Raw genomic sequence first — 53941 nt, forward strand, 5'->3', positions numbered from 1 at the left:
TCGTATAGACCGCTCTTGGAATTCGATTCATCCATGCCTCCGTTTCTCGATTTTACGAAACGTTGGCTTCCATTTTTTTCGCCCGGCCTCAGTCGATCCACATGTGCATTTCTGGGATGCCGATGCGTTGAGCTACGGCTGGCTCGACCGCGCGCAACCGGCGTTTTCCGGGCCGGTGGCGGCGCTGCCGCGCGCATACGGTCCGGCCGACCTGCGCGCGGACGCGGGCGGGATCGACATCCTGAAAGTCGTGCACGTCGAAGCGATCCATGACGCGTGGACCACGCCGAGCGAGGTCGAATGGCTGCAGGCGCTGGCCGACACGCCGGCGAGCGGCGGCATGCCCGAGGGCATTGTCGCGGGCGTCGACCTGTCGCGTGCCGACGCGCCTGCGAGGCTCGAGGCGGCCGCCGCCTGCGCGAACGTGCGCGGCATTCGCCAGGTACTGAACCGTCACGCGAACCCCTGGTACAACTACGTCGATCGCGACTATCTCGACGATCCGGGCTGGCGCGACCATTTCGGGTGGCTCGCACGGCTCGGGCTGTCGTTCGACCTGCAGCTCTATCCGTCCCAGGTCGGGGCCGCGCTGACGCTGATCGACGCGCATCCGGACACGGTCTTCATCGTCAATCACGCGGGCATGTTCGTCGACCGCGACAGCGTGCACGGCTACCGCGCGTGGCGCACCGGGCTGCACGGGCTCGCCCGGCGCGAGAACGTCATGCTCAAGCTGAGCGGGCTTGCGATGTTCGATCACAGGTGGACGACCGAGAGCTTCCGGCCATATGTGCTCGAGGGGATCGACGCATTCGGCGCCGCGCGATGCATGTTCGCGTCGAATTTTCCGATCGACCGGCTGCATGCCGGGTATCCGGCGCTCTGGCGAGCGTATTCGGAGATCATCGCAGGGGCGAGCGATGCGGAGAGGCACGCGTTGTGTGTCGGCAATGCAGAGCGGATTTATCGCATCTGATACTCCGGCACGCGGGCGGGCCCAACGTCGCCGCGTTTCCGCCCGCTAGCTGTTGCGCAGGAACACGACGTAGCCGCGGAACCACGGATTCGTCGCGAGGTACGGCGGCGCGTCCCACTCGCCGCCCTGGATCACGCCGATCCGGAACGGCAGTTGCAGCCGCGCGACGCGCGGCAGGTAGGCCGCATAGTCGGGGATCGTGCTGCGCCCCTGGTAGGTCTGCACGACCACCTCGTCGACGATGCCCCTGAGCTGGTTGACCTGGTCGGCATCGATGCGGCTGCTCCAGTCGAGCAGCCCCGTGATGCTCAACCGGCAATCGGCGGGCAAGGTCTCGCGCAACGTCCGCAGGAATTCGACGTAGTCCTGCAGATGGCGCGTACGCGCATCGAAGTCGATCTGGATGCCCGCGATCGTGCGGCCCGATGCGCGCCAGCGCGTGAGCTGCGCCAGCATGATCTGCGTGACGCGCGGCGTCCAGCGCAGCGTATGCGCGCGGTAGACGAGCCAGACGCGCGCGTTCGGCGCGGGCGGCAGTGCGACGCCCTGCGCGATGACGCGTACCTGCGACTCGTCCCGCGGCGATGCTTCGATCTGCCCTTGCAGCACGTAGACGGCGCGCGCGCCGCTTACGACCGCTTGCGGTTTCACGCCGGCCCACAGCCAGAACGCGTCGTACTGTGCGGGATCGACGGTGCCGGCCAGCACGATGCGTCCGGCCAGCAGCAGCGCGACGCACGCAATGCGCTTCACGCCGCGCTCACCAGTAGTAGCGGAGCTTCTGCGCCCACGGACTGCCCGGATAGGTGGCCTTCAGCGTATCGAACCAGCGCTTGCGCGTGTTCTTCGGCACGTCCTTGCCGCCGCAGTCGTTGCTGCCCGACGGCGCATAGCACTTGATCGCGCGGTAGAACGCGTAAGCGCGGTCGTTCGGGTTCGCCTGCGCGTCGGCCATCACCGTCGCGTAGCTCGACATCCGCTCGTACGGCTTGCCCGCGAACTGCGACGGCGATGCGCCGAGCGTCGGCGGTACGCGCGTGGAGGATGTCGACGACGCGTTGCGCATCCACAGCGGCACCGGATCGTTTTCGAGGCCGGCCGCGGGCGGATGACGGCGCACGAAATCGGCGAGGCAGTTCAGCCCTTTCGAATCGCCGGGGTTTTGCTGAAGCGTCGCGGCGATGTCGCGTGCGGACGGGCACGTGTAGCCGTCTTCGTTCCTGGTGCCGGGCGCGACGAACGGCTTCAACGGATCGGCGGGCGTGCCGGACACCAGCGCGGCGTCGGCGATGAAGTCGGCATAGTGCGAGCGCGTGAGCTCCTTGTACAGCAGCGTGTACAGCGCGGTGTCGCGCAGCGCGCCGCCGGTCGCCTGGTTCTGCGCCTGCGCGCGCAGCAGGTCGGCACCGGCCGTGCTCTGCAGCAGGATCGCCCGGAGCGCGGCGTTCTGCACGGGCGAATCGTCGGCGAACACGTCGTTGACGAGCCCGGCCTGCTCCAGGTTGATCGCGAGCGCGAGTTCCAGCGCCTCGCGCTGGAAGCGGAATTTGGCGAGCGGGATCAGGTCGCGCCACAGCTGGCGGGCCTTGTCGGTCTGGCCGCTGTCCTCCAGCGCGAACGCGCGCAGCGCCTGCTGGCTCAGACCGAAGTAGTCGAGCGGCACGGCGGGTGTCTGCGGCAGCAGTTCGAGGGCAGCATCCGGCTTGTGCCCGATCTGGACATACCAGGTCGCGAGCAGGTAGTCGTAGAGCGCGGGCGCGTTCGCGAAGCGCGGCTTCTGCGCCTGCAGGTCGTCCAGCGTCAGCGGCTTGCCGCGGCTCGAATCGCTGCTGTCCGACGTACGCATGCGCAGCAGATCGACGGTCGCGAGCACGGTCGGCGACTGGATCTGGGCCGCGTCGAGGTCCGACCCGAACAGCAGCTTGCTGTCGAGTTCGTTCGCCAGTTGCATCAGCGGCACGTTCGAGGTCGCGGGCGACCAGCGCGCGAGCGCATGGCCGTAGAGGTCGGCCTGCTGCGTGACGTTTCCGCCTAGCCACGCGACGCGCCGCAACAGCCCCGTCGCGGACACCGCATAGCGCCCCTGCGGATACACCTTCAGGTAGGTGCGAAACACCGTATTCGCGGCGTCGAGCGACACCTTCGTCACGCGAGCGCGCGACGGCGTGGGGCTGTCGTTGTCGAATACATTGGCCTGCGCGGCGTTCAACTGCGCGCGCCCGGCCATATAGAGGCCGGTTTCCTTCAGCCACGGGTTCGCGCTGTGCGATGCGTTCGCGAAGGCCTTGGTCGCGGCGAGGAAGTCGGCGCGGTAGAACGCGTTCGTGCCGTCGAGGTACGCGGCGAACTGCTGGCCAAGCGGCGATTTGACCGGCGGCTTCGTCCAGGTGGCGCTCGCGCCGCCCGCGGCACAGGTTTTCTGCGTGATGTCGGCGCGCGCCGCGCGCAGGCGCGCGGCTTCGTCGGCGGGGATGCCGCCGGCACCGCTCAGCGCGTCGTTGAACGCGTCGGCACCGGCATTCATGCTGCGGCAGATGCTGCCTTCGCCGTCGGCGTACCGGTTCGACGGCGCATCCGCATCCGACCCGCTGCCGGTCTTGTCGGGCTCCTTCTGGCCGATATAGATCCATCCGGAAAAGTCCATCGGGAACGGCACGATGATCTGGTTGATCCGGTCTTTCGCCGGGATCGTCTTCGGGTCCGGGAACACCTGTGCGACCTTGGCGCTGTCGACCATCATCAGCATCGCGTTGATGCGCGTGTCGTTGGCAGGGCTCAGCATCGGCACGTTGCTGCACGAGTACGTATTCTGCCGGAGCGTGGCCGGCGCGTAGCAAGTGTCGTCCGAGCTGGCATGAGCGCCGGGGATCCAGAGCAGGCTGGCCGCCAGCGCGGCGAACAGGTTTCGTTGCAGCAATGGGTTTCTTCGCATTTTTCTTGTGCTGGGGTGGGGCCGCGATGGCCGGGTCTCTCAGGGGGCGTCGTGCCCCGGCGCGTATCGTACCTCACGGGCGGGACGGATAGCGCCGGCGGGTAGTGCGGTCGCGGTGATCAGGCGACGGGCGCGAGTCTGTCGGCCGGTCGCGGCGATTGCCGGCCCGACGAAATGGAAGTCCACTCAGTGTAGACGTAACGCCACCTTGAATCCGGATCGCCTGAATTAAGATTCAGCCGGCAGTTGCGGACAGCCCGGCGATAGACGACGTGTCGTCATTGCTGTCCGGCCGGGGAGGTCCGCCGAAAGCGGCGTTCGCGTCGATCCGCGCGACGGAATCGATCATGACGGGGAGGCGAACAGATGCCGCTTTCCATGCCTGCTCAATAGTATTGCTTATCAAATAGCCCGATCGAAGCCGCGCGTCGTTTCGGCGAACGGCAGACGAGAGTACGCCGGCAAATGAAAACAAGAGGATTCCGATGAAACCCATTACATGGATGGTCATGGCAGCCGCTCTCGCGCTGAGCGCATGCGGCGGCGACGATGTCGCCCCGAACGGCGGCGCGTCATTGTCGACGCCGAACAATCCCGGTTCACCTTCCGGTCCGTCAGCGCCCGGCGGCGGTTCGAACGGCAGCCCGACGGGCGGCGGGACCGCGCAGCCGCAGGCCGGCTGGTCGCCGGCCGTTGCGCTGGACGGCAAGGGGCCGGAGGGCGAGCCCAGCGTGACGATCGACGCGAGCGGCAACGCGCTTGCCACCTGGATGACCAATGGCCCGGCCGGCGCGAACGGCAACGAGATGTGGGGCGCGCGCTATGTCCCGGGCTCGGGCTGGGCAAGTGCGACGCGGCTCGACACGGGCGACGGTTCGCATTCGATGAACGGGTTGAGCGGGGTTCAGCCGCAACTGGTCGGTAACGCGAGCGGGCAGGCGGTCGCGTTCTGGACCGAATGGATGCCGGGCCCCAACACGTACGCACTGTGGGCGCGCCCGTACAGCCCGAATACCGGATGGGGCGCGGCATTCGAACTGGCGCCGGATATGGCGGGTTCGTCCTATACGGCCGGGATCGACAGTCAGGGCAATGCGCTCGTCGCATGGACGCAGTCGATCAGCCTGCTGGATACACGCATTGCGTGGACGCGCTATACGCCGGCCGGCCAGTGGTCGCCGACGGCGCTGATCCAGATGCCGGTGCAGACCGGGCCGGGCGCCGTGACCGGCGATACCGACAACGTGCGGCCGATGATGTCGGTGCTGTCGTCCGGCCGGGCCGTGCTCGCGTGGCGGCAGACCAATCATACGCACTCGGCGCTTTGGACCGCTACGTACGACGCGACGAACGGCTGGACCAACGTCAATCAGGCCGTGTCGAACACGAGCCTGTTCACGACGATCATCTCGCCGGTGGCCGGCATGGACGTGAAGGGCAACATCACGCTGGTCTGGGGGCAACTCGACGTGACCGGCGGGAAGATCCTCACCACCACGATGTCGCAGCGCTACGTGTCCGGAACCGGGTGGCAGCCCGCGCAGTCAGTGGCGCCCGCGATCGCGGAGCCGACGGGCTTCATCGCGACGCCGATGCTGACCGTCAACGAAAACGGCGTGGCTGCCGTGATGTGGGCGGAAGGGGGCGCGGTCCTGCAGGCGAGCGTGTCCGATGCCAGCGGAAACTGGGGGCCGCTGCAGCGACTGACGGAACACCTGAACGGGGCGGCAGCCCAGTACCCGCCGCTGGTGATCGACGCGGCCGGCAACGTGACGGCCGCATGGCAGGACACGGGCATGCCGGGCGCGTCGGCAGTCATCGCGGCCAGCTACCGGAACGGTGCGTGGAGCGCGTCGACGCTGGCGGCACAGAGTGCGTCGTGGCCGGCGCTCGCCGTCAACGCGACGGGGGCGATGGCGCTTGTCTGGCAATCGTATGTCGCGAGTGTCGGCAGCCAGCTGCAGGCCAGCTTTTATACCCCGGGCTCGTAACCGTTTCGCGTCGGGAAATCGAAGGAGAAGTCATGAAGAAGACCTTGCATTGCACTGTACGGACCGCGCTGGGCATCGCGGTCGCCGGCCTCGTGTTGTCCGCGTGCGGCACGACGCAGATGAACATGGTCGACGTCCAGACGTCGACCGCGAAGACGCTCGGGCTGGCGTCGTCGGACGAGATCACGATCGCCAACGTGCAGTACGGGAAGAAGGACGGGCTGGGCGGCCAGAAGGTGAGTTACGACGCGACGACCGGCAAGGGGCGGCGTTTCGGCTGTACGGTGTTCATGATTCCGGGGCTCACGCCGATCGACCGGCCGACGTACAACAACTGGGAATGCCATCCGCAGCGCTGATGGCGCGATGACGACGACGCCCGCCGCAGGGCGTCGGTCGACCGCTTTCGTGGACGATATGCCGCGCCGGCCTTGCGCCGGCGCAATTTGGTCCGATAATCGACGAACCGATTCATCCTTTCCCGTCGGCTCGATAAAAAAACTGTCATGGATCAAGCGGCATTCGTCCCTGTTTTCAAGTTTCGCACGATCGACTACCCCGAGCCGGACCGGTTCCACGTCTGGGTCAAGGACATGCTATGCGACTACCGGCTCGATGACGACGGCGGCCACGGCGCGTTCGACGCGGAAGCGAGCGGCGCGGCGCTCGGCCCGTTGATCCTGTCGGGCCGGCACTGGCGGTCGCGCGCGCCGACCTATACGGTTCACCGGACCACGCGGCGGATCCGGCTCGACGGCCAGGATTCGATCCGGTTCACGCTGCTGCTCGGCGGACGACTCGCGAGCCGCATCGGCGGGCCGGAGCTGTTCAAGCGCGCCGGCGACCTGTTCGTCTATGACGTCGCACAGATCAACGATTGCAAGGTCGACGCCGGCGACGTGATCAGCCTGGTCGTGCCGAGATACCTGCTGCCGGGCCACGCGGCGCAGCTGCACGGCCAGACGCTGACGAGCGGCGTGGGCCGCCTGCTCGGCGACCAGATGCTGTCGCTGTTCCGGAACCTGCCGAGCCTGCGCATGCACGAGGTGCCGAGCATCGTGCAGTCGATGTTGCTGCTGCTGGCCGCGGCGGTGTCGCCGACCGCGCAGGCGCTGCACGACGCGCGCGGCCCGATCGACAACGCGCTGGTCGAGCGGGTCCGGCGCTACATCGACACGCATCTGCTGGAGCCCGACCTCACGCCCGACCGGATCTGCCGCGACATCGGCGTGTCGCGAGCGCGGCTCTATCAACTGTTCAAGGAAGAGGGCGGCGTGATGCGGCAGATCACGCGCAGGCGGCTGCGTCACGCGTACCACGTGCTGGGCGATCCGCAGCGCAGGCATCAGCGCATCGCGGAAATCGCGTGGGCGCACGGCTTTCCCGACGAGAAGTATTTCCACCGGTTGTTCAAGGCGGAGTTCGGCCATACGCCGAAGGAAACGCTCGAGTGTGCGACCGCGCCGGTTCTGCTGCCTTGCGGCACGGCTGACGATCGATGGGCCGACGGCGGCCGGCTGGCGGGGTGGACGCTGCCGTTCGGCGTGCTCACCAACTGAGCGGGCGGCGCGTTGTCGTTGCGCGACGGCCCGGCTCGTGCATCACGCGTACACGCTGCTCGCGACGCCGTCGTCGGCGACATCGTCGATCGCGGCCCGCAAGTCGTCGATCGCCACCATCAGTTCGCGGACCTGCCGCAGCGACGGGTATTGATGCAGCACGGCATGCCATTGCGGCAGCGTCAGCAGCGCGTGCCAGATGACGCCGAGGCCGCGCGGATCGGCGTCCGGCTGCCGTGCGAGCGCGCTCGCGTATTCGAGGCTCGCCTGCGCCGACAGCAACTGCATCCGGCTCGCGGCGCCCAGCAAGCGCGGCGCCGCGTCCGCGGACGCATCGCAGCAATAGAGCACTTCCCGTTGCAGCGCCGCGTCGTCGGTCGTCAACGCGCGCAGCGACGCGCCGTGCATGCGCACCGTGCCCTGGTGCGTCTCGAACGAATAGATCGTGTCGGGGTCGGCCTGCGCGAGCAGGTTCAGGCCGCGCAGCAGCCGCGGCAAATCGGTCGTCGCCGCATCCGCGGACGCCTTCGCTTCGACGAGGAAGCGGACGTTCCACACGGGCGCTGATTCGTCGCCGCGCGGGCGTTCGAGCAGGATCGCATCCCATTCGGTTTTGGCGCGGTCGTGCCGGCCCGGGATCGACGACGGCACGCGCATCGATGTGACCACACAGTAGGTGCGCCGTTCGTCCACGGCTTCGAGCCTGCCGGCCAACGCGTCGAGCGCCTGTGCGGCCAGCGCTTCGACGGCCGCGCCGCGCCGCTGCGACGCGGCGCCCTGCGCGACCGCGATCGTGCTGCCTTCGAGCGGACCCTGGCGTACCCACAGTGCGCGGTATCGCCGGACGTGCTCGTCCGACGCCAGCGCATCGAGACGCAGCAGGCGTTCGAGTGCCGCACCATCCTTCAGCTTGACGATGTCCTGCTCGAACGCGGCATCGGTCGCCATGTCGGGCAGCGCGAGCAGATGCTGCAGCGTGGCATGGAGATCGGCCCACGACGCGGACGTTGCGGCCGCATGCAGCCGCGCGAGCCCGTCGCGTTGCCACGCCTGGGCGCTGCGCTCGAGTTTGGCCGGGTGCGCGATCGCGTTGACGGCCGAATGCAGCGCGCGCCGATCCTGCTCGGCGTGCGCGTGCAACGACGCGTATTCGCGCACGCTCGGCGCGTCGTGCCGCAGCACCGCGGCCTGGAAGGCGGGATCGCCGGATTGCCTGTCCATCGCGTCGCGGATCATCCGTGCGAGCGCATCGATGAAGCGTTGCTGCAGTTCCGCGCCGGGAGCGTGTCCGTCGCTTCGGATCCGGCGCGCTTCCTCGATCACGAGTGCAAGGGTGGCGGCCGGGTTCGCGGCGTCGGTCGGCGACGACATGCTGTCGAGCGGCGGCAGCCGGTAACGGCGAGCGACGGTACGCAGGACTTCGTCGAGCAGGGCGGGAAGCGGTGTCAGCGACATGTCAGGTATCGGGGTGGACGCGGTTCGCGTGATCGGTGTTGAGGCCACGCGCGATGAGGCTGCCGTCACGCAAGGTCGGGCGGCAGCGCGCGTGACACATTACGCCGTCAACGTCACCGACAAACTGCCGAGCTCGCCGAAGCGGACCGTCAGCGCATCGCCGAGCGGCACATCGATCGCGCCCGCGTACGAACCGGTCGTCACGATCTGGCCGGCGCGCACCGCATCGCCGCGCGACGCGAGGAAATTGACGAGCCACACGAGCGGCTTCAGCGGATCGCCGTCGGGATGGCGGCCGTCGATCGTGCGGTTCAGCGCGCCTTCGAACGACAGCGCCAGCGTCGCGAGCGGCACGTTCAGCCCGTCGCGCACGACCGGGCCGACGCACAGCCCCTGGTTGAACTGCCCGTCGGCGAGCAGCTCGAACTTCGACGCGCGCGCCGGCTCCGCGTAGCGGCAGCCGAGCACCTCGAGCACGATGCGCACTTCGCGGATCGCGCCGCGCACGTCGTTCTCGTCGTACGGCTCGCCGCGCGCGGGCAGGTCGCGATCGAGCACGAACGCGATTTCCGGTTCGATCCGCACGATCGGCCCGCCGACGACGCGATACGGCGCATCGGCTTCGCGGATCGTCGACGCGAAGATCGGCGCGAGGATCACGCGGTCGGGCGGCGGCAGCGCGCATTTCCATCCGCCGACGGGTTCGCCGAGCAGGTCGGCGACGCGCTGCTGGATCGCCAGCGCGGTGTCGACGTCCTCGGGGCGCAGCGCATCGGGCAGCAGCGGGCCGGGCGAGCCGGCATGGCGGGCGGCGACGAGATGCTGGGCGGCGCCGTCCACGCGTTCGGTAGTCGTTGTCATGTCGGTTGAGCGAGTTGAAAGTGAGCCGGCAAAAAAGGGCCGGACGAAAGTCGTACATTCGATGATAGCGCTTTCGGCGCGAGGGCCGCTCGATCCGGTCGCGCATTGGCGGCCCGCGGCCGCCGAACGCCACCCTCGGGATCTCCGCTGGACGATCGGCTCGCCCCGGCGCCAGCAAGCCCGGCACGTTGTGCGACACAACAGGGAAAGCGCCTTCCCGAGTGAATTGAACGACGGGAAACGAGGGTTTCCTTCCTGCGCGGCGGCCGAAAGCCGTGCATGGCGGGCGCCCGCGTAGCCGGTTCGCGGATCGAATGCCGGCCTGGCTTGATCGTCATCAACAACCGAACCCGCCAGCCGCCGATGATAGCGACATGGCCGCGCGCGATACGGTGCGCGGCAGTTCACCCCAGCGAGGTTTGCATGTACGAGAAGATCATGGTGGCCGTCGACGGCAGCGCTACGTCGAAACAGGCGCTTGCCGAGGCAGTGAAGATGGCACTGGCGGGCGACGCGCACGTCAGCGTCGTGTATGTGGTCGACAAGTCGGTGCTGTTCACTTACGCGGGTCGTTTGGACCCGCATGCGCTCATCGAGGAAATCCGCGAAGACGGGTTCAAGGTGCTGCGCGACGCCGAACAGATCGTCGCGGCCGCCGGCGCGAAGGGCGAGGCCGAACTCGTCGAGACCGAGAGCATCGGCGAGGACGTTGCGGAACGCCTGCAGCGCTACGTGAAGGAACGCGGGATCGATCTCGCGGTGGTCGGCACGCACGGGCGGCGCGGCATCCGGCGCGTGCTGCTCGGCAGCGTCGCCGAGCGCTTCGTGCGCGGCTCGAAATGCCCGGTGCTGCTGATTCGCGGCGACGACGCCGACGTATCGGCCGCCGCCGCGGCCTGATGCGGCGGGTGCGAGATGATACGCCGCCAGTACCGGATCGTTGTCGCGGCGATCGCCGTGTTCGTGTCGCTCGCGGGGATGATGGCCGTCGTGACGGGGCTGCTGTTCGATGAAGCGATGGCGCTGCGTGGCGGCGCGATCGCGTTGCTTGTCGGCGTGGCCGGCTTCGTCGTGATGCTCAATCCGGGCGTGAAAGGCGAGGAGTGACGCGGGGCATGCTCTGCCCGCGTCTCCTGGTCGACCGGGCCCGACAGGTCCGGCGGCCGTCTGTCGAAAAGCCGGCGGTAGCCGCGGCTGCACCGGCACCGGCCCCGTCGCTTCGCGCCGCTGCCCGGCGCCGCTACTCCGCTTGCGCGCCTGCCGTTCCCGGCGCCTTCGCGCCGTCCTGCCCGATCTGTATCTCCAGCCGCTTCGCCGTTTCCTCCAGCTCCGCGTTCTTCGGCTGAATCTTCCGCGCCTGCGCGAACGCAGCGCGCGCCTCATCCTGGCGTCCCAGCTTCCACAGCACTTCGCCCCTGTGCGTCAGGCCGGTCGCATAGGCTTCGCGCGTGTCGCTGTCGTCGTTGCCGTTCTTCGCGAAGATCGCGATCGACCGGTCGAACCACGCGAGCGCCTCGTCGTTGCGACCGAGGCGATACAGCGCCCAGCCCTTGCTGTCGAGCGCATACGCATCGTCCGGTGACTTCGCGAGATGCGCGTCGATCATCGCGAGCCCGCGATCGACTTCCACACCCGCGTCGACGAGCCGATAGCCGATGTCGTTCAGGCGATCGTCGGGGATCTCGCCGAGATCGAGCACGGCGGCGACACGGCTCGCGTCGTGCCCGGCGATCGCGAGCGACAGCAGCTTGGTGACGATCTGTTGCCGCAATTCGGTGCTGATCCGGCTGCCGTTGGCTACCAGGCTGCCGAGGTATTGCGTGTACAGGTCCGGCGCGCCGGGATTGCTCGCGCCGTTCGCGATGGCCGCGCCCGGGCCCGCGCACCAGTCGGCGTCGGCGGACCCGGCCAGCGTCCCGGCGTACAGACTGACGTTCCGCGGCGTGCGCGATTGCGCGTAGTAGGTGTAGCCGTTCGCATCCGAGTAGCCGCACGCCAGATATTCGTTTTCCACGTCCAGTACATACGGGAATTTGCCGAGCGGCGCATTGCCGAATGGCTCGACCAGCCGGAACGATTCGCCCATGTCGCCTTCGCCGACGATAGCGTTGAACACCCACTGCTTCTGCGGATGAGCCTTCGGCAGCCGGATTCTGACGGTGCGCCCGGCAGCGTCGGTCGTGCCGAAGATCACGCTGTCGTGCTGGTCCGGCTTGACGGGCAGGCCCGCGATGACCTGGCCGGGCAGGAACAGCCGGTACCGCGCATTCGGCAGCGGCTGGTGCGTGACGGGGTCGCGCAGCACGAACCGGTGAACATGAGCGCCTGTCCCGAACGACGCCGTCGGCGCGATGTAGGTGCGCGCGTGGGCGGCGGGCAGCGCGGTGCAGCTCAAGGCCGCGGCAACGAGCGCGGCAAGAAGGCGTGATGTCATGAAATTGTGGTTCTTATATGTAGCGGTTTTATTGACCGACGGCCGGAAATGCATTGAACGTCCGGCGCAACCTTCGATAAACAACGGGCTGTGGCCCGCGAATCCCGATGCGGATGGCCGGATCGTCCAGCGCAATTCAATGCGGATCCCGACCGCAGCAGCGTGGAAGATGCGGACGGGTGACGCGCGAATGCAGGGCGCAGCATAACAGGCGCGCGCGGCGCAGTTGCGCCCACCTATTCTTGTTGTTGCGGCCGGATGAACGACATCGTGATTTGTATCAAATCATGATCGTCGTGCCGGGAACGCCGCGCACGACGCTTCCGGCCGCGCGCGCTTCTGTCAAACTGGCGCCCATGAAACCGCGCCTCACCTCACCGCCTTCCTCCGATGCCGCGCCTGCGCCCGCAGGTTTTCCCGATGCCGACGAACTGGCCGCGCTGCGCGCGTGGTACGCGGGCATGACCGTGCGCCAGGCCGTCGAACGCTACCTGCCCGATCGTCTCGGCGCAGGGCGCTCGGCGCGCGGCGTGATCGGCGGCATTCGCCGCCGCCTCGTGCGCGTCGCACGGCTGGCCGGCCGGCCCGATCTCGCGGAACGGCTCGGTCATCCCGACGGTGAGCGTGTGCGGGAGGCGAAGGCCGCGACCGAAGCGATCGGCCTGCTGCGTCACGCGCGCGCGCCGGTCCCGCAGATCAGCGACGACGTCGGCCTGTGGCTGCCCGCGCGCGCGGTCGCCGCGCTGCGTGCGCACGGGATTGCGACGCTCGCGGATCTGACCGTGCGGATTCCGCGCCGGCGCCAGTGGTGGAGCGCGATTCCTGGCCTCGGCACGGCCAGTGCGCGACGCATCGAGGCGTTTTTTGCCGCGCATCCGGACCTGACCGAACGGGCGCGCGCGCTGATCGCCGCGACACCGCGCAGCAGCATCGTGCCGTGGGAGCAGTTGAAGCTGCCGCACGAAGTCGATGGTTCGGCCGGCACGTTCCGCGCGCCGCGCGCGACCAGCACGCTCGACGCGGACAACGATTACGCGGCCGTGCACGCATGGCTGTCTCTGCACGAATCGGCCGCGACGCGGCGCGCATACCGGAAGGAGGCCGAGCGGCTGATCCTGTGGGCGATCGTCGAGCGCGGCCGCGCGCTGTCGTCGCTGACGACGGAGGATGCGGTCGCGTATCGCGCGTTCGTGCGGCGCCCGACGCCGCACGAGCGCTGGGTCGGGCCCGTGCGGCCGCGCGGCGCGCCCGACTGGCGGCCGTTCTCCGGCGGGCTGTCCGCGCGCTCGGCGGCGTACACGCTGTCGGTGCTCGGCGCGCTGTTCCGCTGGCTGATCGAGCAGCGCTACCTGCTCGCGAATCCGTTCGCGGGTGTCAAGGTGCGCGACACGCGCGGCCCGAACGCACTCGACACGTCGCATGCGTTCACCGAAGGCGAGTGGCTGCTGGTCCGCACGATCGCCGACGGGCTCGAGTTCCGCAAGGACGCGTCGTCCGGCTGGACGCTCGCCGCCGCGCAGCGGCTGCGCTTCATCCTCGATTTCGGTTATGCGACCGGGCTGCGCGCGAGCGAGCTGGTCGGCGCGACGCTCGGCGACATCGAGACGGATGCGCACGGCGACGCATGGCTGAAGGTGATCGGCAAGGGGCGCAAGGCCGCGCGCGTCGCGCTGCCGCCGCTGGCGCGCACGGCGCTCGATCGTCATCTGGTCGCGCGCCGGTTGCCGGTCACGCCGGTGCGCTGGCGGCCCGACACGCCGCTGATCCCGAGCCTCGCGGAAGACGGCGCGGCCGCGATCACGAGTGTGCGGCTGTGGAAGGTGATGCAGCGCTTTTTCGCGCAGACGGCCGATGTCGTCGATGCCGATAACCCGGCGCTTGCGCAGAAGCTGCGGCAGGCGAGCCCGCACTGGATGCGTCATACGCATGCGACGCACGCGCTCGCGCGCGGGGCCGAGTTGACGACGGTGCGCGACAACTTGCGGCATGCGTCGATCTCGACGACGTCGATTTACCTGCATGGCGACGATGTGAAGCGGGCGCGGCAGATGTCGAGCGCGTTTGCGGCCGACAAGTAGGCGGAACGCGCGGGGGACGTCACGTCTGCGTCATTCTTTGTGAAGCGCTATCGGACGATTCATCGCGCCGCGATGTAACTGTCAGGTGTGTCAGGAGACTGTCGGCCTGGAAGGCCCGCACCCGCGTGCCTGAATGCGCTTTCCGTCGACGGATGGATGACGCACCGCAGCGTATCCGCCGCCAAGACGGAACGGTCCGGCACACACGACGGTCATACACTTTTTCACCAGGAGCAGCGGATGGCATCGAGCCAGGGCACGGTCGATTTCATCGTCGAGCAGATGGCGGCGGCCGGCACGGTATCGGCCCGCAAGATGTTCGGCGAATACGGCATCTATTGCGACGGCAAGATGGTCGCACTGGTTTGCGACGACCGGCTGTTCGTCAAGCCGACACCCGAAGGCCGCGCGTTTCTCGGCACCTGCGACGAAGGCCCGCCGTATCCGGCGGCGAAGCCGCACCTCGTCATCGCCGGCGATCGCTGGGACGACCGCGAATGGCTGTCGGCGCTGATCCGGATCACCGCCGCGCAATTGCCGGTGCCGGTGAAGCGAAGCCGATAGCGGCGGTGCGCCACGCGTAAGCACGCGTAACGCCATGCAGCGCGCAGGCGTATTCTGTGACACATGCGTGCGACCAGCGCGCGCCCGGCGGGAGCACAAGAATGGAGACATCCAAACATCCGCGCGGCACGTGGCTTGCCCGTCGCGCCTGGCACGCGCTCGTCGCGGCCCTTTGTGTCGGCTGGAGCGCGTTGTCGTTCGGCGCGGACGGCGTAGGCGGCGCGGCGGCGCTGCTCGACCGTTACCACAGCCTCGGCGCGCAACTGAAGGACAACGCGTTTCACCGGCCGCTGACCCTCGAATCGTCGGAGGCGTCGTCGTCGCTGAAGGGCGACATCTACGCGGTGGTCGACTATCCGTTCGCGGTCGTGAACGGCCAGCTCAACGATTCCGCGCAAGGCCCGGCGAACTGGTGCGCGGTGCTGATCCTGCACCTGAACACGAAGTACTGTCGCGCATCGAGCGACGGCAACGGCCCGGTGCTCGACGTCAACGTCGGCCGCAAGATCCAGCAGAAGCTGTCGGATACCTATCGCTTGCAGTTCCGCTATCGCGTGGCGGCCGCGACGCCCGACTACTTCCAGGTCGACCTGAGCGCCGACAGCGGCCCGATGGGCACGAAGGATTACCGGATCGCGCTGGAGGCCGTGCCGGTCGGCCCGTCGCGCACGTTCCTGCATCTCACGTATTCGTACGGCTTCGGCACGGTCGGCCGGATGGCGATGAAGACCTACCTCGCGACGGTCGGCAGCGACAAGGTCGGGTTCACGGCCGTCGGCGACGCATCGGCCGCGCGGCCGCAATACATCGGCGGCGTGCGCGGGCTGCTGGAGCGCAACACGATGCGCTACTACCTCGCGATCGACACCTATCTCGCGACGCTCGACAAGCCGCTCGACCAGCGCCTCGCGCGCTGGTTCGACGCGACCGAGCAGTATCCGCAGCAACTGCACGAAGTGGAAAAGAGCGCGTATCTGCAGATGAAAGCGCAGGAGATACAGCGGCAGCAGGCGGCGCGGTAGGCCGCGCCGTCCGCTGTCCTGCCGCTCAGTTCGACGCGCCGCCGACCGTGCGGATGCTGCGCCACTGCCCCTGTTCGACGCGGAACAGCGTGTAGGGCGGCTTGATCAGGTCGCCGCGCTCGTCGAACGAGATCTTCCCGGTCACGCCGGTGACCGACACGCCCGGCAGGCTCGCGACGATCCTGGCGCGATCGACCGAATCGGCCTTGCGGATCGCCGCGATCATCGCGAGCGCCGCGTCGTACGCGAACGGCGCATACAGCTCGACGTCCTGGTTGAAGCGCGCCTTGTAGCGCTGCGCGAACGCGACGGCGGACGGCAGCTTGTCGAGCGCGGGGCCCGGCTCGAGATCCTGCGTGCCTTCGCCCGAACTGCCGGCGATCTTCAGGAATGCGTTGCTTTTCAGCGCGCCGGCACCGAACAGTTGCGCGCGGATGCCGAGCGAGCGCATCTGCTTGACGAGCATCGCGCCCTGTTCGTCGAGCCCGCCGAAGAACAGCAGGTCGACGTTGTTGCTCTTCATCGTCGTCAGGATGCCGCGGAAATCGACAGCCTTGTCGTTCGTGTATTCGCGGCCGACGACGCTGCCATGCGCGTCCTTCACGCCTTTCTCGAACGCGTCGGCAAGCCCCTGGCCGAACGCGGTGCGATCGTCGATGATGCCGATCCGCTTCGCCTTCAACTGCTCGACCGCGAAGCGGCCGGCCACCACGCCGCCGATGCCGTCGTGCCCCATCGTGCGGAACACGTTCTTGAAACCCTGCATCGTCAGTTGCGGATTGGTCGAGCCGGGCGTGATCATCGCGACGTTCGCCTGCCGGTAGACGGCCGACGCGGGAATGCTGCAGCCCGAGTTGTAGTGGCCGATCACGCCGGCCACGCCGTCGTCGACGAGTTTCTGCGCGACCTGGATCGCGATGCGCGGATCGGCCTGATCGTCCTGCACGTCGAGCACGAAGCGCACCGGCTTGCCGCCGATGGTCGGATGCTTCGCGTTTTCCTCGTCGAGCGCGAGCTGCGCACCGTATTGCAGGTCCTTGCCGACGCGCGCGACGGGCCCCGTCAGCGGGCCGGCGAAGCCGATCTTGATGGTTTCCGGGTCCGCGGCCTGCGCGGACGCGGCGACCGTGCCGATCGAGCAGACGGCCAGCCAAACCAGCCAGTTACGACGATTCATGATGCATGCCTCCTTGCAGTGGTTGAAATCGCGGCGCGCGTCAGAATCGCGCGGCCCGGTATGGCGAGAGGTCCAGCGGCGGTGCGCGCTGGGCGACGAGGTCGGCGACGATCTGCCCGGTGATGCCGGCGAGCGTCACGCCGAGATGCTGATGGCCGAATGCGTGGATCACGCGCGCGCTGCGCCGCGCGCAGCCGATCACGGGCACACCGTCCGGCAGCGTCGGCCGGAAACCGAGCCAACTGCGCGTCGGCGCGCCGAGCGACGGCAGCGCCTCGCGTGCCGAGCGCGTGAGCAGTGCGACGAGCGAGCGGTTCATCGGGGCGTCGAAGCCGCCGAGCTCGACGGTGCCGGCCGCGCGCAGCCCTTCGTCGAGCGGTGTCATGTAGAAACCGCGCTCTGCCCAGCCGACCGGCCGCGTGACGATCTGCTCATGCGCGGCGAACTGCACGTGATAACCGCGCTCGGTATCGAGCGGCACCGCGTCGCCGCACGCAGCCGCGAGTTCACGCGAGCGTGCGCCTGCGGCAATGACCACGTGATCGAAGGCGCGCACCGAGCCGCCCGCCTGCACGTTCACGCCGTCGCCGACGGGCTCGATCCGCTCGACGCGCTCGCATTCGAGCGTCGCGCCGCCGGTTGCCAGATGCGCGAACAGTTCGCCGAGAAACCCGTGCGGATCGGAGAAATGCCAGCTTCCGACGAACAGCACGCCGCGCGAGAAGATCGGCGCGAGCGCGGGCTCGAGCCGGCGCCGCAGCGCGAGCGACGGCTGCGCGGCATCGAACGACGCCTGCCGCGCGTACAGGTACAGGCATTCGCGCGGCCGCACGAACGCCGCGAGCCGCGCGGTGGAGAGCAGCGGCGCATAACCCTCGGCGGCGCGCGACAGCAGCGCGGCCAGCGCGCTCGCGCTGCGCGCGTGACGCGCGGGCGTCGATGCGAGCAGGAACCGCGCGAGCCACGGCGCGCCGCGCAGCAGGTACGGCCAGCGGATGCGCAGCGGGCTGTCGGCGGCGAACAGGAAGTGCGGGATGTCGCGGAACACGGACGGGCCGTTCACCGGCACGCAGCCGTACGGCGCGAACGTCGCGGCGTTGCCGAACGACGCGCCGTGGCCAACGCCGGCCGGATCGAACAGCGTCACGCGATGCCCGTCGCGCTGCAGCCATGCCGCCGCGCCGAGCCCGATGAAGCCTGCACCCACGATGGCGACGTTCGCCATGACGCATCCCCTCCGGCACACATGGTTCACACAAAGTTGAGATAAAGAATCACACAGTAATTTTTTGTGTGCAATCAAAATAAGATTGTGTGGTGCTAGTGTTTACCCGATTTCAACTGGCTGATTCAACAGACTTTTCCGCTGGCGTTTGACGGGGAGGGGATGTCATATACAATCGCTGGGCAGGCCAAAATGGCAGACAAACGCTTTTTGTGTGGTCACAGGCGATAAATGGCATCAGACAAACTTTCCGGCGAGCGCGACGGCGGTGCGCCGGTGCAGGCGAAGCGGCCGACTTATGTCGAGGTATCGAGCTCGATCGAGGAGGAAATCCGCAACGGCACGTATCCGCCGGGCAGCCGCCTGCCGCCGCAGCGCCAGCTCGCGACCGAGCTCGGCATCAACGTGTCGACCGTGTCCCGCGCGTACAAGGAACTGCAACTGCGCGGTCTGGTGATCGGCAGCAAGCGCCGCGGCTCGCTCGTCACCGGCGGCGCGATGCCGAGCATCGCGCCGGCCCGTGCGGCGCTCGCGGCGGGCAACGGCGTGATCGACTTGACCGTGAACCGCCCGGCGACCGGCGAATTTCTCGCGAGCCTCGCGCAGACGTTCGGCACGCTGCCGAACGACCCGCGTTTCGCCGCGCTGCAGGAATACCAGCCGCCGCAGGGGCCCGACTGGGCACGCGCGGCCGGCGCGCAGTGGCTTGCCGCGCCCGGCTTCGCGCCATCGCGCGACCAGGTGGTCGTCACGAGCGGCGCGCAGCACGGGCTGTATGCGGTGCTGAACAGCCTGATCGGCACCGACGGCGTGATCGTTGCCGATCGCCTCACGTATTACGGGCTCAAGGCGCTCGCGCCGGTGTTCCAGTTCGAGATCGTCAGCGCGCCGGCCGACGACGACGGCCTGCTGCCCGACGAGATCGAACGGATCTGCCAGCGCATGCCGGTCAAGGCGATCTTCGTCGTGCCGAACCTGCAGAACCCGACCGTGACAACGATGAGCCTCGCGCGCCGGATGGCGCTCGTCGACATCGCGCGGCGCCATCACGTGACGATCATCGAGGACGACGTGTACGGCCCGCTCGTTCGCGACCGGTTGCCGGCGATCGCGGGGCTGTGCCCCGAGCTGACGTTCCATATCGGCGCGACGTCGAAGATTCTTGCGCCCGGTCTGCGCCTCGGCTACCTGAGCTGCCCGCGCGACAGCGTCGCGCTGTGCGCGGAAGCGGTGCGCACGACCGCGTGGATGCCCGCGCCCACGTCGATGCTGATCGCGACGGTATGGATCGAGGACGGCACCGCCGAGCGGATCATGGCCTCGCAACTCGCGGAGATCCGCGCGCGCGTCGATCTCGCGCGGGAACTGCTGCCGGCCGGGCAGTTGAAGTCCGACCCCGCGTGCATGTTCGTGTGGCTGCGACTGCCGCCGCCGTGGCGCGCCGACGACTTCGCCGCGAACGCAAAGGCGCGCGGCGTGATCGTGATGCCGTCGTCGACGTTCGCGGTCGACCGCGCGGAAATCGAGCACGGCGTGCGCATCAACCTCGCGTGCCCGGCCACGCGCGACGAGCTCGTCAAAGGGCTGCGGATTCTGTCCGGCACGCTGAAGGACCGGCCGCGCGCGCTGTTCGGTTCGATCTGACGGCGAGCGCTCAGTCGAGCAAGCCCGCTACGACGTCGACGATCCGCTGCAGCAGCGCTTCGTCGTAAGGCAGCCACGGCACCGCGCGCAGCGGCGACGGCGGCGGCTCGGTCGCGGGTTCGACGGGTTCGCCGTCGCGCATTACGCGCCCGGTCGCGCAATGCACCGACCACGCGCCGACGCGCGCATGGCGTTCGTCGATCGTCATCCTTCCTTGCGCAATCGCGTCGGCGAACACGAGCGACAGCACGTGCTTGCGATGGCGCGCCATCACGCCCAGCGGCAAATTCGACAGCCGGTTCAGGCGCTGCTGGCGATCCGTTTCCATCTCGAGCTGGCGGACCGGATCGACCGAGAGCGCGGCGGCGGCTGCCGCACGCGTCGCGTCGTCGTCGAGCGCGAACGCGGCTACGCTGACGAGCAGGTTGACCGCGCGCGCCACTTCCGAGAACACGACGCGATCGATCTCGCCGATTCGTGTTCGAGCAGTTCGTCGCTCGCATCGCGGAGGTAGACGACGATCCGCACACCGAGCCCTTGCAGGACCTGGAACACCTTGCCCCACTGGACGGTGTCCGCGCCGCGTTCGGCCTTGACCATGAATGACTCGCTGACGCCGAGGCGGCCGGCCGCGTCGTTCCGGCGCCAGTTCTGTATTTTCCGGGCCGCGCGGATCACGCCGCCGCGGTCGGATGCCAGTTCGATCGTGTGCTGCATGGTCTGACTCCGCCAATGACAACCAGTATTGCCCCCCAATTACGATAGTCGGGCGAAAGGCCATGCGGCCGTCGCTTCGGGCTGGCGCCGGCGGCGCCGCGCAAGGCTTCAGGCCGCCCGGGAATTTCATAAGACGTACAGTTCTCCCGCCATGCGCGCTTCGCGCCGAACTGTACTCTTGTTCGCGCGATCGATGTGTGTACTCGTTGCCGACTGTTCTGCTTTTAAGATTCCATCATCAAGTGCACAGTGCCGCAGATCCAGTCGTACCGGAACCCTGCCGGCGCATCTTCAAGAGAGAGCCAGTGCGATGGAAAAGGCAAAACCGGAGGGAAAGATCAGGAATCACGACGGCCCGGTCGGCGGGTGGAACAAGTGCGATTCGAACGCACACGGCATGGCGGCGCGGCTGCGCATGCCGGCGGGAGGCGCGCGATGAAGCTCTATGAAAAACTCGCGGACGATATCGAGCGCCTGATCCGCCAGGGCGTGTACCGGCACGGCGACCGGATTCCGTCGGTGCGGCAGGCGAGCCAGCAGCACCGGATCAGCATCACGACCGTGCTGCATGCGTACCTGCTGCTCGAAAGCCGCGGGCTGCTGGAAAGCCGCCCGCAGTCGGGTTACTTCGTGAACCTGCGCCGCGACGACAGCCATGCGCCGGTGCGCGAGCTGCGGCCGTCGAAGCCGATCGCGATCTCGTCGTCGGTGGACGTGAGCCGGCTCGTGCTGTCGACGCTGCGCTCGATCGGCACCGACGATGCGGTGCCGCTCGGCTCGCCGTATCCGGACCCGAGCCTGTTCCCGTTCGAGAAGCTGAACCGCTACGCGTATGCGGCCGGCCGCGACAAGTCGCTGTGGGGCGTGACGGACGGGCTGCCGCCCGGCCATCCGCGGCTGATTCGGCAGATTGCGCGCCGTTACCTCGAAAACGGGATGTCGGTGGACCCGAACGAGATCATCGTGACGGTCGGCGCGACGGAGGCGATCAACCTGTGCCTGCAGGCGGTCGCGAAGCCGGGCGATACGATCGCGGTGGAGTCGCCGACGTTCTACGCGATGCTGCACGCGATCGAACGGATGGGGATGAAGGCGATCGAGGTCGCGACGCATCCGGAATACGGGATCGACATCGCCGCGCTGGCCGCGATTGCGAAGTCGCAGCCGATCGCCGCATGCATGGTGATGCCGAACTTCCAGAACCCGCTCGGCTTTCAGATGCCCGACGAGCGCAAGCGCGAGCTGGTCGAGTTTGCAACGAGGGCCGATATGCCGATCATCGAGAACGGTGTGTATAACGAACTGTATTTCGGCGATACGCATCCGAGTTCGCTGAAATCCTACGACCGCAGCGGAATCGTGCTGCATTGCTCGTCGTTCTCGAAGAGCCTGACGGCCGCGTACCGGATCGGCTGGGCGTTGCCGGGACGTTATCGCGATCAGGTCGAGAAGCTGAAATTCCTGAACACGCTCGCGACGCCGTCGTTGCCGCAGCTCGCGATCGCCGAGTTTCTCGAGCGCGACGGTTACGAGCATCACCTGAGGCGGATTCGCAAGGCGTACGCGCAGCAGGCGAACCTGATGCGCGCGATGGTGTCGCGGTTCTTTCCGGAGGGCACGCGCATTTCGAGCCCGGCCGGCGGGTATGTGCTGTGGGTCGAACTGCCGGCGCAGGTCGACGCGATGCGGCTGTATCAGCTCGCGCTGGAGCAGGGGATCACGATCGGCCCCGGCTACATGTTCTCGATTACGGACAGCTACCGGAACTTTATCCGGCTGAACTACAGCAGCCCGTGGTCGCCGGAGATCGAGCAGGCGGTGATCGCGGTCGGGAAGCTGGCCGCGGCGTGCATGCGGTGAAGGGGCGTGTGCGGTGTCTTGCGCTTCTACGACGAAGCCGGCCTGGTGCCGGCTTTTTCTTGGTTCTTCGTGGATTCCCGTGGATGTCGCTTGTCGACCCGTTGCTGCCGGTCGGTTGCCCGCGACAGCAACGGCCGGTCTCAAAGTCAAACCGCCATTCATTCGCGCCGGGGCGGGCGGATGTCGGCCTTTGCCGATCGTGCCTCGACCACCACAGTTGTCAGTCTTACTTCGAGTGATCCTTGGGGATGCTGTTCAGAACTCGTTTTGCCGCACTGAGCCATCAACATAGAGCCGATGCGGTGCAGGCGACGCGGCACCTGGCTCGAATGTAGCGCGACGTTCGGCATAAGGAAGGCGCCGATTGCCTGCCCGCTCGGGCGGCTTTTGCGCTCATGCAGTGGCCTCGCGCATCAGTCGTTCGTGCGTCATCCACAGATTGCTCAGAGCGAACAGCGTGTGCAACTCTGCGGGTTCTTCATCAAGCCGCGATAGCGCACGTTTAGATGTCACCGTGCGCGGCGATGAACATGGCGACGGCCGACCGGCAGTAGGATTCGATTTCGTTGCTGTCCTCTGCTCTCGCCTCATCGAAGCGTGCGATAAGCAGGAGATCGCATCCTTTGAAAAGCGCGGCAAACAAGCGGGCGGACCGGAGAGGATCGGGCACGTTCAGAACCGCCTTCGCGTGCAACTGGCGCAACAGGGCCTCGATCTGGGCGATGACATAGGCGGGCCCGGCTTCGTAATGGAGCTTGCTTAACGACTTTTGATTCGTCTTGTCGGCCAAAACCATGGCTTCCACACTGCGGACATCGGAGCTCAACAGCGTGCGAAGCAGGGATGATCCCGCCGCCATGAGCTGATCTTCGGCCGAACCGTCGACGCCTTCAAACAGGGCCTGTGGTGCAAACTGATGGCAGTGGGCCGCGATGGCCGCGCTGAACAGCGCTTCCTTGTTCTCGAAGTGCCGATAGATGCTGAGCTTGGATATCTTTGCCCGCTGGGCGACCTTGTCCATGGTCGTCGCTTGAAACCCCAATTCCACAAAGAGTTCGCAGGCGGCGTCGACAATCGTTTGGCGAAGCGCCTCGTTGGCGGGCCGGCCGCGCCGGCCGTGGCTGTTTTCGGTCACGACAATTCCAGTACTTGACAGTATTCAAATTCGTGAATTAGGATACCATTAAGTATCGTAATGTGCAAATCAAGGGCAGGTTTGAACCGGTTGTCCAGATCAGGTTTCCCCGGGCCGCCCGGCGATATCGAGCGGCGTTGTCGAGCCGGTCAATACAACATGGGCAACTTTCTCGCCAATGCCGAAGCCCTGCTCGCTGACCGTCTCGAGCGCCTATCGTCGGGCGATATTCCGTGCCGGCCCAACCCAATTTCCGCCATTCACAACACGGAGCCCCTCACCATGAATGACGTCATCATCATCGGCGGCAGCTTTGCCGGTCTCGCCGCCGCCCTGCAGCTCGGCCGTGCCCGCCGCAAAGTCACCGTTCTCGATACCGGCCGGCCGCGCAACCGCTTTGCCGGGCACTCGCATGGCTTGCTCGGCCACGATCACAAACCGCCGCTGGACATCCTGGTCGAGGCGCGGCAGCAGCTGGTGCGCTATCCGACGATCCGGCTGGTCGATGCCCGGGCCGAGAGCGTGTCTGGCGCCATCGACGATTTCTGCGTCGTCACTGACGATCACGAAAGCCTAAGGGCGCGCCGTTTGATCCTGAGCTATGGCGTTGTCGACCAGATGCCTGCTGTTCCCGGCTTTGCCGAAAGCTGGGGCACATCCATCGTGCCCTGCCCCTATTGCGATGGCTTCGAAGTCGCCGCTCAGCATTGGGGCCTTGTCTGGTCTGGCCCGCAGTCGATGAATCAGGTCAGGCTGTTCCACGATTGGACCGACACGTTGACGGTCTTCGCGGATGGTCACGACATTGCACTCGATATCCGGGCCGATCTGGCGCACCGCAGCATACCTGTCGTTGATGGACGGATCACTGAAATCGCCCGTCACGGAGGTCGTAATGCCACGGTAAAACTCGATAGCGCCCCCGATGTCGCGGTAGACATTCTGTTCGCGCATCCGCGCACCAAGCCGTCCGCAAGCCTGCATGAATTACTCGGCCTCGCCACGGTCAATACGCCAACCGGCATCGCCCTCAAAGTCGACGAGCGCCGCGAAACCAGTATGCCCGGCATCTACGCCGCCGGCGACCTCGCCAACACCGGAATGCCCTCGGTCACCACGGCATCATGGCAGGGCGCAACGGCCGGCATCTCCGCTCAGCAGTCGATGCTGGCTTGAGAGCAAGCAGCATCGATCACCCCAGTTTCCAATTTCACAATAGAAAGGAGCGCCACCATGGCCGCCGTAAAACCATTCAAACCTCTAGACGAGAAGTTTCCGTTTGACCGCCAACTCGGTATCGCGGCCGCGCCTGTCGTGCTCATCAACCTCTTCACGGTCGATCCCGCCGCCGAAGCGGGCTTCCTGGACGCTTTCAAGGCGGCTGCCGAGATCATAACGAAGCAACCGGGCTTCATTTCGATGCAACTGCATCGAGCGCTCGGCGATAGCCCGACTGACCTGAACTATGTGGTGTGGGAATCCACCGAAACGGTCCGCGTCGCCTTCGCCCATCCCGAGTTCGTTGGGAAGCTTTCGGCCTATCCGTCATCCGTCGTAGCCAGCCCGCACCTGTTCCAGAAGGTCGCCGTCCCCGGCTTCTGCACGGCCTAACTCCGAAATATGACAAGGCGCGCTGGCGGGTATCTCCGCCCAGCGGTCGATGCTGGTTTGAGAGCGCAGATTGGAGGATGAACATGGCCGTTGAACCGGATAGCGCGGGTGTCCGCTTCCCTCCGCCCTTCGTCTATTTGGGAGCGCTGCTGTTGGGGCTGGCGGCGGAGCGGTTCATTACCCTGCGCTCTTTCGGCATCGACTGGCGATTGCTGGCCGCGACGGGCGCGCTGCTGTTCATTGTCGGCGCGGCGATGATGCTTGCGGCGGCGGGACTGTTCCGGCGGCTGGGCACCAGCGTTCCGCCGTCGCAGCCAACGACCCACATCGCAACAACCGGTCCCTATCGGTGGACGCGCAATCCCATGTATCTCGGCATGGCGCTCATCTATGCCGGCCTTGCGATCGGCTTTGACGGGCCGATCGCCTTCGCCTTGCTCCCGTTGGTGCTCATCGTGATCCAAACGCAGGTGGTCGCCCGCGAGGAGCGCTATCTCGAAGCGAAGTTCGGCGATGACTACTGCCGCTACAAGGCCGAGGTTCGCCGCTGGCTCTGACTATTCCGCCGCTGCCGCCTGCGGGGCCGCGAAAACAGCATGCCCGGCATGGCCGCGGGCCATCCTGAAGGTTGCGGGCCTGTGTCACGACCAACCGACCGGCCGACTGACCTCTCAGTACAGCCCGAGCGGGAGGACGTGCACATGTCCAAGACCAGAGATACCGAAGCCATAAGAATCTCCGTAGCTGCGAGACCGTTCGCGAATTACATATTGCGAGCGGTGTAACGGAACTCAATGGATAAGAGGTTCGAGGTTCTGGTACTGACCGCATACCCGGAATTGTCGAGACGTGCCAGCGACGCTGCCGACGAACAAAATCATGGACGGAACGTCGCTTAGCTGCGTGCAGCGGACGTTCGAATGTCCGACTCTTTCGCCGGTCGACTGACCGGAACTGGCCGAACAGAGTCTCATAGGTTGCTCATTCGTTCAGCTCAATGCGATATCGAAGAGTCTCAGCGAATCCGTAGGCTGCCGCTTTCCTGAAGCGCTCGATCAATACACCATTGCACGCCGAGATAACCTTCCGCGAGGCGATATTCCCTGGATCAACTGTTAGCTCGACGTAGGGAAGCCCTTGTACCTTTGCTTCGTCCAGCATCAAATTGAGAGCTTGCTTGGCGTAGCCGTTGTCTCTCTTCCACGGCACCACTGAGAAGCCAATATGTCCGAGTACGTATTGCGGCAATTCGGCGGTTCCGGGCTGCCAACGAAATCCGATTGCGCCGCTGAAATCGCCGTCCCAAATCCAGCGGACAATGCTCGGGAGCCGCGCGACGGTCGAGCCATCGGGTAAAGGAATCGGACCGCTCGACGCAGTTGGATCGTCTAGTCCGTCCACGAATCGTTCAGCGTCAACATCAATAGCATGCAATTGTTCGCGCGCAGCGATCTCCTTACGGACGTTGTCAGGCGACCATCCGGCCTCAAGCGCTGAAACGTAGCTCGGCAGCAAAGCGGTTGTAGGTCTCAACAGTTTGATGGCGTTCATGCTGATCGATGCGCGTCTGGGAGCGATGGTTGTCAACAGTTTAAGCGGCGGTGAATGTCTCAAAATGGCCGAACCCGGTCGGTGCCCGCTCCGACAAACCGCGACTGGCTCAACCCGACCCACAAGCGACGGTCAATCCGCTCCGATGCGGTCGTACAGAGGGCTGTCGTCGCTGCGCGGAAGGATTCGTGAGAATCGCAAATCTCGCCGTGTCCGGATTCTTCTGTATGGCATTGAACTCCCCGTGTGAGCATATTCGTGCTCACACGTGCTCGCGCGTTACGGCTTGGAGAGCAGTCGGCCGACCATGGCGTTAACCGCAGTAAGCTGGGAACCCGATTTCACCGCGTAGTCGGGACCCGTATAACCGAACCAGTCCCAGCAACCTTGCGGATTGAACGGGATCGTGGACGCGTTCACCTGCGGATACAGAACGAGGATGTTGTTCGTGTCGGCCCAGTAGTTGTAGTTGGTCTTCTCATAGAAATCGTCGCCAACCACAGCTGCCGACTGCTTGCATCCATGGAATGCGACGTGAACCTTGCACGCCGCTCCCTGATCGCACGACTTAGGCACGTAGACGAATCCCGTGTCCGCCATGCCGGTCGCAGATGCTGCGAATTCGCGCTGACTGAACGGCACGATTCTCCCGGTCAGGCTCTTCGCTGGCGGCTTTAATGGACCGTAGATGTACTGCAGCAACGCGCCGGCCTGGTCGTACCTCTGCTTGTCGACCTCGCAGTGGCTGATGTATGGAGGCGCATTGTCAGCACACACGTTGCCGAACGACGGTGTAATGAATGCGTGACCAGCCGGCACGTTATTCACGTACTTCAGGTTCGACGCAGGGACGCCGGCCTCCTTGAAGAACGACACTGTCGAGTCGACTGCCTGTTGGTAGACAACTGTGTCTTTCGTTCCGCTGAACACGTAGATCCGCGCCTTCTGAAGGTTCGATAGCGGGTCGATCTGATTCAGCGAAGCAAAGCCTGCGGCGGCGGTTACCATCAGCGTCGAGTTCGGCGGAACGAACGGTACCTGCCCCATGCAGATCGAGGCGTTAAACAAGCTCCCTGCCGCGCAGTAGTACGGACCGCCGGCGACCACGCCAGCCCCGACTACGGAACCGGAGTACGCGACCTGGTACTGGACCGCCATGAAGGCGCCCGACGACAGGCCGGACACCGACGTCTGCGACGGGTCACCGTGGTACGACGGCAGCGCATCAGCGGCCAGCGCGGCATGGGTCAGGGCAGCAGCGAGCGCGAGAGCGGTAATGGCGAGGCGAGGATGCAATTTCATCGTGATACCTCCTGTGGCATAGCGAATGAAACGGACGTCGAGCGAAAGGACGACTTGCCGAGAAACCTTGCCGTTCGTCGCGGCTGTGCAATGCGCTCGGCCCGGTACGTTGCGTACGCGGTCACGCATCCCGCACGAAGGGCTGCAACCTCGATCGGACCGACAACAGCCGCCGCGGCGACCACGATATAGGCGACACATCGATGGCCGATTTCCGCGGCTCCGTCACCGTCATGCCGCCACTGTGCCGATCTGGCGCGTTTGAGGACTTGAGTGGGGTGCGGAATTCGTATGATGAAGCATCATCGACGTAAAAAACCGTCAACCCCGCATTCTTTTTTTGTGTGTGAGATTTGCAACGTCGTCGTATTACTACCACCCGGGGCATCTTCGATTGCGGCGCAACGCAATCGACAGTTTTGTACCGTTTTGCATGCAAACTCGACCGGCTCTTGTTGGCCGAACCCGGTCGGTGCCCGCTCCGACAAACCGCGACTGGCTCAACCGACCCTGAACAGACAGTCGAACTCGCGATATCGCGATGACCGTCTTCATACCGCAATCAGTCGTTAAATTTTCGCTATACATCGCAGTAACAAAATCCGACCGAATGAGTGAATTTTACGTTTGTGCAATAACGCACGGACAATTCACGAATTTTGCTAGGGTATTCCTTAGTGCGAACTTGCTAAAAATGTCTATTGTTGCAAAGGTAATCCAAGTCGAAATTACTTTCCCGGACGGAAATCTATGCTGCGGGAATGGTACATCGGTTTGACTATCGCAGACGGATGCCGACGCCCCACTCTGGAGGAAATTTTGAAAGAACAACATACGTTCAGCTATCCTGCATCCAGTCTGTATGCCGGGCCGGAGTTCGAAGAGTATTGCATTAGCGAACAAAAGTACCTACCGGCAACGAGGGACCGCACACCATGCCTTTCATGTCCACTTTCCAACCTTTGTCAGGCGGGATTCGATGAACAGGTCCGGCGCTTGCAAAAAGGAGAAAACCCAAGCCTTACCGAAGGTTGTGCGTTTGACCCCAAAGCCTTGACACCACAGGCACTACTCGAAAACCTTACGCACGAGCAGAAGGCGTTTGTTATTTCCAAGATCCCGACGTTTAAACAATCGGAGCCATTATGAGCCAAAATATCGTTGCGTTGCAATTGGAAGCAAAGAAGCAATTGGCGCAGAAAGCTGACCTCCAATCAAAGCAACAGCTCGAAGCAAAGAAACAATTGGCGCAAAAAGCCGACTTGGTATCGAGACAGCAGTTGGAATCGAAGAAGCAGTTGGGGCAGAAAGCTGACCTTCTATCGAGGCAACAGCTCGAGGCAAAAAAACAACTGGCTCAGCGTTCTGAGTGATTGCTATCGACCAACTCGAGAAGGCGTACCCGTTACAGTCAAGCTGTGCGGTGCGCCTTTCGACATTCAAGCGTCCCCATCTGGCAGGTTCCAGAGCGAACCAGCCGTCTGAATGACAGCTCCGCGGAATCGACGGGTTGAATCCGGAGCCGACCGCCGCCCGATGCAGTCGGCCGAATCCGCCACCCGTTTCCGCCGGTTGATTCTCAAGGATCCGACCGGCTCGATTCAGAGTATTGCTGCCATCGAAGATTCCAGAAAGCGGACTTCCGGCCATCTACTTTGCGGACGTCCGCCGAGGAACGACAGGCCGTACTGGTTGCTCCTCAGGCTTGGCGGGCTTTCTGGCTTTTTTAGTTTTGTGCAAGACCGGGCTCTGGGTAGCATCTTTCGGGCAGCTCTGGCGATCGCCTAGACGCTCAACGAGTCGTGCCTCGCATTCGGAAATCGAGTACCCGCGCCGCAGCGAGATCATGAAGGTGAGAGGACGCATGTGCCATGCGCGCCGTTGGAGTTCGACAAGTGTTCCCTTCGCGAGGTCTTCATCGACCATATGGCGCGGCATGTGGCCCCAGCACAAGCCTCCCTTTAGCAGATCGTGCTTCGCGCCGAGGTCATTTACCCACCACTGGCGTTCACTGGCGACCCCCTGTTGCGTCTTTTCCGCATCGGGCTGATTGTCCGTTACAACAAGCTGGATGTGCCGGCCAAATTCCTCCCGCGGGATTGGCCCCGCGATCGAGGCCAGCGGATGCGATGGTGCACAGACGGTCACCATTTGCGAGTCACATAGATGCTGCCGTTCTATGGTGCCGGGGCTCAGCTCCGGCACGTCCGTGATCGTCACCGCCAATGCGCACGTGCCTTCGAGAACCAAACGCTCGCCGCCCTGCATGGTTGTCATGCGCAGATTGATTGCAACCGTTGGAAAGTCCGCCTGCAAGGTGCGCAGGCATTCGATCAGGTGCGCACGCGGGAAATAGGTATCCACGGCAACCGAGACCTGTGGGACTCCGGCTTCGGCAATCGCAACCGCACGCATCTTCATTTCCTCGGTGCGTGAGATTACCCCGCGCGCGTCAGGCAGGAGGCTGCGGCCTGCGGCCGTCAGTGTCGCTTTGCGAGTGTTGCGCTCGAACAGCACCACATCAAAGGCGCTCTCGAGTGAGCTGATCGCATGACTGATCGCGGACTGGGCACGCCTTAGCTGCCGTGCCGCTCCGGAAAAGCTTCCCTGGTCACACACGGCGACGAATGCCCGAAGTTGATTGATGGTGACGTTGTCCAACATATTTATCTAGAAAGTAGATGGTATTTATAGATATTCAGTCAATTGGCTTTATGAATCAAGGGCCTCAGAATCGGTTTGTCGCTTTTGTTTCGAAGGATGCAGGGCATGAACAGACTGAATGGAAAGACCGCGGTGATCACCGGTGGCGCTACCGGCATCGGCCGCGCCGCGGCAAAGCGCTTCATCGAGGAGGGCGCCTTCGTCTTCATCTTCGGCCGCCGGCAGGAAGCGCTCGACGCCGCCGTGGCCGACCTCGGGCCCAATGCCCGCGCAGTGAATGGCTCGGTCTCCGACCTGGCCGACCTCGACCGGCTCTACGCGGCGGTGAAGGCCGAGCGCGGAACCCTTGACGTCGTCTTCGCCAATGCCGGGGCGGGAAGCCAGCTGCCACTCGGCCAGATTACCGCCGGGCACATCGACGAAATCTTCGACACCAACGTGAAGGGTTCGATCTTCACGGTCCAGAAGGCGCTGCCTCTGATGGGCCAGGGCGGTTCGATCATCCTGACCGGATCGAGCGCCGGCACCACGGGCGCCCCGGCATTCAGCGCCTACAGCGCGAGCAAGGCGGCCGTGCGCAACCTCGCACGGACCTGGGCAGAGGACCTGAAGGGCACCGGTATCCGGGTGAACGTGCTGTCCCCTGGGCCGACTGCGACCGAACTCGCGAAGGAAGCGCTAGGCGAGGAAGGCATGAAGGTCTTCGCTTCGCTCAATCCGCTCCAGCGTATGGCCGATCCGGCTGAGATCGGGGCGGTGGCCGCCTTTCTTGCGTCGTCGGACAGCAGCTTCATGACCGCCAGCGAGGTCGCCGTTGACGGTGGCCTCGCACAACTCTGAGGAAATAAACGAATGACACAATCTCTAAAGGGCAAAACAGCTCTCGTTACCGGGGCATCGCGGGGCATTGGCCGCGCCATCGCCGAACGTCTTGCAAAGGACGGCGCGTTGGTCGCGCTGACCTACAATGCCAGCAAATCCGGCGCAGACGAGGCGGTCGCGGCCATCGAGAAAGCGGGTGGCACCGCGTTCGCGATCCATGCGGATCTCGTCGACCCGGCGACCGTCCCGGCCTTGTTCGAGAGACTTGACGACGAGTTCACCAGGCGCAACGGAAGCAAGGCCCTCGACATTCTGGTCAACAACGCTGGCAATTCCGGCTGGGTTGGCTTCAAGGACGCGACGCCGGAGAGTTGGGACACCCTGATGGCGGTCTACGCCCGCGCGCCCTTCTTCATCATTCAGGCCGCTCTCGATCGTCTCGCCGATGGTGGACGCATCATCAACATTTCTTCCGCTGCCGCAACGAAGCCCGTGACGGCTGCGCCCGTCTACTCGATGGCGAAAGCGGCCATCAACACCCTGACCCATACGCTCGCAATCGAGCTGGGGCCGCGTGGCATCACCGCGAACGCCGTGGCGCCGGGCTACACGCGAACGGATGCGAACGCAGCCTTGCGGGAGAACCCCGAACTCGTCAAGGCGCTCGAGGCCCAAATCGCGCTGGGACGCTGTGGCGAGCCTTCGGAAATCGCCGCCGTCGTGGCGTTCCTGGCTTCCGATGATGGCCATTGGGTGACCGGCCAAACGATCGAAGCGAGCGGCGGTTACAAGCTCTGACCGCGCCGGGAAACGACGGAGAAACATATGAGTTACGCAATCATTGGCTTCGGCAAGATTGGCCAGGCGCTGGCCAAGGCGTTCACCCGCAACGGTATCGAAGTGGCCGTTGCAACCACGCGCGACCCGAAAAGCTTTGCAGCCGAGGCAGCCGCGATCGGACCCACGATTATTCCCAAAACCCTGACTGAAGCCGTCAAGGCGGACATCATCTTTCTGGCAGTTCGTTTCGAGTCGCACCCGGAGGTCGCAAAAGCACTGCCCGACTGGACGGGGAAGACCATCGTCGACGCGATGAACACGCAGGCCCCGCTTGAGGAACTGAGCGGTCTCCCGTCCTCTGCTTTCGTCGCGAAGGCGTTCACCGGAGCCAGGCTGGTGAAAGGCTTCAACCATCTGGTCGCGGCCGTCCTTGATCGGGATCCGGCCGTCCACGGCGGCAGGAGAGTCGTGTTTCTCGCGAGCGACGATGACGGCGCCGCAGCGAAGATTGGCGAGCTTGCGGAAAATCTCGGTTTCGCGCCAATCGAACTTGGCGGGCTTTCGGAAGGTGGACTGCTTGTGCATGCGCGCGGGAAAAGCTGGGGTCGGCTGATCTTCAAGGACTTGATCAAGTTCGACCGATGACAACGGCTTCCGGCCATTTCGCCGAGTCGAATGGCCGATTACCGGTGCGGACTCAACCCGTCGATGCAGCGGCCCCGTGATCACGGCCACCAGGAGCATGTACACCGTGATCCCGGTGAACACGCCGGGCTCGCCGAAATCCTTCAGCAGCGCCGCGACGCCGACCGCCCGGCGGTAATTCTCGAAACCCGCGGGCGTGTGCTGCACGGGTCCGTCGACGTCATGACGAATTGCGGCCCATCATCATGTCACCCGCCCGTCACCGGCGGGAAAAACGCCACCTCGCTATCTTCCCGCACGACGAAGCCGCCCGTCACCATCTCGAGATTGACGGCCGCCCGCACGGGCCGGTCCATCCGCAGCGCTTCGGCGCTGCGCGCGTCGCGCGCGGCCAGCGTGCTGCGCAGCGCATCGACGGTAAGTTCGCGCGCATCGATCTCGACGATTTCCTCGTCGGTTTCGAGTTGCTCGCGAATGCTTGCAAAGTATTTGATTGTCAGTTTCATCGCGATGTCTTGAATGGAATCGGAGTCGGCGGAATCGGAAAACGCGAAGCGGGCGCGGTCATCCCCAGCGCCGCATTGCCTGGTCGTCGTGCGCCTTCGCCTCGACCCAGCCGGATTCGCCGTCGTGCCGGATCTCCTTCTTCCAGAACGGTGCGTGGGTCTTCAGGAAGTCCATCAGGAATTCGCACGCATCGAACGCGGACCCGCGATGCGCGGCAGCCACCACGACCAGCACGACTGCCTGGCCGAGCGGAATGCGCCCGACGCGGTGCACGATCCTGACCGCTTCGAGCCGCCAGCGCGCGCTGGCTTCCTCGACGATGCTCCACAGGGCCTGTTCGGTCATCGTCGGGTAGTGCTCGACCTCGAGCGCGACGACATCGTCGACGTCGCCTTCCTTGCGCACGACACCGAGGAAATTCACGACCGCGCCGACATTCGGATTGCGAACGATCGGTGCAAGCTCGGCACCCGCGTCGATCGCCGAATACTGCACGCGCACTTCGAAGCCGGCGGCAATCGCCGGCGGCGGTTCGGTGTGCGGTTCGGTGGCGTCGGCGGAATGGGAATGGCTGCCGGCGCGTAACGGATCGTCCGGCAGCCCGGCGCGGGATTCGGTGAAGCTCGTCATCACGGTTCTCCTGTAGGCGGTGCGCCCCGTATCGCGCGGCGGCCCGTCAGCCGCCGACGAGCGACATGCGCACGGTCGGATAGGTCTTGCCCGGCGCACGAGCCGGCCGTGCGGCCCGGCGCTCGGAATAGCGGTCGTCGCGCCGCGTCCAGCGATCGCGCACGGCGGCGGCGAGCGTGTCGACCGGCGCCGCGTCGTCGAGCCACGGCCGCAGGTCGGTGCCCTGGGTCGCGAACAGGCACGTATAAAGCTTGCCGTCGGCCGACACGCGTGCGCGCGAGCAGGTGCCGCAGAACGGATGCGACACGCTCGCGATGAAGCCGACCTCGCCGGCGCCGTCGATGTGCGCGCAACGGATCGCGGTCGCGTCGTGCCCCGGTTCGCCGACCAGCACGAGCGGATAGTGCTCGTCGATCAGCTCGCGCATCCGCGCGGCCGGCACGACCTTGTCGCCGGACCAGAAGCTCGCGCCGCCGACGTCCATGTATTCGATGAAGCGCACGGCCACGCCGCTATGCCGGAAGTGACGCACGAGCGGCAGGATCTGGTCGTCGTTCGCGCCGCGTTCGATCACCGCGTTGACCTTGACCGGCGCGAGCCCGGCCGCATGCGCGGCTTCGATGCCGGCCAGCACGCGCGACACGGGCACGTCGGCGTCGCTCATCCGGCGGAACACCGCGTCGTCGAGCGCATCGAGGCTGACGGTCACGCGCGACAGCCCCGCGTCGCGCAGCGCGCGTGCTTTCGCGGCGAGCAGCGAACCGTTGGTCGTCAGCGCGATTTCGACGGGCTTGCCGTCGACGGTCGTCAGTGCGGCCAGCCGTTCGATCAGCGCCTCGAGGTTGCGGCGCAACAGCGGCTCGCCGCCGGTGATGCGGATTTTTTCGACGCCGAGCGACGTGAACGCGCGTGCGATCTTTTCCAGTTGCGCGAACGACAGCCGCTCGGACGACGGCATGAATGCGTAGCCGGCGCCGAAGCTTTCGCGCGGCATGCAGTAGCCGCAGCGGAAATTGCACTGGTCGATGACGGACAGGCGCAGGTCGCGCAGCGGGCGGCCGAGCGTGTCGGTCGTGCGGGGAAAGGCGCCCGGCGATGCGCCGCCGGAGGAAGCGGCGGCGGCCGGCGCGGCGGAAACGATGGCATTCACGATCGGGTCGTCGGCCTGCATGAAGTAAGCGGAGGGGCGTCGCCGATCGAGCGCGTGCGTGCCGACGTATCGGTGCACAGGTCGTGGCGAGCCTCATCGTGAGCATAGTCCGCCGGACTTTTGCGGCAGGGACACAATCGCGCCCGAATTGCAGGAATACAGTTCGCCGTACGGGGTGCGCGGCGAATGCGCGGCATCGGGCGGCTATCCGGCGTCGCGATCATGCTAGCCAGTGCGCGAATTCGTAATACGGTACCGCGTCGCCGCGCGCGATGCGCTTCCCGGCCGGCAGCCGCGCGAGCCCGCTCGCCTGCACGAGCGATTGCAGCGTGCCGGCGCCTTGCTGCCGCAGCGTGTCGAGCACGGCCGAGCCGTCGGCGCCGATGGTGCGGCGCACGCGCACGAAGCGCTCGCGCTGCGCATCCGGCTCGAAGTCGATGTCGATCGGCAGCGACGGCACGATCGGCACGCACGCGTCGCGCCCCTGCAGGCAGCGGATCAGCGGCGCGACGAACAGCGCGAACGCCGTCATCGCGGCGCCCGGATTGCCGGGCAGCAGCACGACGGGCCGCGCGTCGAGCCGCGCGAGCGCGACCGGCTTGCCGGGTTTCATGCGCACGCCGCCGACGACGAACGACGCGCCGAGCACGGCCAGCGCGGGGCGCAGCAGGTCCTTGTCGCCGACCGACGCGCCGCCGACGCAGATCACCAGGTCGCAACACGCGTGCAGGTCGCGCAGCGCGCGATCGATGGCGGGCGCCGTATCGGCCGCATGCAGGCTCATCGCAACGCCGGCACCGGTTCCCGATACCAGCGCGGCGAGCATCGGCGCATTGCTGTTGTAGATCTGCTGCGGCGCACGCGGCTGGCCGCACGCGACGAGTTCGTCGCCGGTCGTCAGGATGCCGACGCGCAGCGCCGGGCGCACGCCGATGCGCGCGAAACCTTGCGCGGCGGCCACGCCGACGTGCATCGCGCCCATCCGTACGCCGGCCGGCACGAGCAGGTCGCCGGCACGCGCTTCCTCGCCCCGGCGGCGGATGTGCGAGCCGCTGCGCTGCGGCGCGTCGAATGCGACCCAGCCGTCCTGTTCGTGCGCATGCTCCTGCATCACGACGGTGTCGGCGCCGGGCGGAATCAGGCTGCCGGTGAAGATGCGTGCGGCCGTGCGCGCGGCCAGCGGCGCGGGCGTGTCGCCCGCATAGCAGCGCTGCGCGACGCGCAGCGGCTCGCCGTGCGCGAGATCCGCGTGACGCACGGCGTAGCCGTCCATCGCACTCTGGTCGGCCGGCGGCTGGTCGAGCACGGCGGTTAGCGGCGCGGCCAGCACGTGGCCGGCAGCGTCCGCGACGGGCACGGAAACGACCGCGTCCAGCGGTGCGAACGCGCCGGCGAAATGCTGCTGCGCGGTGTCGAAATCGATCAGTTGTTGCATGACGAGAGAGCCGGATGCGCTTGCGAAAGCGCCGGTTGGTCGGGATGGGCGGCGTCGGGCGACACGTATTCGACGAAGCCGTCGTTGCGGCAGAAGCCGAGCAGCCGCACGCCGGCTTCGCGGGCGACGTCGATCGCCAGCGACGTCGGCGCCGAGATCGTCGCGATCATCGGGATGCCGACCCGCGCGGCCTTGCGCACCAGTTCGTAGCTCGCGCGGCTCGACAGGAACACGAAACCCGCGTGCAGGTCGGCGCGGCGCCGCGCGAGCCGGCCGATCAGCTTGTCGAGCGCGTTGTGGCGGCCGACGTCCTCGAATACGTCGAGCACGGCGCCGCCGCGGTCGCACCATGCGGCCGCGTGGATGCCGCCCGTCTCGCGCATCAGCGTCTGGTGGGCCGGCAACGCGCGCGCGGCGCGTGCGATCGCGTCGGCGCCGATGCCGGCGGCCGCGCCGGCGGCATCGATGCGCGGCGGGTGCAGATCGAGCTGCGCGATGCTTTCGATCCCGCATACGCCGCAGCCCGTGCGGCCGGCCAGCGCGCGGCGGTGCGCCTTCAGTGCCATGAACGCCTGCTGCGACACGGTGAGCCGCACTTCGGCGCTGCCGGGCCGGCATTCGCTCTCGATGTCGAACACGTCGGACGCGCGCTCGACGATGCCTTCGCTCAGCGCGAAGCCGAGCCCGAACGCGTCGAGGTCGATCGGCGTCGCCATCATGACCGTGTGCGAGATGCCGTTGAACACGAGTGCAACCGGCGTTTCGTCGACGACGCGATCGACGGTGTCGCGCGTTTCGCCGGCGCGATGGCGCGTCACATGACACGCGGTGCTGCCGGTCGGATCGTCGCGGCGGGTGCAGGACTCCATGCGTTTTTCTCCAGGCGGATCGGCCGGCGTGCCGGCCGGGCCCGGCGCGTACGCCGGGCGACGGGAATCGATGCCGCCGGGCGGGCGCCGAGGGGCGCGCCGTCGCCGCGGGCAGGCGTTGCATCACATGGTAAGGGCGGTGAACAGCGCGCCGCAGGCACAGCGTCGCAACGCGGAAAGCAGTACAGCTTGCGACGCCCGGCGCCGGTTGTGTCTTTTCCGGACACACATCTTTGCCGGGACGGAAAGCACAGTTTCAGGACGCGTTCGCGCGATTGCGAGTATCGTGGCAAACGCGATATCGTCGTTCACGCTTCGATGCCATGCGAGCGATCGTTTGTGTTCGCATGTGTTGTCGCGAAGCCGTCGCGCGATTTCCTGCTTCGGGCGGACGTTTTCACAATCACGAGCAAATTACGGTCATGGAAATCTTCGATGCGTTCCATCTCGCACGATTGCAATTCGCGTTCACGGTGTCGTTCCACATCGTGTTTCCCGCGATCAGCATCGGCATGGCGAGCTTCCTGGCGGTGCTGGAATGGCGTTATCTCGTCACCGGCGACGCCGCCTACAAATCCATGTTCCAGTTCTGGTCGAAGATCTTCGCGATCGGCTTCGGGATGGGGGTGGTGTCCGGCGTCGTGATGGCATACGAGTTCGGCACGAACTGGGCCGGCTTCTCGCGCGTCGCCGGCAACATCACGGGGCCGCTGCTCACGTATGAAGTGCTGACGGCGTTCTTCCTCGAAGCCGGCTTCCTCGGCGTGATGCTGTTCGGCTGGCAGCGCGTGAGCCCGCGCGCGCACTTCTTCGCGACGCTGATGGTCGCGGTCGGCACGCTGATCTCGACGTTCTGGATTCTCGCGTCGAACAGTTTCATGCAGACGCCGCAGGGCTACAAAATCGAGAACGGCCTCGTCGTGCCGGTCGACTGGTTCAAGATCATCTTCAATCCGTCGTTCCCGTACCGTCTCGTGCACATGACGATCGCGGCGTTCATCGTCGCGGGCTTCATCGTCGCCGCGTGCGGCGCGTGGCACCTGCTGAAGGGGCGCCGCGACGAGCCGGTGAAGCGCAGCTTCTCGATGGCGCTGTGGATGCTGCTGCTGCTCGCGCCGATCCAGATCGTCGTCGGCGACGCGCACGGGCTGAACACGCGCGAATACCAGCCGGCGAAGATCGCGGCGATCGAGGGGCTGTGGGAAACCGAGAAGGGCGGCACCGCGCTGAACCTCGTCGGGCTGCCCGACATGCAGGCCGAAACCACACGCTATGCGATCCAGGTGCCGCACCTCGGCAGCCTGATCCTTACGCACAGCTGGGATGGCGAAATCCGCGGGCTGAAGGAATTCCCGCCGCAGGACCGCCCGTATTCGCCGATCGTGTTCTGGACGTTCCGGATCATGGCGGGCCTCGGGATGCTGATGCTGCTGACCGCGCTGCTCGGGCTGCTGCTGAGAAAGGGCGGGCGCCTGTATGAAACGCGCTGGTTCCAGTGGTTCGTGGTGGGCATGGGGCCGTCGGGCATCGTCGCGCTGCTGGCCGGCTGGGTCACGACCGAGGTCGGGCGGCAGCCGTGGACCGTGTACGGCGTGCTGCGCACCGTCGATTCGGTCGCGCCGCTCAGCGCGCAGCAGGTCGGCGTGTCGCTGCTGATCTTCGTGGTCGTGTATTTCCTGGTGTTCGGAACGGGTATCTATTACATGATGAAACTGATGAAGCGCGGGCCGGCCGCCCAGGCCGGGTACATCGAGCTGCACCGGCATCCGGGGCTGCGCAAGAGCGCGCTGTCCACGCCGCTGAACGTCACCGAAGCGGAGTAATCATGCAAATCGATCTTCCTGTCGTCTGGGCCGCGATCATCGGCCTCGGCGTGTTCATCTACGTGATGCTGGACGGCTTCGATCTCGGCATCGGCCTGCTGTTCCCGTTCTTCGATGCGAAGTCCGAGCGGCAAGTGATGCTCGACACCGTCGCGCCGGTGTGGGACGGCAACGAGACCTTTCTGGTGCTCGGCGGCGCGGGGCTCTACGGCGCGTTCCCGGTCGTGTATTCGACGCTGCTGCCCGCGAATTACCTGCCGCTGGTGCTGATGCTGGTCGGGCTGATCTTCCGCGGCGCGGCGTTCGAACTGCGCGCGAAGGCGACCCGCACGCAACACATGTGGGATCTCGCGTTCATCGGCGGCTCCGCGCTCGCGGCGTTCTGCCAGGGGATCGTGCTCGGTTCGCTGCTGCAGGGCATCAAGATCGAGAACAACCAGTTCGCGGGCGGGCCGTTCGACTGGCTGTCGCCGTTCAGCCTGCTCTGCGGGATCGGCGTGCTCGTCACGTATGCGACGCTCGGCTGCGGCTGGCTGATCCTGAAGGTCGACGGCGAACTGCAGCGCAAGATGCGGCTGCTGATGAAGCCGCTCGCGGGTGTGTTGCTCGCCGTGATGGCCGTCGTCAGCCTGTGGACCGTGATCGGGCTGCCGGCCGTCGCGCACCGCTGGTTCGGCAGCGGCAACCTCGGCTGGTTCCTGCCGGTGCCGGTCCTCGTCGTCGCGTGCGTGTGGGGCATCTTCCACACGGTGAAGCGCCAGCACGAGGCCACGCCGTTCCTGCTGACGCTCGCACTCGTGTTCCTCGGCTACACGGGGCTCGTGATCAGCATCTGGCCGAACATCGTGCCGCCGTCGCTGACGATCTGGGACGCGTCGTCGAGCCATTCGAGCCAGCTGTTCGCGCTCGTCGGCACGGTGATCGTGCTGCCGATCATCCTCGTGTACAACGCGATGCAGTACCGCGTGTTCCGCGGCAAGGTGCGCGAGGGCGACATCGGCTATCACTGAGCGGCGCGCGATGTGACGGGGCGCGGCGGGCGTGCGCGTATCATCGCGCGCAGCGCGGCCCCGGCACGTCCCCTGCCCGAAAGCGGCCCGCCACGCGCGGGCCGTTGCGCATCGGGTGCGGGCGTTGCGTGTTGCGTATTCCTTTGTCAGTCGAGAAACAATCATGATCGTCAGACCACGACAAAACTGGCTCAGGATGCTGTTCGTCTGGAACGGCTCCGTGCTGCAATCGATCATTCCGCAACTGGTGTTCATGGCGATCGTCAGCACGCTGGCGGTCTTCACGAACGGGCGCATCTTCGGCGAGAAGATTCCGCTCAACACCGCGCCGTTCACGCTGTTCGGGCTCGCGCTCGCGATCTTCCTCGCGTTTCGCAACAACGCGAGCTTCGAGCGCTTCAAGGAGGCGCGGCATCTGTGGGGCAACCTGCTGATCGCGGCGCGCAACGTGACGTCGCAACTGAATCGCTACCTGCCCGACAGCGTCGGCGATGCCGAGCGCAACCGGCTCGCCGATCTGCTGATCGCGTTCACGTATGCGCTGAAGCATCAGCTGCGCCATACCGATCCGACCGAAGACCTGCAGCGCATCCTCGGCGCGGAGCGTGCCGGCGCGCTCGCACGCAAATGCTTCAAGCCGGTCGCGATCCTCGACGAGCTGCGCGGCGGCATTGTCCGCGCGCTGGGCCGCGCGCCCGGCAGCGACGCGACGTGCTGGATGTTCGAGACGCAGCTCGACGAACTGGGCAAGTCGGTGGGTGGTTGCGAGCGCATCCTGTCGACGCCGATCCCGTTCTCGTACAGCGTGCTGTTGCATCGCACCGTGTATGCGTACTGCGTGCTGCTGCCGTTCGGCCTCGTCGATTCGACGGAGTTCTTCACGCCGTTGATCTGCGTGTTCATCTCGTACACGCTGATCGCACTCGAAGCGATCGCGAACGAGGTCGCCGAACCGTTCGGCCTCGCGCCGAATGCGCTCGCGCTCGATGCGATGACGCGCACGATCGAGCGGTCGGTGCTCGAACTGGGCGACCGCGCGATGCCGGAGGAATTCGAGCCGGCATCGACGTACCAGATCACGTAAGCGGGCGCGCGCAACGCGTCGGTTATCCGGCTGGCCTACGCGGTGATCGGCGACGACTTCGGCGGCTGCCTGCACAAGCGGATCGACGGCGGTTATGCGTTTGTCATCGATTTCGACGAAGAATAGCGGCACGGGCGTTGCCTGTTATCGACGATGCAGCGTGACCGTACGAACGGCGATTGCCGATTGCCGCTTCAGGAGGGATTGAAATGCGAATCTACGTGACGAGTATTTTTGTCGACGATCAGGACAAGGCGTTGACGTTCTATACCGACAAGCTCGGCTTCAGGCTGAAGAACAACATCCCGGTGGGCGACTACCGCTGGCTGACCGTCGTGTCGAAGGACCAGCCGGACGGCACCGAGTTGTTGCTCGAGCCGAGCAACCATCGTGCGGTCGGACCTTACAAACAGGCGCTGTATGAAGACGGCATTCCGGCGGCTTCGTTCCAGGTCGACGATCTCGATGGCGAGTTCGCGCGGCTCACGGCGCATGGTGTTCACTTCACGCTGGAGCCGATGGACGCGGGGCCCGTACGCGTCGCCGTGATCGACGATACGTGCGGGAACCTCATTCAACTGATGCAGATGAAGTAACGCGTTGCGCGGGCCTGATCAGCCGGCCGATCGTTTCCGCTGGCCTCATGGTGTCGCGGGCGGGCGTGGCTGACGGGGAAACGATAGCGGGTGCGAACGGGCATGACGGCGCCGATCGGTGGCTGACCGCCTGCGGGGCGGCCTTGCGCCGTCCGGAGCCTGACAAGCCGCTCCGGCTTTCCGCCGCGCATCGTCCTCGCACCGCGTTTGCCGCCTGCGCCGCTCAATCGAAATACGTGAGCCCCAGCGCGCCCTTCACCTCCGCGAGCGTCGCACCCGCGACTTCCCGCGCGTGCAACGTGCCGCGCTTCAGGATCGCCATTACCTCGGCCTTGTCGGCCTCGAACTCGCGGCGGCGCGTGCGGATCGGCTCGATCAGTGCCTGCAGCCGCTCGTTCAGCACGCGCTTGACGACGCTGTCGCCGAGCCCGCCGCGGCGATAGTGCGCCTTCAGCTCATCGACCTTCTGCACGTCCGGCTCGAACGCGTCGAGGAACGTGAACACGACGTTGCCCTCGATCTGGCCGGGGTCGCTCACGCGCAGGTGGTTCGGATCTGTATACATGTCCTTCACCGCCTGCGCGATCTCGTCCGGCGTCGCGCCGAGCGTGATTGCATTGCCGAGCGACTTGCTCATCTTCGCCTTGCCGTCGATGCCCGGCAGCCGCGTGACCGACGACAGCACGGCCTCGCATTCGACCAGCACCGGCTGCTCGACGGTCGCGTTGAAGCGGCGAACGAGTTCGTTGGTCTGCTCGATCATCGGCAACTGATCGTCGCCGACGGGTACGTGCGTCGCCTTGAACGCAGTGATGTCGGCGGCCTGGCTCACCGGGTAGGTCAGGAAGCCGGCCGGGATGTCGCGCTCGAAGCCGCGCAGGCGGATCTCTTCCTTGATGGTCGGATTGCGTTCGAGGCGCGCGACCGTGACGAGGTTGAGCAGGTATTGCGACAGCTCGGCGAGTTCGGGTACCTGCGACTGCACGACGATCGTCGAGATCGCCGGATCGATGCCGACGGCGAGATAGTCGAGCGCGACCTCGATCACGTTCTCGGTGACGCGCTGGCGGCGGCCCATGTTGTCGGTCAGCGCCTGCGTATCGGCGAGCAGCAGGAATTGCCGCGCTTCGTGCTGCATCTGCACGCGCGCGCGCAGCGAGCCGATGTAGTGGCCGAGATGCAGCGGGCCGGTCGTGCGGTCGCCGGTGAGGATGGTCGGGCGGTTCGGGTGGGTCATGGTTGTCGTTGGCTCCGGGTTGTCGAAGCCGCCAGCCATGATGTCGGCGCAGAAACGCAAATGCCGCCATGGCTGGCGGCATCACGTTTGGGACATGCAAAAGGAAACGGGCCGCCTGGGTCAGGCGCGCCACCAGCAAGGCAGGTTCGGCAGGGCAGGTTTGGTTTCCATCTCGAAAGTATAACGCAGCGCGGGGACGGCCATGCGCGTCAGCGCAACACCGATTCCATCGCGAGGTACGCGGTTTCGGCGGACGGCCACAGCAGGTACAGCAGGCCGGCCATCAGCAGCAGCGCGCCCGCGCGCACCAGCGGCGTGCGGTCTTTGTTGCGCGGGGAGGGGATGGGCGGATTCGGTTTCTTCATGCTTGCAGGCGCGCGAGGCGCCACTCCAACGGTTACTGCAACGGGTCGAGCGGGGCGACGCCGGGGTGTTGCGGGGTTCAACGGGGGCTGGGGCGCGGTTGGCGCACCGAGTTGCCTGGGCGCGACTGCGGGGTTGACCGGTCGCGGGGCATTAAAAAGGGACGGTTGAACGTCCTGTGGCTGCCGTCCATGCCGAGGCGACGGGCATCCTACCAGTTCGGCAGTCCGGCCACAGTCAAGAATTGTCGGGGATGGGCGCGGCCGTCGGCTCGCTGCCCATCTGCTCGAAAAGCGCGTAGCCCGGCGTCGTCGCGCAACATCAACAGCAGCTTCTGCCGTGCGTCGGCCAGTGACACACTCTTCGGCGCGGTCTTCAGCGCGCACTCGGGCATCGCCTGGATGCGGCGTTCAAGCTCGTCGAGCGAAAGTGGCTGCGTGCTGCCGCCGCTCCCCGCTCGCCTTCGGCGAGCAGCGTGAGCGCGCCGGCCGATTCGCGTCCGAAGTATGCGAGCAGGCTCCAGGCGTAGCCTGCGTCTCCTTTCGCCTCGCGCGCGAGCGACATGCGCCTCCCTTCCTCGGGCAGCAGATGGTCGAAGAACCGCTGGACCGGGCGATCGGTCGACGTATCGATGCACGCTTCCACGCGCAGCCCGAACGTCGGCGACATCCGGTACCCGACGCACGCAGCCGGCGCGAGCCGGCGACCGACTTCACAGACCCGTCGCACGGTTCGTCCCTGCAGCAGTCCTGCCGAAATTTCCGGCAAGGCCGTCGCGCATCCATTTCCCGGAGAACACCATGCGATATCCATTGCAGCACGTCGACCAAGGCGCGTCGGCGCCGCGTCCATCCGAACCCGAACCGCACGCACCGGCGCCGCGGGCGGACATCGAGGAGGTGTGAGCCATGAGCAGCGAAGCACTCGACCCCCTGCTGAGGCAGTTCGCAGAGAAGCGCTTGGGACGGCCCCTCGATCCGGGCGAAGAACAGGCGCTGCTGGAGCGGCTGCCGGGCAGGCACGGGAACCAGCCGGCGCCGGTTCCCGGCACGGCCACGCAGGCGAGCGCCGCGAACCCGCCGTTGCCGCGGTTGAAAACCCGGCAGGAGGCGCGCGAGCAGGTCAAGCATTTTCTGCAGCTCAACCAGCAGAAGGCGTACGAGAAGATGCGCGGCATCCTGCAGACGATCGACGCGCAGAACGAGACGACCCTCGGCATGCTGGCGTCGGAACAGCAGAAAGTGTCCGGCGTACTCGACGCGCACGAGCCGCCGGGCGACGCGCAGGCATCCGGCACGGCGGACATCCAGGACAGCACCCGCCAGGCGCTGGCGATGATCGGCGAACAGCTGACGGGCCTCATCCGGCAGGAAATCGAAGCCTGCTTCCGGCAATACGTCGATTCGCTCGCCGACCGGCTCGCCGTACGGCTCGACGCGATAGACGGCCGGCTGCAAAACGTCGGCGCCGGTCCGACCGAACGGTCCGAACCGACCGCGCCGGGTGCTGCCGCCACCGCCGCCGTTCACGATACCGCCGGCCCAGCGTCCATGGAGTAGCACGCGGGTCATGCGGCTGAAGTCGAGCGGCTGAATGCGAAACCGGCCGGCCCCGATGTGCGATCTCTCAACTACGTGAATCAAGGAGCAAAAAATGGGTGATAAGTGCCAAGTGTGCCAGGTCAATCCTGCGATTACCGATGCCGTCACGCAGGTCAACGTCAAGGTGGTCGCCGAGGCGCCGGCAATGGCGATGGGCTCGCTGTACCAGGCCCAGAGTCATTCGCTCAGCATCCTGTTCGAGAACGCGGTGCAGCAGCAGTCGCAGGCCGCGATCCAGTCGCAGACGTCGACGAACGTGGGGACGATGCAGCTCTACACGATCGGGCCGGAAAGCGCGGGTGCGGCCGCCACGGAAATCGGCTCGAACGGGATCATCTCCCTGCTGGCCGACGTGATCGCGATCGGCAAGGCGGTGACCCACTAAGGGGGCAACGCCGTGGTCGAGCGGCGGCGCAAGCGGCACGAGCCGCCCATGCCGCCGCCTTGCCGCGGATCCGCAGCACGGCCGCCGGCGCCTGAACAGCGGTGCCGCGCGGTGTTCCGGAGCAACCGACAGAACGGGCCGAGCCGATTCGATGCGGCGCCCGTTCGCAAACCAGGAGAAACACGATGGCAAATGACGCAAACGCGAACGCCGACGACCTGAGGGTCCCGAATGACCCGAAGGACCCCTGCGACTGCAAGACGTGCACGGTCAATGCCGCGATCACCGACGCGGTCACGCAGACCAACGTCAAGGTGGTGGGCGAAGCGCCCGCAATGGCGACGGGCTCGCTGTACCAGGCCCAGAGCCATTCGCTCAGTGTGCTGTTCGAGAACGCCGTGCAGCAGCAGTCGCAGGCCGCGGTTCAGCTGCCGACCTCGACGAACGTGGGCACGATGCAGCTCTACACGCTCGGGCCGGCGAGCGCCGGCGCCGCCGCGACGGAAATCGGCTCGAACGGCGTGCTTTCCGTGCTGGCTGACGTGCTCGCGCTCGGCAAGGCACTTGCCTGACGCGTAACCCGGCGTCGACGCCGGGCGGCGGCCTCGATCCAAGTGGCTTCCGCCCGGCGCCCGACGTCGTGTCGACGCCCGCGACGGCGAGCACCCGCGGCGCATCGACGGCGCCGTGCGTCGCGCGTCGCCGACCGACCCACTCATGCTTTCGCCGCGACTGCGCCGCAGCGGCGAGCAAACCAGGAGTAACGACATGACGGAACAGGTTTCCGCCGCGATTACCGATGCAGTCACGCAAGCCAACGTCAAGGTGGTGGGCGAAGCCCCGGCCGTGGCCTTGGGCACGCTCATGCAGTCGAACAGCCATGCGTCCGCGATCCTGCTGCACAACGCGGTGCAGATGCAGGCGAACCAGGCGGCGTCCAACCTCGCCGCCACGACCGTCGGCATCATGCAGCTCTATGCCGGCTCGCCGGTGGCGGCGGCCGCCGCGGCGCGCTCGGCGAACGACAACTTTGCGTCGCAGCTGGCCGCCATCGCGCAGTTGATGAACGCCATCAGCCACTGGCGCGGCTGACCTTCACCGCGCGCCATGCCACCCGGCGCGCGCACCCTCCCCGCGCCGCGGCGCGGCACGACGCACGTGCTTGCCGGGGCATCAATTGGCGTCGGCGATGTACCGGAGCTGCTCCGGTTTTTCGATCGTCACGCCGTGCTCGCGAAGCCGGATCAGGCCGTCGCGCTGCATCCTCTGCAGGCTGCTGTTCAGTCGCGGCCGGCTGACGTTGAGCATCGCTGCCAGGATGCTCTGGTTCTCCGGCAGCGGCACCTCGAGATCGTTCCCTTGCATGCGGTTCAGCAGATGGCGCGCGAGCCTTGCTTCGAGCCGGTACAGGCACGCCGACTCGACGAAGTCGCTCAGCTGATGGATGTGCCGGCACAGCTGCTCGTGGATGCGCTCCATGAAATCCGCGTTGGCCAGCAGCGGCGCGAAGTACTGGCGATGCAGCAGCGAAATGCGGCAGTCGGGGCTCAACTGCGCTGTGAAGCTGCGCCGGTGTGCGCGAATCAGCGTGCTCTCGCCGATGAGTTCGCCCGGCACCGAGTGGCCGAGAATGATTTCGCGTCCGCCGGGTTCGTGCAGCGTCATGTAGACGCGGCCGCGGTGCACGAAGGCGACGAAATCTCCCGGATCGCCCTTGAAGAACAACAGGCGATTGCCGTGTTCGGGCCAGGGCGTGGCATGCCGCTCGATATGAGCCAGAAGGCTTTCCGGCAGATCGGTGAGTATCGGTATATTGCGCAGCGTTTGAACGTTAGCAAGGGCAGGCATGTTTTCCGTGCGAGGTTGTTTGACGATGCGGCCACCTAGCGAAAAACGCTGCCTTTGGCACTGCGTGAAAAATGAACAATGAAGATAGCCAGATAATCGGCAAGCAGTCCGGATATGGCGGCACTTCGGCGGCAAGGACGCTTGGTCGATCGACGCGGATAGCCGCGTGCCGGCGCGCGAACGCGTCGCCGCGGCAGTCGTTCTTTTTTCATCGCAATGCCGTTATTCACGCCCGGCGGCGCACCTGAAACGACGGATGGGGCTATGCCGGGGGATTAAAATTTCCGTTCATAATAATCAAGAAAATTTACCAAAACCGATTATCTTGATAACGGTGTTACGCGGGTAACAGCGCCATTCGCGGCATCGAATCGATTCTGTGTTTTCCATAAAAAAGGAAGGCACGGGATGACAACCTCGAACCAGCACGCTGCCCCGACGCCTGAGTCACCGGCGCAGCAGCTCGATCGCACGTGGCGGGAAATGCAGGGGAAATTGCGGCGCCGCGCGCGCCTGTTGTGCAAGGGCGATATCTACCGTGCCGACGAACTGCTCTCCGATACCGCACTCAAGGTCCACATTTACCTGCAGCGCTCGCCCGAGCGCGTTCAGAACCTGGCCGGCTTTCTCTTTCTGGCGCTGAACCATGCGTTCCTCGATGGCGCGCGTCGCCGTCTCCGCGAAAGCGGCAGGCTCGAATTCGACCCGGACTGGGACGACGATCACACCGTCGAGCTGGCTGGCCACGCACCGTCGATGGAGCAGCAACTGCTGCTCCGGCAGTTGCTGCTGCGTCTCGAGCAGGCGCTGTCCACGCTCCCGCCGCAGCAGCAGATGCTGTTCACGCTGAAGTTCGAGGAGGACCGCCCCTATCTGCACATCGCGGCGACGCTCGGGATCAACGAGCCGCTTGCCAGAAAGCGCGTCGAGCTGCTGCGCAAGAAGTTGCGCGAGGAACTCGCCTGAGCACGTTCACGAACGCGGGCACGCAGCGTTCCTAACGGCATGCGCGGCGTCGATGGCCTGCCGGCCCGCCGTTCCTTCAATCGCATGCCGGAGCCGAGATCCGAGGAGGCCTCGTGGCAGACAAAGTCAATGAGCAGGTTACCGACGCGCTGACGCAGACCAATGTCAGCGTCGTCGCGGGATCGCCGGCCCAGGCGCTGGGCACGCTTTACCAGATGTTCAGCCAGGCCGTCGGCATCTCGGCGCAGAACATGACGCAGCAGCAGGCGGCGCTGAACCAGATTTCGAACGCCGTGGTGTCGAAGGCGGTGGCCATGATCCTGTCCGTCGAAGCGTCGCCGAAGGGGGCATCGGGCGGCGCGGCGCATGCCCCGACGGCCGGGCCGCAGACGGGTTCCACGCATTAGGACGCGCTGACTCTCGGGATACCTGAACCATGAACATGAAAGGCATTTTGGGCGGGCGCGGCGACGGCGCGCCGCAGACACCGCAGACACCGCGCGATGTCGCAGACGCCGCAGCCGAAGCAACGACGCCGGCCGATGTCGCGCCGAGCACCGCGGCGTCGAAGGCCGGCGCGCGTACGTGGCCGGTCAACCGGCTGCGCAGGCTCACCGATGCGCTGAAGGCGCCGAACCAGATCGCGGGTGCGACCGGGCCCGGCGGCTCGTCGCTGCAGACCGTGCAGGCGATCAACGCGGAAGCCGCGTCCTACGCGACGACGCAGATCGCCGTCGGCCCGAACATGATGATCACGCAGGCGGGCGGCATGGTCGCGCAGGCGGCGGCCAACTACTTCGAGGCGTCGACGTCGCTGGCGATCGCGGGCAAGAGCGTGCTGATGAAGGATCTGGCGCAGAAGACCATCGACGAGAACGTGCCCGGGATGGCGATGGATGCGATGGGCCTGCTGTTGACGGACCTGTTCGTCGCGACCGCGGCGATCGTCGCGGGTGCCGCGGAGGCGATCGAAGGGGAGGCCGCGAGTGTCGCGCTCGACAAGATCGACGAGAGCCTGCAGAAGTATCAGGCGCTGCTGGACAAGAAGGGCACGTAGAGCGCGACCGCGCGCGCAGTGGCAAGGAATCAACCGACACGACCCGCCGGGCCATCAGGCCGGATGCGGGATGTGAGCGGCGGGACCGACGCGCGTCCGTTTTCCCGGACACGTCGCGGCCCCGCCACCGGCAGTCCCATCGAGTCAAATGAGGAACCCATGCCCTACGACATTCACAACGTACAAGGTCCCGCGCCGCTGGCGGTTGGCGAGCGCATCTGGGGAGATGCGGCGGAAATCGATTTCGGCGCGATGACGAGCTGCATCGCGCTCGTCGAGCAGACGCCGGGCCAGCCGACGTCGGTGCGCGCAATCCATCTGTCGATCGTCAGCGGCGACGGCACGAAGGTTTACGATCCGTCGGCGAACGTGGCCGGGCAGGTCGAGACGATCATGCAGCAGAGCGGCGACCTGCGTGCCTGCCTCGGGCGCATCGATCTCTGGCAGGCCAGCCAGCAGCAACAGCTGCAGGATTTCTTCGTCGCGCTGATGCTGAGCCTCGACATGCAAAACTGGGTGCCGGTGCCGGACGGCAACCTGCGAGTGCGGATCAACGGCGGCGTGATCCAGTATCAGAAGGGCACCGGTCCATGGACCAACGCGTAGCCGGCGCAGTACGGGCGCGTCGTCCTGCGCCGCTCGCCGCCCGCGCCACACCCAGCTTTTTGCTCGTCAACACCAACAAAAATCATCGTTTCGCCTCCGGCGGTGTGTCAGCAGAATGTCTCCATTCCAGCTCGTGCGACAGCAAGAACGTCGCATCGAGCCGCACTTCAGAAGGAGACAGCCGTGGCAGTCGAAACAACCTCAATCGATACGCTCGTCGTCGGCGCCGGGCAGGCCGGCGTGGCCATGAGCGAGCACCTGGGCAAGCTGGGCGTGCCGCATCTCGTGCTGGAGCGCAGCCGCATCGCCGAACGCTGGCGCACCGGGCGCTGGGATTCGCTGGTCGCGAACGGCCCCGCGTGGCACGACCGCTTCCCGGGGCTCGAATTCGACGGCCTCGATCCCGATGCGTTCGCAACGAAAGACCGGGTCGCGGACTACTTCGAAGCGTATGCGCGGAAATTCAACGCACCGATCCGCACCGGTGTCGAAGTGAAGAACGTCGTGCGCAACGCGGGCAAGCCGGGCTTCGTCGTCGAGACGTCCGACGGCACGATCGAAGCGAACCGCGTGGTGGTCGCGACGGGGCCGTTCCAGCGCCCGGTGATTCCGCCGATCGCGCCGGACGACGCCCGTCTCGTGCAGATCCATTCCGCCGACTATCGCAACCCGGGCCAGCTTCCGGAAGGCGCGGTGCTGGTGGTCGGCGCGGGTTCGTCGGGCGTGCAGATCGCCGACGAGCTGCAGCGCGCGGGTAGGCAGGTCTACCTGTCGGTCGGCCCGCACGATCGCCCGCCGCGCGCGTATCGCGGCCGCGACTTCTGCTGGTGGCTCGGCGTGCTCGGCGAATGGGACAAGGAAGTCGCGACGCCCGGCCGCGAACACGTGACGATCGCGGTGAGCGGCGCGCGCGGCGGCCATACGGTCGATTTCCGCAAGCTGGCGAACCAGGGCGTGACGCTGGTCGGGCTGACGAAGTCGTTCGACGGCGGCGTGGTCACATTCGAACGCGACCTCGCGATCAATCTCGCGCGCGGCGACGAGAACTACCTGTCGCTGCTCGATGCGGCCGACGCGTATGCGGCGCGCAACGGCCTCGACCTGCCGGAAGAGCCGGACGCGCGCCGTATCCTGCCGGACCCCGAATGCGTCGCGCATCCGATCCTTGCACTCGACCTCGCCGGCGCCGGCGTTACGTCGATCGTCTGGGCGACCGGCTATGCGGTCGACTACGGCTGGCTGAACGTCGACGCGTTCGCGGCGAACGGCAAGCCGCAGCACCAGCGCGGCGTGTCGAAGGAGCCCGGCATCTATTTCCTCGGGCTGCCGTGGCTGTCGCGGCGCGGTTCCAGCTTCATCTGGGGCGTATGGCACGACGCGAAGCACATCGCCGATCACATCGTGACGCAGCGCAAGTACCTCGACTACCACGACGCGTCGCAACATCGCGCGGCCGCGCAAGCGGCGCAGGCCGACACGCGCCCGCTCGCCGAAGCGACGAACTGACGAACCGACACGAACCCGCCGCGCCGCGTCCGCTGCCGGCGCGGCGGGTGTTTCCACCGACGATCGAAGGACCTCGATGAGCCAACCTACCCATACGCGTATCCGCATGTTCAACACGAAGGATACCTATCCGAACCAGACGCTCGACAACGACCTGTGCCAGGCCGTGCGGGCCGGCAATACCGTCTACGTGCGCGGCCAGGTCGGCACCGATTTCGACGGCAACCTGATCGGCCTCGGTGACGCGCGCGCGCAGGCCGGGCAGGCGATGAAGAACGTCAAGCAGCTGCTGGAGGAAGCCGGCAGCGACATCACGCATATCGTGAAGACGACGACCTACCTGATCGACCCGCGTTACCGCGAGCCGGTGTACCAGGAAGTCGGCAAGTGGCTGAAGGGCGTGTATCCGATCTCGACGGGGCTCGTCGTGTCCGCGCTCGGCCAGCCGCAGTGGCTGATGGAAATCGACGTGATCGCGGTGATCCCGGACAACTGGCAGCCGAACCGCGCACCGGAGGCGACATGACTTTCTCCATCGTCGGGCGCTGCCCGGAGACGGGGCAGCTCGGGATCGCGATCAGCTCGTCGAGCATCGCGGTGGGTGCGCGCTGCCCGTGGGTGCGTGCGGGCGTGGGCGCGGTCGCGACGCAGAACATCACGCTGCCGGCGCTCGGCCCGCAGATTCTCGACCTGATCGAGCACGAACAGCTCGCGAGCGCCGCGGCGCTCGACCGCGCGCTCAGCGCGAACGGCTGGAGCCAGTACCGGCAGGTCACGGTGATCGACGGGCAAGGGCAGACGGCGTGCTTCACCGGCAAGGAAGCGCTCGGCACGCATCACGCGGTGAAGGGCGAGCAATGCGTGGCGGCCGGCAACCTGCTGGCCGCGCCGGCCGTGATCGATGCGATGGTGCGTGCATTCGAACAGGCGCCCGGCCTGCTCGCCGATCGCCTGCTGGCCGCGATGCATGCGGCGATCGCAGCCGGCGGCGAGGCGGGGCCGGTGCATTCGGCCGCGCTGAAGGTGGTCGGCGACGTGACCTGGCCGATCGTCGACCTGCGCGTCGACTGGGCCGATGCCGACCCGATCGGGCAGCTCGACGCGCTGTGGCGCGCGTATCGCCCGCAGATGCAGGATTACCAGACCCGCGCGCTGAACCCGACCGCCGCGCCGAGCTACGGAGTGCCGGGCGATGAGTGACGCATCGAGCCGCGCGCTGCTCGAACGGCTGATCGCGTTCGCGACGGTCAGCCGCGATTCGAACCTCGAGATGATCGAGTTCATCCGCGACTATCTCGCGGGCTTCGGCGTATCGAGCGAACTGTTCTACGACGAGGAGCGCACGAAGGCGAGCCTGTACGCGACAATCGGGCCGCGCGATCGCGGCGGCATCGCGCTGTCGGGCCACACCGACGTGGTGCCGGCAGACGGGCTGGCGTGGACGGTCGAGCCGTTCCGGCTGACCGAGCGCGACGGCCGCCTGTACGGTCGCGGCACGGCCGACATGAAGGGCTTCATCGCTTCGGTGCTCGCGGCGGTGCCCGCGTTCGTCGCGAGGCCGCTGAGCGTGCCCGTGCATCTCGCGTTCTCGTACGACGAGGAAGTCGGCTGTCTCGGCGTTCGGCCGATGCTCTCGGAACTGGCCGCACGCGAGCACCGGCCGCGCCTGTGCCTGATCGGCGAGCCGACCGAACTGAAGCCGGTGCTCGGTCACAAGGGCAAGCTCGCGATGCGCTGCCACGTGAAGGGCGCGGCGTGCCACTCGGCGTACGCGCCGTCGGGCGTCAACGCGATCGACTATGCGGCGAAGCTGATCGGCCGGCTCGGCGAGATCGGCGCGGCGCTCGCGCGGCCCGAACGGCACGACAGCCGCTTCGATCCGCCGTTCTCGACCGTGCAGACCGGGCTGATCAAGGGCGGCCGCGCGCTGAACATCGTGCCGGCCGAATGCGAGTTCGATTTCGAGGTGCGTGCGCTGCCGGATTTCGATGCGCACGACGTGCCGAGAAAGCTGCAGGACTATGCGGAATCCGAACTGTTGCCGAGGATGCGCGCGGTGCAGCCGGATACCGATATTCAACTGCAGCCGCTTGGCGCGTACCCGGGGCTCGCGACCGCGCCCGACAGCGAAGCCGCGCGCCTGCTCGCGATGCTGAGCGGGTCCGATGCGTTCGGTACGGTCGCGTTCGGCACCGAGGGCGGGCTGTTCGGGCAGGCGGGCATTCCGACCGTGGTGTGCGGGCCCGGCAGCATGGACCAGGGG

Annotated in this window: 58 protein-coding genes and 2 pseudogenes (1 of these 60 cut by a window edge); 36 read left to right on the forward strand and 24 right to left on the reverse strand. The window is 66.1% G+C overall.

Annotated elements, in window-relative coordinates:
* The first annotated feature begins 49 nt into the window (after window positions 1-49).
* A complete protein-coding gene (locus tag ACPUER_RS20020; RefSeq protein WP_425131967.1) occupies window positions 50-976 on the forward strand; it encodes an amidohydrolase family protein in 927 nt (308 codons plus the stop codon).
* Between the two features lie 45 nt (window positions 977-1021).
* On the opposite strand, the gene ACPUER_RS20025 is transcribed toward ACPUER_RS20020, so the two are convergent.
* The 3 genes from ACPUER_RS20025 to ACPUER_RS20035 form a co-directional block, all read right to left on the reverse strand.
* On the reverse strand, window positions 1022-1729 hold the full coding sequence (locus tag ACPUER_RS20025; RefSeq protein ID WP_175961835.1) for a DUF3142 domain-containing protein: 708 nt from the start codon (window positions 1727-1729) through the stop codon (window positions 1022-1024).
* 7 nt (window positions 1730-1736) lie between these two features.
* Entirely contained in the window at window positions 1737-3908 is a 2172-nt protein-coding gene (locus ACPUER_RS20030; protein ID WP_425131934.1) for a hypothetical protein, read from the reverse strand.
* 235 nt (window positions 3909-4143) lie between these two features.
* On the reverse strand, window positions 4144-4419 hold the full coding sequence (locus ACPUER_RS20035) for a hypothetical protein (protein WP_175961833.1): 276 nt from the start codon (window positions 4417-4419) through the stop codon (window positions 4144-4146).
* Here ACPUER_RS20035 and ACPUER_RS20040 point away from each other — a divergent pair.
* The 3 genes from ACPUER_RS20040 (at window position 4394) to ACPUER_RS20050 (ending at window position 7458) form a co-directional block, all read left to right on the forward strand.
* Window positions 4394-5899, forward strand: coding sequence for a hypothetical protein (locus tag ACPUER_RS20040; protein ID WP_425131935.1), 1506 nt, complete (start codon window positions 4394-4396; stop codon window positions 5897-5899). The genes ACPUER_RS20035 and ACPUER_RS20040 overlap by 26 nt on opposite strands.
* A 32-nt stretch (window positions 5900-5931) precedes the next feature.
* Window positions 5932-6258: a hypothetical protein gene (locus ACPUER_RS20045; RefSeq protein ID WP_175961831.1), complete on the forward strand. Its 327-nt coding sequence runs from the start codon at window positions 5932-5934 to the stop codon at window positions 6256-6258.
* Between the two features lie 147 nt (window positions 6259-6405).
* Window positions 6406-7458 (forward strand): helix-turn-helix domain-containing protein, encoded by a 1053-nt coding sequence (locus ACPUER_RS20050; protein WP_425131936.1) that lies wholly within the window; start codon window positions 6406-6408, stop codon window positions 7456-7458.
* 42 nt (window positions 7459-7500) lie between these two features.
* Here ACPUER_RS20050 and ACPUER_RS20055 read toward each other — a convergent pair whose 3' ends face one another.
* Both ACPUER_RS20055 and ACPUER_RS20060 read right to left on the reverse strand, forming a co-directional pair.
* Window positions 7501-8913, reverse strand: coding sequence for a 3-deoxy-D-arabino-heptulosonate 7-phosphate synthase (locus ACPUER_RS20055; protein ID WP_425131937.1), 1413 nt, complete (start codon window positions 8911-8913; stop codon window positions 7501-7503).
* Window positions 8914-9012: 99 nt separating this feature from the next.
* Window positions 9013-9774, reverse strand: coding sequence for a 2-keto-4-pentenoate hydratase (locus ACPUER_RS20060; RefSeq protein ID WP_425131938.1), 762 nt, complete (start codon window positions 9772-9774; stop codon window positions 9013-9015).
* A gap of 423 nt (window positions 9775-10197) precedes the next feature.
* Here ACPUER_RS20060 and ACPUER_RS20065 point away from each other — a divergent pair, with 423 nt between their 5' ends.
* Complete coding sequence (locus tag ACPUER_RS20065) at window positions 10198-10674, forward strand: universal stress protein (RefSeq protein WP_425131939.1); 477 nt, start codon at window positions 10198-10200, stop codon at window positions 10672-10674.
* A gap of 15 nt (window positions 10675-10689) precedes the next feature.
* The gene (locus tag ACPUER_RS20070; RefSeq protein ID WP_175961826.1) at window positions 10690-10881 is read left to right on the forward strand and encodes a DUF2964 family protein; all 192 of its coding nucleotides are present in this window, start codon (window positions 10690-10692) and stop codon (window positions 10879-10881) included.
* Window positions 10882-11014: 133 nt separating this feature from the next.
* Here the strand turns inward: ACPUER_RS20070 and ACPUER_RS20075 are convergent, their stop codons facing one another.
* A complete protein-coding gene (locus ACPUER_RS20075; RefSeq protein WP_425131940.1) occupies window positions 11015-12208 on the reverse strand; it encodes a tetratricopeptide repeat protein in 1194 nt (397 codons plus the stop codon).
* Here ACPUER_RS20075 and ACPUER_RS20080 point away from each other — a divergent pair.
* From ACPUER_RS20080 to ACPUER_RS20095, 4 genes are all read left to right on the forward strand, one after another.
* Complete coding sequence (locus ACPUER_RS20080; RefSeq protein WP_425131941.1) at window positions 12207-12416, forward strand: hypothetical protein; 210 nt, start codon at window positions 12207-12209, stop codon at window positions 12414-12416. The two genes, ACPUER_RS20075 and ACPUER_RS20080, sit on opposite strands and share 2 nt — an antisense overlap.
* 148 nt (window positions 12417-12564) lie before the next feature.
* Complete coding sequence (locus ACPUER_RS20085; RefSeq protein ID WP_425131942.1) at window positions 12565-14286, forward strand: phage integrase family protein; 1722 nt, start codon at window positions 12565-12567, stop codon at window positions 14284-14286.
* A 240-nt stretch (window positions 14287-14526) separates the two neighbouring features.
* Window positions 14527-14850: a TfoX/Sxy family protein gene (locus tag ACPUER_RS20090; protein ID WP_425131943.1), complete on the forward strand. Its 324-nt coding sequence runs from the start codon at window positions 14527-14529 to the stop codon at window positions 14848-14850.
* A 101-nt stretch (window positions 14851-14951) separates the two neighbouring features.
* On the forward strand, window positions 14952-15872 hold the full coding sequence (locus ACPUER_RS20095) for a hypothetical protein (protein WP_425131944.1): 921 nt from the start codon (window positions 14952-14954) through the stop codon (window positions 15870-15872).
* 25 nt (window positions 15873-15897) lie between these two features.
* On the opposite strand, the gene ACPUER_RS20100 is transcribed toward ACPUER_RS20095, so the two are convergent.
* Both ACPUER_RS20100 and ACPUER_RS20105 read right to left on the reverse strand, forming a co-directional pair.
* Window positions 15898-17049, reverse strand: a complete 1152-nt coding sequence (locus ACPUER_RS20100; RefSeq protein ID WP_072437780.1) for a branched-chain amino acid ABC transporter substrate-binding protein — start codon at window positions 17047-17049, stop codon at window positions 15898-15900.
* 40 nt (window positions 17050-17089) lie between these two features.
* Entirely contained in the window at window positions 17090-18274 is a 1185-nt protein-coding gene (locus ACPUER_RS20105) for an NAD(P)/FAD-dependent oxidoreductase (protein ID WP_425131945.1), read from the reverse strand.
* Between the two features lie 231 nt (window positions 18275-18505).
* Between ACPUER_RS20105 and ACPUER_RS20110 the strand changes: the two genes are divergently transcribed.
* Window positions 18506-19918 carry a PLP-dependent aminotransferase family protein gene (locus ACPUER_RS20110; protein WP_425131946.1) on the forward strand — a complete coding sequence of 471 codons (1413 nt, stop codon included), beginning with the start codon at window positions 18506-18508 and terminating at the stop codon, window positions 19916-19918.
* 10 nt (window positions 19919-19928) lie between these two features.
* Here ACPUER_RS20110 and ACPUER_RS20115 read toward each other — a convergent pair whose 3' ends face one another.
* Both ACPUER_RS20115 and ACPUER_RS20120 read right to left on the reverse strand, forming a co-directional pair.
* Window positions 19929-20372 (reverse strand): hypothetical protein, encoded by a 444-nt coding sequence (locus ACPUER_RS20115; RefSeq protein ID WP_425131947.1) that lies wholly within the window; start codon window positions 20370-20372, stop codon window positions 19929-19931.
* Window positions 20327-20635, reverse strand: coding sequence for a helix-turn-helix domain-containing protein (locus tag ACPUER_RS20120; protein WP_425131948.1), 309 nt, complete (start codon window positions 20633-20635; stop codon window positions 20327-20329). Before ACPUER_RS20120 ends, ACPUER_RS20115 begins: the two co-directional genes overlap by 46 nt.
* 435 nt (window positions 20636-21070) lie before the next feature.
* On the opposite strand from ACPUER_RS20120, the gene ACPUER_RS20125 reads away from it, so the two are divergent.
* Entirely contained in the window at window positions 21071-22495 is a 1425-nt protein-coding gene (locus ACPUER_RS20125; RefSeq protein WP_175961818.1) for a PLP-dependent aminotransferase family protein, read from the forward strand.
* A 393-nt stretch (window positions 22496-22888) separates the two neighbouring features.
* On the opposite strand, the pseudogene ACPUER_RS20130 reads toward ACPUER_RS20125, so the two are convergent.
* Window positions 22889-23004, reverse strand: a pseudogene (locus ACPUER_RS20130) (IS5/IS1182 family transposase); the annotation flags it as partial.
* Window positions 22998-23630, reverse strand: a complete 633-nt coding sequence (locus ACPUER_RS20135) for a TetR/AcrR family transcriptional regulator (RefSeq protein ID WP_175961817.1) — start codon at window positions 23628-23630, stop codon at window positions 22998-23000. The gene ACPUER_RS20135 and the pseudogene ACPUER_RS20130, both read right to left, overlap by 7 nt.
* A gap of 282 nt (window positions 23631-23912) precedes the next feature.
* Here ACPUER_RS20135 and ACPUER_RS20140 point away from each other — a divergent pair, with 282 nt between their 5' ends.
* From ACPUER_RS20140 to ACPUER_RS20150, 3 genes are all read left to right on the forward strand, one after another.
* On the forward strand, window positions 23913-24806 hold the full coding sequence (locus tag ACPUER_RS20140) for an NAD(P)/FAD-dependent oxidoreductase (protein WP_310133705.1): 894 nt from the start codon (window positions 23913-23915) through the stop codon (window positions 24804-24806).
* 57 nt (window positions 24807-24863) lie between these two features.
* Window positions 24864-25241, forward strand: coding sequence for an antibiotic biosynthesis monooxygenase family protein (locus ACPUER_RS20145; protein ID WP_425131949.1), 378 nt, complete (start codon window positions 24864-24866; stop codon window positions 25239-25241).
* Window positions 25242-25324: 83 nt separating this feature from the next.
* Window positions 25325-25798 carry a methyltransferase family protein gene (locus ACPUER_RS20150; RefSeq protein WP_425131950.1) on the forward strand — a complete coding sequence of 158 codons (474 nt, stop codon included), beginning with the start codon at window positions 25325-25327 and terminating at the stop codon, window positions 25796-25798.
* A 424-nt stretch (window positions 25799-26222) separates the two neighbouring features.
* Here ACPUER_RS20150 and ACPUER_RS20155 read toward each other — a convergent pair whose 3' ends face one another.
* Window positions 26223-26792 (reverse strand): GNAT family N-acetyltransferase, encoded by a 570-nt coding sequence (locus ACPUER_RS20155; protein ID WP_425131951.1) that lies wholly within the window; start codon window positions 26790-26792, stop codon window positions 26223-26225.
* Window positions 26793-27071: 279 nt separating this feature from the next.
* Window positions 27072-28094, reverse strand: coding sequence for an extracellular catalytic domain type 2 short-chain-length polyhydroxyalkanoate depolymerase (locus ACPUER_RS20160; RefSeq protein WP_175961813.1), 1023 nt, complete (start codon window positions 28092-28094; stop codon window positions 27072-27074).
* A 750-nt stretch (window positions 28095-28844) separates the two neighbouring features.
* Here ACPUER_RS20160 and ACPUER_RS20165 point away from each other — a divergent pair.
* Window positions 28845-29243 carry a hypothetical protein gene (locus ACPUER_RS20165; protein ID WP_175961812.1) on the forward strand — a complete coding sequence of 133 codons (399 nt, stop codon included), beginning with the start codon at window positions 28845-28847 and terminating at the stop codon, window positions 29241-29243.
* Window positions 29240-29467, forward strand: a complete 228-nt coding sequence (locus ACPUER_RS20170) for a hypothetical protein (RefSeq protein ID WP_175961811.1) — start codon at window positions 29240-29242, stop codon at window positions 29465-29467. Before ACPUER_RS20165 ends, ACPUER_RS20170 begins: the two co-directional genes overlap by 4 nt.
* 277 nt (window positions 29468-29744) lie before the next feature.
* Here ACPUER_RS20170 and ACPUER_RS20175 read toward each other — a convergent pair whose 3' ends face one another.
* The gene (locus tag ACPUER_RS20175; RefSeq protein WP_425131952.1) at window positions 29745-30758 is read right to left on the reverse strand and encodes a LysR family transcriptional regulator; all 1014 of its coding nucleotides are present in this window, start codon (window positions 30756-30758) and stop codon (window positions 29745-29747) included.
* A 105-nt stretch (window positions 30759-30863) separates the two neighbouring features.
* Here ACPUER_RS20175 and ACPUER_RS20180 point away from each other — a divergent pair, with 105 nt between their 5' ends.
* Genes ACPUER_RS20180 through ACPUER_RS20190 form a run of 3 tightly spaced genes read left to right on the forward strand, consistent with a single transcriptional unit; the run spans window position 30864 to window position 33005 of the window.
* The gene (locus ACPUER_RS20180) at window positions 30864-31598 is read left to right on the forward strand and encodes an SDR family NAD(P)-dependent oxidoreductase (protein ID WP_425131953.1); all 735 of its coding nucleotides are present in this window, start codon (window positions 30864-30866) and stop codon (window positions 31596-31598) included.
* A gap of 12 nt (window positions 31599-31610) precedes the next feature.
* Window positions 31611-32378: an SDR family NAD(P)-dependent oxidoreductase gene (locus ACPUER_RS20185; protein ID WP_204420804.1), complete on the forward strand. Its 768-nt coding sequence runs from the start codon at window positions 31611-31613 to the stop codon at window positions 32376-32378.
* Window positions 32379-32405: 27 nt separating this feature from the next.
* Entirely contained in the window at window positions 32406-33005 is a 600-nt protein-coding gene (locus ACPUER_RS20190) for an NADPH-dependent F420 reductase (RefSeq protein ID WP_425131954.1), read from the forward strand.
* A gap of 248 nt (window positions 33006-33253) precedes the next feature.
* Here the strand turns inward: ACPUER_RS20190 and moaD are convergent, their stop codons facing one another.
* The 5 genes from moaD to fdhD form a co-directional block, all read right to left on the reverse strand.
* The gene (gene moaD, locus ACPUER_RS20195) at window positions 33254-33511 is read right to left on the reverse strand and encodes a molybdopterin converting factor subunit 1 (RefSeq protein ID WP_131947243.1); all 258 of its coding nucleotides are present in this window, start codon (window positions 33509-33511) and stop codon (window positions 33254-33256) included.
* 58 nt (window positions 33512-33569) lie between these two features.
* A complete protein-coding gene (locus ACPUER_RS20200) occupies window positions 33570-34142 on the reverse strand; it encodes a molybdenum cofactor biosynthesis protein MoaE (protein ID WP_425131955.1) in 573 nt (190 codons plus the stop codon).
* A gap of 46 nt (window positions 34143-34188) precedes the next feature.
* A complete protein-coding gene (moaA, locus tag ACPUER_RS20205; RefSeq protein WP_175961805.1) occupies window positions 34189-35313 on the reverse strand; it encodes a GTP 3',8-cyclase MoaA in 1125 nt (374 codons plus the stop codon).
* Window positions 35314-35512: 199 nt separating this feature from the next.
* Window positions 35513-36727, reverse strand: coding sequence for a gephyrin-like molybdotransferase Glp (glp, locus tag ACPUER_RS20210; protein WP_425131956.1), 1215 nt, complete (start codon window positions 36725-36727; stop codon window positions 35513-35515).
* Entirely contained in the window at window positions 36715-37596 is an 882-nt protein-coding gene (gene fdhD / locus ACPUER_RS20215; RefSeq protein WP_175961803.1) for a formate dehydrogenase accessory sulfurtransferase FdhD, read from the reverse strand. The genes glp and fdhD overlap by 13 nt, the downstream gene beginning before the upstream one ends.
* 422 nt (window positions 37597-38018) lie before the next feature.
* Here fdhD and ACPUER_RS20220 point away from each other — a divergent pair, with 422 nt between their 5' ends.
* The 4 genes from ACPUER_RS20220 (at window position 38019) to ACPUER_RS20235 (ending at window position 42109) form a co-directional block, all read left to right on the forward strand.
* On the forward strand, window positions 38019-39419 hold the full coding sequence (locus ACPUER_RS20220) for a cytochrome ubiquinol oxidase subunit I (protein ID WP_425131957.1): 1401 nt from the start codon (window positions 38019-38021) through the stop codon (window positions 39417-39419).
* A gap of 2 nt (window positions 39420-39421) precedes the next feature.
* Complete coding sequence (cydB, locus tag ACPUER_RS20225) at window positions 39422-40429, forward strand: cytochrome d ubiquinol oxidase subunit II (protein WP_072437801.1); 1008 nt, start codon at window positions 39422-39424, stop codon at window positions 40427-40429.
* A 163-nt stretch (window positions 40430-40592) separates the two neighbouring features.
* A complete protein-coding gene (locus ACPUER_RS20230) occupies window positions 40593-41513 on the forward strand; it encodes a bestrophin family protein (RefSeq protein ID WP_175961801.1) in 921 nt (306 codons plus the stop codon).
* Window positions 41514-41722: 209 nt separating this feature from the next.
* A complete protein-coding gene (locus ACPUER_RS20235) occupies window positions 41723-42109 on the forward strand; it encodes a VOC family protein (protein WP_310133736.1) in 387 nt (128 codons plus the stop codon).
* Between the two features lie 223 nt (window positions 42110-42332).
* Here ACPUER_RS20235 and trpS read toward each other — a convergent pair whose 3' ends face one another.
* The 3 genes and pseudogenes from trpS to ACPUER_RS20250 all read right to left on the reverse strand — a co-directional run.
* Entirely contained in the window at window positions 42333-43346 is a 1014-nt protein-coding gene (gene trpS / locus ACPUER_RS20240) for a tryptophan--tRNA ligase (protein ID WP_425131958.1), read from the reverse strand.
* Between the two features lie 209 nt (window positions 43347-43555).
* Window positions 43556-43711: a hypothetical protein gene (locus ACPUER_RS20245; RefSeq protein WP_425131959.1), complete on the reverse strand. Its 156-nt coding sequence runs from the start codon at window positions 43709-43711 to the stop codon at window positions 43556-43558.
* Window positions 43712-43973: 262 nt separating this feature from the next.
* Window positions 43974-44384, reverse strand: a pseudogene (locus ACPUER_RS20250) (HipA N-terminal domain-containing protein); the annotation flags it as partial.
* Window positions 44385-44617: 233 nt separating this feature from the next.
* On the opposite strand from ACPUER_RS20250, the gene ACPUER_RS20255 reads away from it, so the two are divergent.
* The 4 genes from ACPUER_RS20255 (at window position 44618) to ACPUER_RS20270 (ending at window position 46787) form a co-directional block, all read left to right on the forward strand.
* The gene (locus ACPUER_RS20255) at window positions 44618-45268 is read left to right on the forward strand and encodes a hypothetical protein (protein WP_425131960.1); all 651 of its coding nucleotides are present in this window, start codon (window positions 44618-44620) and stop codon (window positions 45266-45268) included.
* A gap of 94 nt (window positions 45269-45362) precedes the next feature.
* Window positions 45363-45695, forward strand: a complete 333-nt coding sequence (locus ACPUER_RS20260; protein WP_174380819.1) for a RebB family R body protein — start codon at window positions 45363-45365, stop codon at window positions 45693-45695.
* 185 nt (window positions 45696-45880) lie between these two features.
* Window positions 45881-46267, forward strand: coding sequence for a RebB family R body protein (locus ACPUER_RS20265; protein WP_175961795.1), 387 nt, complete (start codon window positions 45881-45883; stop codon window positions 46265-46267).
* A gap of 196 nt (window positions 46268-46463) precedes the next feature.
* Window positions 46464-46787: a RebB family R body protein gene (locus ACPUER_RS20270; protein WP_072437809.1), complete on the forward strand. Its 324-nt coding sequence runs from the start codon at window positions 46464-46466 to the stop codon at window positions 46785-46787.
* A gap of 81 nt (window positions 46788-46868) precedes the next feature.
* On the opposite strand, the gene ACPUER_RS20275 is transcribed toward ACPUER_RS20270, so the two are convergent.
* Window positions 46869-47678, reverse strand: coding sequence for a Crp/Fnr family transcriptional regulator (locus ACPUER_RS20275; RefSeq protein WP_244137341.1), 810 nt, complete (start codon window positions 47676-47678; stop codon window positions 46869-46871).
* 273 nt (window positions 47679-47951) lie between these two features.
* On the opposite strand from ACPUER_RS20275, the gene ACPUER_RS20280 reads away from it, so the two are divergent.
* The 8 genes from ACPUER_RS20280 to argE all read left to right on the forward strand — a co-directional run.
* Entirely contained in the window at window positions 47952-48509 is a 558-nt protein-coding gene (locus tag ACPUER_RS20280) for a sigma-70 family RNA polymerase sigma factor (RefSeq protein ID WP_310133754.1), read from the forward strand.
* Window positions 48510-48622: 113 nt separating this feature from the next.
* Entirely contained in the window at window positions 48623-48916 is a 294-nt protein-coding gene (locus tag ACPUER_RS20285; RefSeq protein WP_072437812.1) for a RebB family R body protein, read from the forward strand.
* 35 nt (window positions 48917-48951) lie between these two features.
* The gene (locus ACPUER_RS20290; RefSeq protein WP_425131961.1) at window positions 48952-49566 is read left to right on the forward strand and encodes a hypothetical protein; all 615 of its coding nucleotides are present in this window, start codon (window positions 48952-48954) and stop codon (window positions 49564-49566) included.
* 159 nt (window positions 49567-49725) lie between these two features.
* A complete protein-coding gene (locus tag ACPUER_RS20295) occupies window positions 49726-50172 on the forward strand; it encodes a hypothetical protein (protein ID WP_425131962.1) in 447 nt (148 codons plus the stop codon).
* Window positions 50173-50355: 183 nt separating this feature from the next.
* Entirely contained in the window at window positions 50356-51678 is a 1323-nt protein-coding gene (locus tag ACPUER_RS20300; protein ID WP_425131963.1) for a flavin-containing monooxygenase, read from the forward strand.
* Window positions 51679-51754: 76 nt separating this feature from the next.
* Window positions 51755-52204: a RidA family protein gene (locus ACPUER_RS20305; protein WP_310133765.1), complete on the forward strand. Its 450-nt coding sequence runs from the start codon at window positions 51755-51757 to the stop codon at window positions 52202-52204.
* Entirely contained in the window at window positions 52201-52878 is a 678-nt protein-coding gene (locus ACPUER_RS20310; protein WP_175961789.1) for a DUF1028 domain-containing protein, read from the forward strand. The genes ACPUER_RS20305 and ACPUER_RS20310 overlap by 4 nt, the downstream gene beginning before the upstream one ends.
* On the forward strand, window positions 52871-53941 hold the 5' portion of the coding sequence (gene argE, locus ACPUER_RS20315) for an acetylornithine deacetylase (RefSeq protein WP_310133770.1). The gene runs 93 nt beyond the window's last position; the window shows 1071 of its 1164 coding nt (coding positions 1-1071); it begins with the start codon at window positions 52871-52873; its stop codon lies off the right edge, out of view. Before ACPUER_RS20310 ends, argE begins: the two co-directional genes overlap by 8 nt.

Origin of the sequence: Burkholderia sp. DN3021 (assembly GCF_049805555.1) — a bacterium.
GTDB classification, from domain to species: Bacteria; Pseudomonadota; Gammaproteobacteria; order Burkholderiales; family Burkholderiaceae; genus Burkholderia; species Burkholderia pyrrocinia_C.

What these genes read in the sequence shown, in the direction of transcription:
- ACPUER_RS20030 (WP_425131934.1), bottom strand. Translation starts at nt 3,908, where the DNA reads ATGCGAAGAAACCCATTGCTGCAACGAAACCTGTTCGCCGCGCTGGCG.
- ACPUER_RS20040 (WP_425131935.1), top strand. Translation starts at nt 4,394, where the DNA reads ATGAAACCCATTACATGGATGGTCATGGCAGCCGCTCTCGCGCTGAGC.
- ACPUER_RS20035 (WP_175961833.1), bottom strand. Translation starts at nt 4,419, where the DNA reads ATGACCATCCATGTAATGGGTTTCATCGGAATCCTCTTGTTTTCATTT.
- ACPUER_RS20045 (WP_175961831.1), top strand. Translation starts at nt 5,932, where the DNA reads ATGAAGAAGACCTTGCATTGCACTGTACGGACCGCGCTGGGCATCGCG.
- ACPUER_RS20050 (WP_425131936.1), top strand. Translation starts at nt 6,406, where the DNA reads ATGGATCAAGCGGCATTCGTCCCTGTTTTCAAGTTTCGCACGATCGAC.
- ACPUER_RS20055 (WP_425131937.1), bottom strand. Translation starts at nt 8,913, where the DNA reads ATGTCGCTGACACCGCTTCCCGCCCTGCTCGACGAAGTCCTGCGTACC.
- ACPUER_RS20060 (WP_425131938.1), bottom strand. Translation starts at nt 9,774, where the DNA reads ATGACAACGACTACCGAACGCGTGGACGGCGCCGCCCAGCATCTCGTC.
- ACPUER_RS20065 (WP_425131939.1), top strand. Translation starts at nt 10,198, where the DNA reads ATGTACGAGAAGATCATGGTGGCCGTCGACGGCAGCGCTACGTCGAAA.
- ACPUER_RS20070 (WP_175961826.1), top strand. Translation starts at nt 10,690, where the DNA reads ATGATACGCCGCCAGTACCGGATCGTTGTCGCGGCGATCGCCGTGTTC.
- ACPUER_RS20080 (WP_425131941.1), top strand. Translation starts at nt 12,207, where the DNA reads ATGAAATTGTGGTTCTTATATGTAGCGGTTTTATTGACCGACGGCCGG.
- ACPUER_RS20075 (WP_425131940.1), bottom strand. Translation starts at nt 12,208, where the DNA reads ATGACATCACGCCTTCTTGCCGCGCTCGTTGCCGCGGCCTTGAGCTGC.
- ACPUER_RS20085 (WP_425131942.1), top strand. Translation starts at nt 12,565, where the DNA reads ATGAAACCGCGCCTCACCTCACCGCCTTCCTCCGATGCCGCGCCTGCG.
- ACPUER_RS20090 (WP_425131943.1), top strand. Translation starts at nt 14,527, where the DNA reads ATGGCATCGAGCCAGGGCACGGTCGATTTCATCGTCGAGCAGATGGCG.
- ACPUER_RS20095 (WP_425131944.1), top strand. Translation starts at nt 14,952, where the DNA reads ATGGAGACATCCAAACATCCGCGCGGCACGTGGCTTGCCCGTCGCGCC.
- ACPUER_RS20100 (WP_072437780.1), bottom strand. Translation starts at nt 17,049, where the DNA reads ATGAATCGTCGTAACTGGCTGGTTTGGCTGGCCGTCTGCTCGATCGGC.
- ACPUER_RS20105 (WP_425131945.1), bottom strand. Translation starts at nt 18,274, where the DNA reads ATGGCGAACGTCGCCATCGTGGGTGCAGGCTTCATCGGGCTCGGCGCG.
- ACPUER_RS20110 (WP_425131946.1), top strand. Translation starts at nt 18,506, where the DNA reads ATGGCATCAGACAAACTTTCCGGCGAGCGCGACGGCGGTGCGCCGGTG.
- ACPUER_RS20120 (WP_425131948.1), bottom strand. Translation starts at nt 20,635, where the DNA reads ATGCAGCACACGATCGAACTGGCATCCGACCGCGGCGGCGTGATCCGC.
- ACPUER_RS20125 (WP_175961818.1), top strand. Translation starts at nt 21,071, where the DNA reads ATGAAGCTCTATGAAAAACTCGCGGACGATATCGAGCGCCTGATCCGC.
- ACPUER_RS20140 (WP_310133705.1), top strand. Translation starts at nt 23,913, where the DNA reads ATGAATGACGTCATCATCATCGGCGGCAGCTTTGCCGGTCTCGCCGCC.
- ACPUER_RS20145 (WP_425131949.1), top strand. Translation starts at nt 24,864, where the DNA reads ATGGCCGCCGTAAAACCATTCAAACCTCTAGACGAGAAGTTTCCGTTT.
- ACPUER_RS20150 (WP_425131950.1), top strand. Translation starts at nt 25,325, where the DNA reads ATGGCCGTTGAACCGGATAGCGCGGGTGTCCGCTTCCCTCCGCCCTTC.
- ACPUER_RS20155 (WP_425131951.1), bottom strand. Translation starts at nt 26,792, where the DNA reads ATGAACGCCATCAAACTGTTGAGACCTACAACCGCTTTGCTGCCGAGC.
- ACPUER_RS20160 (WP_175961813.1), bottom strand. Translation starts at nt 28,094, where the DNA reads ATGAAATTGCATCCTCGCCTCGCCATTACCGCTCTCGCGCTCGCTGCT.
- ACPUER_RS20165 (WP_175961812.1), top strand. Translation starts at nt 28,845, where the DNA reads ATGCTGCGGGAATGGTACATCGGTTTGACTATCGCAGACGGATGCCGA.
- ACPUER_RS20170 (WP_175961811.1), top strand. Translation starts at nt 29,240, where the DNA reads ATGAGCCAAAATATCGTTGCGTTGCAATTGGAAGCAAAGAAGCAATTG.
- ACPUER_RS20175 (WP_425131952.1), bottom strand. Translation starts at nt 30,758, where the DNA reads ATGTTGGACAACGTCACCATCAATCAACTTCGGGCATTCGTCGCCGTG.
- ACPUER_RS20180 (WP_425131953.1), top strand. Translation starts at nt 30,864, where the DNA reads ATGAACAGACTGAATGGAAAGACCGCGGTGATCACCGGTGGCGCTACC.
- ACPUER_RS20185 (WP_204420804.1), top strand. Translation starts at nt 31,611, where the DNA reads ATGACACAATCTCTAAAGGGCAAAACAGCTCTCGTTACCGGGGCATCG.
- ACPUER_RS20190 (WP_425131954.1), top strand. Translation starts at nt 32,406, where the DNA reads ATGAGTTACGCAATCATTGGCTTCGGCAAGATTGGCCAGGCGCTGGCC.
- moaD (WP_131947243.1), bottom strand. Translation starts at nt 33,511, where the DNA reads ATGAAACTGACAATCAAATACTTTGCAAGCATTCGCGAGCAACTCGAA.
- ACPUER_RS20200 (WP_425131955.1), bottom strand. Translation starts at nt 34,142, where the DNA reads ATGACGAGCTTCACCGAATCCCGCGCCGGGCTGCCGGACGATCCGTTA.
- moaA (WP_175961805.1), bottom strand. Translation starts at nt 35,313, where the DNA reads ATGCAGGCCGACGACCCGATCGTGAATGCCATCGTTTCCGCCGCGCCG.
- glp (WP_425131956.1), bottom strand. Translation starts at nt 36,727, where the DNA reads ATGCAACAACTGATCGATTTCGACACCGCGCAGCAGCATTTCGCCGGC.
- fdhD (WP_175961803.1), bottom strand. Translation starts at nt 37,596, where the DNA reads ATGGAGTCCTGCACCCGCCGCGACGATCCGACCGGCAGCACCGCGTGT.
- ACPUER_RS20220 (WP_425131957.1), top strand. Translation starts at nt 38,019, where the DNA reads ATGGAAATCTTCGATGCGTTCCATCTCGCACGATTGCAATTCGCGTTC.
- cydB (WP_072437801.1), top strand. Translation starts at nt 39,422, where the DNA reads ATGCAAATCGATCTTCCTGTCGTCTGGGCCGCGATCATCGGCCTCGGC.
- ACPUER_RS20230 (WP_175961801.1), top strand. Translation starts at nt 40,593, where the DNA reads ATGATCGTCAGACCACGACAAAACTGGCTCAGGATGCTGTTCGTCTGG.
- ACPUER_RS20235 (WP_310133736.1), top strand. Translation starts at nt 41,723, where the DNA reads ATGCGAATCTACGTGACGAGTATTTTTGTCGACGATCAGGACAAGGCG.
- trpS (WP_425131958.1), bottom strand. Translation starts at nt 43,346, where the DNA reads ATGACCCACCCGAACCGCCCGACCATCCTCACCGGCGACCGCACGACC.
- ACPUER_RS20245 (WP_425131959.1), bottom strand. Translation starts at nt 43,711, where the DNA reads ATGAAGAAACCGAATCCGCCCATCCCCTCCCCGCGCAACAAAGACCGC.
- ACPUER_RS20255 (WP_425131960.1), top strand. Translation starts at nt 44,618, where the DNA reads ATGAGCAGCGAAGCACTCGACCCCCTGCTGAGGCAGTTCGCAGAGAAG.
- ACPUER_RS20260 (WP_174380819.1), top strand. Translation starts at nt 45,363, where the DNA reads ATGGGTGATAAGTGCCAAGTGTGCCAGGTCAATCCTGCGATTACCGAT.
- ACPUER_RS20265 (WP_175961795.1), top strand. Translation starts at nt 45,881, where the DNA reads ATGGCAAATGACGCAAACGCGAACGCCGACGACCTGAGGGTCCCGAAT.
- ACPUER_RS20270 (WP_072437809.1), top strand. Translation starts at nt 46,464, where the DNA reads ATGACGGAACAGGTTTCCGCCGCGATTACCGATGCAGTCACGCAAGCC.
- ACPUER_RS20280 (WP_310133754.1), top strand. Translation starts at nt 47,952, where the DNA reads ATGACAACCTCGAACCAGCACGCTGCCCCGACGCCTGAGTCACCGGCG.
- ACPUER_RS20290 (WP_425131961.1), top strand. Translation starts at nt 48,952, where the DNA reads ATGAAAGGCATTTTGGGCGGGCGCGGCGACGGCGCGCCGCAGACACCG.
- ACPUER_RS20295 (WP_425131962.1), top strand. Translation starts at nt 49,726, where the DNA reads ATGCCCTACGACATTCACAACGTACAAGGTCCCGCGCCGCTGGCGGTT.
- ACPUER_RS20305 (WP_310133765.1), top strand. Translation starts at nt 51,755, where the DNA reads ATGAGCCAACCTACCCATACGCGTATCCGCATGTTCAACACGAAGGAT.
- ACPUER_RS20310 (WP_175961789.1), top strand. Translation starts at nt 52,201, where the DNA reads ATGACTTTCTCCATCGTCGGGCGCTGCCCGGAGACGGGGCAGCTCGGG.